General features: G+C 67.4%; 55 protein-coding genes, 1 tRNA gene, 1 other RNA gene and 8 pseudogenes (2 of these 65 running past the window's edge). 27 read left to right on the top strand and 38 right to left on the bottom strand.

Annotated features, from left to right (window positions below):
* The 3 genes and pseudogenes from K9U37_RS18205 to K9U37_RS18195 form a co-directional block, all read right to left on the bottom strand.
* Nucleotides 1-260, bottom strand: the start of a protein-coding gene (locus K9U37_RS18205; RefSeq protein WP_243072885.1) for a TetR/AcrR family transcriptional regulator. 367 nt of this gene lie to the left of the window's left edge; the window shows 260 of its 627 coding nt (coding positions 1-260); the start codon lies at nt 258-260; the stop codon falls past the left edge of the window.
* A 6-nt stretch (nt 261-266) separates the two neighbouring features.
* Nucleotides 267-998, bottom strand: a pseudogene (locus K9U37_RS18200) (hydroxymethylglutaryl-CoA lyase-like TIM-barrel protein); the annotation flags it as partial.
* Nucleotides 998-1,786 (bottom strand): annotated as a pseudogene (locus tag K9U37_RS18195) (CaiB/BaiF CoA transferase family protein); the annotation flags it as partial. The pseudogenes K9U37_RS18200 and K9U37_RS18195, both read right to left, overlap by 1 nt.
* A 354-nt stretch (nt 1,787-2,140) precedes the next feature.
* On the opposite strand from K9U37_RS18195, the gene K9U37_RS18190 reads away from it, so the two are divergent.
* Entirely contained in the window at nt 2,141-3,064 is a 924-nt protein-coding gene (locus K9U37_RS18190) for an esterase family protein (RefSeq protein ID WP_243073451.1), read from the top strand.
* Between the two features lie 213 nt (nt 3,065-3,277).
* On the opposite strand, the gene K9U37_RS18185 is transcribed toward K9U37_RS18190, so the two are convergent.
* The 3 genes from K9U37_RS18185 to hisN form a co-directional block, all read right to left on the bottom strand.
* Nucleotides 3,278-4,492: an acyl-CoA dehydrogenase family protein gene (locus K9U37_RS18185; RefSeq protein ID WP_243072882.1), complete on the bottom strand. Its 1,215-nt coding sequence runs from the start codon at nt 4,490-4,492 to the stop codon at nt 3,278-3,280.
* Between the two features lie 28 nt (nt 4,493-4,520).
* Entirely contained in the window at nt 4,521-5,903 is a 1,383-nt protein-coding gene (locus K9U37_RS18180) for an acyl-CoA dehydrogenase family protein (protein WP_243072881.1), read from the bottom strand.
* Between the two features lie 93 nt (nt 5,904-5,996).
* Complete coding sequence (gene hisN, locus K9U37_RS18175) at nt 5,997-6,791, bottom strand: histidinol-phosphatase (RefSeq protein WP_243072880.1); 795 nt, start codon at nt 6,789-6,791, stop codon at nt 5,997-5,999.
* A gap of 87 nt (nt 6,792-6,878) precedes the next feature.
* On the opposite strand from hisN, the gene K9U37_RS18170 reads away from it, so the two are divergent.
* Nucleotides 6,879-7,223, top strand: a complete 345-nt coding sequence (locus K9U37_RS18170; RefSeq protein ID WP_243072879.1) for a hypothetical protein — start codon at nt 6,879-6,881, stop codon at nt 7,221-7,223.
* A gap of 22 nt (nt 7,224-7,245) precedes the next feature.
* Here the strand turns inward: K9U37_RS18170 and K9U37_RS18165 are convergent, their stop codons facing one another.
* Nucleotides 7,246-8,613, bottom strand: coding sequence for an FAD-dependent oxidoreductase (locus K9U37_RS18165; RefSeq protein WP_243072878.1), 1,368 nt, complete (start codon nt 8,611-8,613; stop codon nt 7,246-7,248).
* A gap of 164 nt (nt 8,614-8,777) precedes the next feature.
* On the opposite strand from K9U37_RS18165, the gene prfB reads away from it, so the two are divergent.
* The 7 genes from prfB (at nt 8,778) to ssrA (ending at nt 14,123) form a co-directional block, all read left to right on the top strand.
* Nucleotides 8,778-9,893: a peptide chain release factor 2 gene (gene prfB / locus K9U37_RS18160; protein ID WP_243072877.1), complete on the top strand. Its 1,116-nt coding sequence runs from the start codon at nt 8,778-8,780 to the stop codon at nt 9,891-9,893.
* Nucleotides 9,883-10,854 (top strand): mechanosensitive ion channel family protein, encoded by a 972-nt coding sequence (locus K9U37_RS18155; protein ID WP_243072876.1) that lies wholly within the window; start codon nt 9,883-9,885, stop codon nt 10,852-10,854. The genes prfB and K9U37_RS18155 overlap by 11 nt, the downstream gene beginning before the upstream one ends.
* Nucleotides 10,855-10,856: 2 nt before the next feature.
* Nucleotides 10,857-11,387, top strand: coding sequence for an Rv3103c family proline-rich protein (locus K9U37_RS18150; protein WP_243073450.1), 531 nt, complete (start codon nt 10,857-10,859; stop codon nt 11,385-11,387).
* A 35-nt stretch (nt 11,388-11,422) separates the two neighbouring features.
* Nucleotides 11,423-12,112 (top strand): cell division ATP-binding protein FtsE, encoded by a 690-nt coding sequence (gene ftsE, locus K9U37_RS18145; RefSeq protein WP_243073449.1) that lies wholly within the window; start codon nt 11,423-11,425, stop codon nt 12,110-12,112.
* Nucleotides 12,113-13,006: a permease-like cell division protein FtsX gene (gene ftsX / locus K9U37_RS18140; protein ID WP_243072875.1), complete on the top strand. Its 894-nt coding sequence runs from the start codon at nt 12,113-12,115 to the stop codon at nt 13,004-13,006. It abuts the gene before it with no gap.
* Between the two features lie 2 nt (nt 13,007-13,008).
* The gene (smpB, locus tag K9U37_RS18135; RefSeq protein WP_243072874.1) at nt 13,009-13,518 is read left to right on the top strand and encodes an SsrA-binding protein SmpB; all 510 of its coding nucleotides are present in this window, start codon (nt 13,009-13,011) and stop codon (nt 13,516-13,518) included.
* A 236-nt stretch (nt 13,519-13,754) separates the two neighbouring features.
* Nucleotides 13,755-14,123: a transfer-messenger RNA gene (gene ssrA / locus K9U37_RS18130) on the top strand.
* A gap of 92 nt (nt 14,124-14,215) precedes the next feature.
* Here the strand turns inward: ssrA and K9U37_RS18125 are convergent.
* Nucleotides 14,216-14,479 carry a hypothetical protein gene (locus K9U37_RS18125; protein ID WP_243072873.1) on the bottom strand — a complete coding sequence of 88 codons (264 nt, stop codon included), beginning with the start codon at nt 14,477-14,479 and terminating at the stop codon, nt 14,216-14,218.
* Nucleotides 14,480-14,954: 475 nt separating this feature from the next.
* Here K9U37_RS18125 and glgP point away from each other — a divergent pair, with 475 nt between their 5' ends.
* A complete protein-coding gene (gene glgP / locus K9U37_RS18120) occupies nt 14,955-17,471 on the top strand; it encodes an alpha-glucan family phosphorylase (RefSeq protein ID WP_243072872.1) in 2,517 nt (838 codons plus the stop codon).
* A gap of 5 nt (nt 17,472-17,476) precedes the next feature.
* Here the strand turns inward: glgP and K9U37_RS18115 are convergent.
* A pseudogene (locus K9U37_RS18115) lies at nt 17,477-17,644 on the bottom strand (DUF4185 domain-containing protein); the annotation flags it as partial.
* 67 nt (nt 17,645-17,711) lie between these two features.
* Here K9U37_RS18115 and K9U37_RS18110 point away from each other — a divergent pair.
* Nucleotides 17,712-18,596, top strand: coding sequence for an extracellular catalytic domain type 1 short-chain-length polyhydroxyalkanoate depolymerase (locus K9U37_RS18110; protein WP_372489535.1), 885 nt, complete (start codon nt 17,712-17,714; stop codon nt 18,594-18,596).
* Nucleotides 18,597-18,683: 87 nt separating this feature from the next.
* Nucleotides 18,684-18,884, top strand: coding sequence for a YgaP family membrane protein (locus tag K9U37_RS18105; protein WP_243072871.1), 201 nt, complete (start codon nt 18,684-18,686; stop codon nt 18,882-18,884).
* Between the two features lie 111 nt (nt 18,885-18,995).
* Here the strand turns inward: K9U37_RS18105 and K9U37_RS18100 are convergent.
* Nucleotides 18,996-19,232: pseudogene (locus K9U37_RS18100) on the bottom strand (hypothetical protein); the annotation flags it as partial.
* A gap of 54 nt (nt 19,233-19,286) precedes the next feature.
* Between K9U37_RS18100 and K9U37_RS18095 the strand changes: the two are divergent.
* Nucleotides 19,287-19,640, top strand: a complete 354-nt coding sequence (locus K9U37_RS18095; RefSeq protein ID WP_243072870.1) for a hypothetical protein — start codon at nt 19,287-19,289, stop codon at nt 19,638-19,640.
* Nucleotides 19,641-19,643: 3 nt separating this feature from the next.
* On the opposite strand, the gene K9U37_RS18090 is transcribed toward K9U37_RS18095, so the two are convergent.
* Nucleotides 19,644-19,838 (bottom strand): hypothetical protein, encoded by a 195-nt coding sequence (locus K9U37_RS18090; RefSeq protein ID WP_243072869.1) that lies wholly within the window; start codon nt 19,836-19,838, stop codon nt 19,644-19,646.
* A 70-nt stretch (nt 19,839-19,908) separates the two neighbouring features.
* Between K9U37_RS18090 and K9U37_RS18085 the strand changes: the two genes are divergently transcribed.
* Nucleotides 19,909-20,139 carry a cupin domain-containing protein gene (locus K9U37_RS18085; RefSeq protein WP_243072868.1) on the top strand — a complete coding sequence of 77 codons (231 nt, stop codon included), beginning with the start codon at nt 19,909-19,911 and terminating at the stop codon, nt 20,137-20,139.
* Nucleotides 20,140-20,143: 4 nt separating this feature from the next.
* Here K9U37_RS18085 and K9U37_RS18080 read toward each other — a convergent pair whose 3' ends face one another.
* The 3 genes from K9U37_RS18080 to crcB (K9U37_RS18070) are packed head-to-tail and all read right to left on the bottom strand — an operon-like array spanning nt 20,144 to nt 21,977.
* Entirely contained in the window at nt 20,144-21,220 is a 1,077-nt protein-coding gene (locus K9U37_RS18080; protein ID WP_243072867.1) for a putative PII-like signaling protein, read from the bottom strand.
* Nucleotides 21,217-21,582: a fluoride efflux transporter CrcB gene (gene crcB, locus K9U37_RS18075; protein ID WP_308197406.1), complete on the bottom strand. Its 366-nt coding sequence runs from the start codon at nt 21,580-21,582 to the stop codon at nt 21,217-21,219. Before crcB (K9U37_RS18075) ends, K9U37_RS18080 begins: the two co-directional genes overlap by 4 nt.
* On the bottom strand, nt 21,579-21,977 hold the full coding sequence (gene crcB, locus K9U37_RS18070; protein WP_243072866.1) for a fluoride efflux transporter CrcB: 399 nt from the start codon (nt 21,975-21,977) through the stop codon (nt 21,579-21,581). The genes crcB (K9U37_RS18075) and crcB (K9U37_RS18070) overlap by 4 nt, the downstream gene beginning before the upstream one ends.
* A 68-nt stretch (nt 21,978-22,045) precedes the next feature.
* Here crcB (K9U37_RS18070) and pgm point away from each other — a divergent pair, with 68 nt between their 5' ends.
* The 3 genes from pgm (at nt 22,046) to K9U37_RS18055 (ending at nt 25,156) form a co-directional block, all read left to right on the top strand.
* Nucleotides 22,046-23,680 (top strand): phosphoglucomutase (alpha-D-glucose-1,6-bisphosphate-dependent), encoded by a 1,635-nt coding sequence (pgm, locus tag K9U37_RS18065; RefSeq protein ID WP_243072865.1) that lies wholly within the window; start codon nt 22,046-22,048, stop codon nt 23,678-23,680.
* Nucleotides 23,677-24,945 (top strand): MFS transporter, encoded by a 1,269-nt coding sequence (locus K9U37_RS18060; protein ID WP_243072864.1) that lies wholly within the window; start codon nt 23,677-23,679, stop codon nt 24,943-24,945. The genes pgm and K9U37_RS18060 overlap by 4 nt, the downstream gene beginning before the upstream one ends.
* Nucleotides 24,946-25,083: 138 nt before the next feature.
* Nucleotides 25,084-25,156: transfer RNA gene (locus tag K9U37_RS18055), tRNA-Ala, on the top strand.
* 163 nt (nt 25,157-25,319) lie between these two features.
* Here K9U37_RS18055 and K9U37_RS18050 read toward each other — a convergent pair.
* Nucleotides 25,320-25,397: pseudogene (locus K9U37_RS18050) on the bottom strand (hypothetical protein); the annotation flags it as partial.
* Nucleotides 25,398-25,790: 393 nt separating this feature from the next.
* Between K9U37_RS18050 and ppdK the strand changes: the two are divergent.
* Both ppdK and K9U37_RS20095 read left to right on the top strand, forming a co-directional pair.
* Nucleotides 25,791-28,484: a pyruvate, phosphate dikinase gene (ppdK, locus tag K9U37_RS18045; RefSeq protein ID WP_243072863.1), complete on the top strand. Its 2,694-nt coding sequence runs from the start codon at nt 25,791-25,793 to the stop codon at nt 28,482-28,484.
* An 8-nt stretch (nt 28,485-28,492) separates the two neighbouring features.
* The gene (locus K9U37_RS20095; RefSeq protein WP_272888060.1) at nt 28,493-28,618 is read left to right on the top strand and encodes a hypothetical protein; all 126 of its coding nucleotides are present in this window, start codon (nt 28,493-28,495) and stop codon (nt 28,616-28,618) included.
* A 7-nt stretch (nt 28,619-28,625) separates the two neighbouring features.
* On the opposite strand, the gene K9U37_RS18040 is transcribed toward K9U37_RS20095, so the two are convergent.
* Both K9U37_RS18040 and K9U37_RS18035 read right to left on the bottom strand, forming a co-directional pair.
* Nucleotides 28,626-29,249 carry a M15 family metallopeptidase gene (locus K9U37_RS18040; RefSeq protein WP_243073446.1) on the bottom strand — a complete coding sequence of 208 codons (624 nt, stop codon included), beginning with the start codon at nt 29,247-29,249 and terminating at the stop codon, nt 28,626-28,628.
* Between the two features lie 44 nt (nt 29,250-29,293).
* On the bottom strand, nt 29,294-29,551 hold the full coding sequence (locus K9U37_RS18035; RefSeq protein ID WP_243072862.1) for a hypothetical protein: 258 nt from the start codon (nt 29,549-29,551) through the stop codon (nt 29,294-29,296).
* Nucleotides 29,552-29,620: 69 nt separating this feature from the next.
* Between K9U37_RS18035 and K9U37_RS18030 the strand changes: the two genes are divergently transcribed.
* On the top strand, nt 29,621-30,172 hold the full coding sequence (locus tag K9U37_RS18030) for a hypothetical protein (protein ID WP_243072861.1): 552 nt from the start codon (nt 29,621-29,623) through the stop codon (nt 30,170-30,172).
* On the opposite strand, the gene cmaA1 is transcribed toward K9U37_RS18030, so the two are convergent.
* The 3 genes from cmaA1 to K9U37_RS18015 all read right to left on the bottom strand — a co-directional run bounded on the left by cmaA1 (nt 30,150) and on the right by K9U37_RS18015 (nt 33,703).
* The gene (gene cmaA1 / locus K9U37_RS18025) at nt 30,150-31,028 is read right to left on the bottom strand and encodes a cyclopropane mycolic acid synthase CmaA1 (RefSeq protein WP_243072860.1); all 879 of its coding nucleotides are present in this window, start codon (nt 31,026-31,028) and stop codon (nt 30,150-30,152) included. The genes K9U37_RS18030 and cmaA1 overlap by 23 nt on opposite strands.
* Before the next feature lie 243 nt (nt 31,029-31,271).
* Nucleotides 31,272-31,409, bottom strand: coding sequence for a CstA-like transporter-associated (seleno)protein (locus K9U37_RS18020; RefSeq protein WP_372489534.1), 138 nt, complete (start codon nt 31,407-31,409; stop codon nt 31,272-31,274).
* Nucleotides 31,409-33,703, bottom strand: coding sequence for a carbon starvation CstA family protein (locus tag K9U37_RS18015; RefSeq protein WP_243072858.1), 2,295 nt, complete (start codon nt 33,701-33,703; stop codon nt 31,409-31,411). Before K9U37_RS18015 ends, K9U37_RS18020 begins: the two co-directional genes overlap by 1 nt.
* A gap of 188 nt (nt 33,704-33,891) precedes the next feature.
* On the opposite strand from K9U37_RS18015, the gene K9U37_RS18010 reads away from it, so the two are divergent.
* Complete coding sequence (locus tag K9U37_RS18010; RefSeq protein WP_243072857.1) at nt 33,892-35,169, top strand: ATP-binding protein; 1,278 nt, start codon at nt 33,892-33,894, stop codon at nt 35,167-35,169.
* A 74-nt stretch (nt 35,170-35,243) separates the two neighbouring features.
* On the opposite strand, the gene K9U37_RS18005 is transcribed toward K9U37_RS18010, so the two are convergent.
* Entirely contained in the window at nt 35,244-36,785 is a 1,542-nt protein-coding gene (locus K9U37_RS18005; RefSeq protein WP_243072856.1) for a molybdopterin-dependent oxidoreductase, read from the bottom strand.
* 65 nt (nt 36,786-36,850) lie between these two features.
* Here K9U37_RS18005 and K9U37_RS18000 point away from each other — a divergent pair.
* Nucleotides 36,851-37,234: pseudogene (locus K9U37_RS18000) on the top strand (acyl-CoA dehydrogenase family protein); the annotation flags it as partial.
* A 700-nt stretch (nt 37,235-37,934) separates the two neighbouring features.
* On the opposite strand, the gene K9U37_RS17995 reads toward K9U37_RS18000, so the two are convergent.
* Nucleotides 37,935-38,609 carry a winged helix-turn-helix transcriptional regulator gene (locus tag K9U37_RS17995; protein ID WP_243072855.1) on the bottom strand — a complete coding sequence of 225 codons (675 nt, stop codon included), beginning with the start codon at nt 38,607-38,609 and terminating at the stop codon, nt 37,935-37,937.
* A gap of 53 nt (nt 38,610-38,662) precedes the next feature.
* A complete protein-coding gene (locus tag K9U37_RS17990; RefSeq protein ID WP_243072854.1) occupies nt 38,663-39,088 on the bottom strand; it encodes a hypothetical protein in 426 nt (141 codons plus the stop codon).
* Between the two features lie 58 nt (nt 39,089-39,146).
* On the opposite strand from K9U37_RS17990, the gene K9U37_RS17985 reads away from it, so the two are divergent.
* A complete protein-coding gene (locus tag K9U37_RS17985; protein ID WP_243072853.1) occupies nt 39,147-39,959 on the top strand; it encodes a class I SAM-dependent methyltransferase in 813 nt (270 codons plus the stop codon).
* On the opposite strand, the pseudogene K9U37_RS17980 reads toward K9U37_RS17985, so the two are convergent.
* The 3 genes and pseudogenes from K9U37_RS17980 to K9U37_RS17970 form a co-directional block, all read right to left on the bottom strand.
* Nucleotides 39,940-40,122: pseudogene (locus K9U37_RS17980) on the bottom strand (hypothetical protein); the annotation flags it as partial. The gene K9U37_RS17985 and the pseudogene K9U37_RS17980 sit on opposite strands and share 20 nt — an antisense overlap.
* 11 nt (nt 40,123-40,133) lie before the next feature.
* Nucleotides 40,134-40,586 carry a hypothetical protein gene (locus K9U37_RS17975; RefSeq protein ID WP_243073500.1) on the bottom strand — a complete coding sequence of 151 codons (453 nt, stop codon included), beginning with the start codon at nt 40,584-40,586 and terminating at the stop codon, nt 40,134-40,136.
* Between the two features lie 261 nt (nt 40,587-40,847).
* Complete coding sequence (locus K9U37_RS17970) at nt 40,848-42,107, bottom strand: integrase catalytic domain-containing protein (RefSeq protein ID WP_243072852.1); 1,260 nt, start codon at nt 42,105-42,107, stop codon at nt 40,848-40,850.
* A gap of 125 nt (nt 42,108-42,232) precedes the next feature.
* Here K9U37_RS17970 and K9U37_RS17965 point away from each other — a divergent pair.
* Nucleotides 42,233-42,826: pseudogene (locus K9U37_RS17965) on the top strand (NAD-dependent epimerase/dehydratase family protein); the annotation flags it as partial.
* Here K9U37_RS17965 and K9U37_RS17960 read toward each other — a convergent pair.
* From K9U37_RS17960 to K9U37_RS17910, 12 genes are all read right to left on the bottom strand, one after another.
* Entirely contained in the window at nt 42,751-43,527 is a 777-nt protein-coding gene (locus tag K9U37_RS17960) for a DUF6390 family protein (protein WP_243072851.1), read from the bottom strand. The pseudogene K9U37_RS17965 and the gene K9U37_RS17960 overlap by 76 nt on opposite strands.
* A complete protein-coding gene (locus K9U37_RS17955; RefSeq protein ID WP_243072850.1) occupies nt 43,524-43,772 on the bottom strand; it encodes a HypC/HybG/HupF family hydrogenase formation chaperone in 249 nt (82 codons plus the stop codon). The genes K9U37_RS17960 and K9U37_RS17955 overlap by 4 nt, the downstream gene beginning before the upstream one ends.
* Nucleotides 43,772-44,260 (bottom strand): hydrogenase maturation protease, encoded by a 489-nt coding sequence (locus K9U37_RS17950; protein ID WP_243072849.1) that lies wholly within the window; start codon nt 44,258-44,260, stop codon nt 43,772-43,774. Before K9U37_RS17950 ends, K9U37_RS17955 begins: the two co-directional genes overlap by 1 nt.
* An 8-nt stretch (nt 44,261-44,268) precedes the next feature.
* On the bottom strand, nt 44,269-44,388 hold the full coding sequence (locus K9U37_RS20615) for a DUF6893 family small protein (protein ID WP_372489533.1): 120 nt from the start codon (nt 44,386-44,388) through the stop codon (nt 44,269-44,271).
* Nucleotides 44,376-45,722: a hypothetical protein gene (locus K9U37_RS17945; RefSeq protein WP_243072848.1), complete on the bottom strand. Its 1,347-nt coding sequence runs from the start codon at nt 45,720-45,722 to the stop codon at nt 44,376-44,378. The genes K9U37_RS20615 and K9U37_RS17945 overlap by 13 nt, the downstream gene beginning before the upstream one ends.
* The gene (locus K9U37_RS17940; protein ID WP_243072847.1) at nt 45,719-46,402 is read right to left on the bottom strand and encodes a DUF6084 family protein; all 684 of its coding nucleotides are present in this window, start codon (nt 46,400-46,402) and stop codon (nt 45,719-45,721) included. The genes K9U37_RS17945 and K9U37_RS17940 overlap by 4 nt, the downstream gene beginning before the upstream one ends.
* Nucleotides 46,399-47,115, bottom strand: coding sequence for a DUF5947 family protein (locus K9U37_RS17935; protein WP_243072846.1), 717 nt, complete (start codon nt 47,113-47,115; stop codon nt 46,399-46,401). Before K9U37_RS17935 ends, K9U37_RS17940 begins: the two co-directional genes overlap by 4 nt.
* The gene (locus tag K9U37_RS17930) at nt 47,112-47,990 is read right to left on the bottom strand and encodes a NifU family protein (RefSeq protein ID WP_243072845.1); all 879 of its coding nucleotides are present in this window, start codon (nt 47,988-47,990) and stop codon (nt 47,112-47,114) included. The genes K9U37_RS17935 and K9U37_RS17930 overlap by 4 nt, the downstream gene beginning before the upstream one ends.
* 3 nt (nt 47,991-47,993) lie before the next feature.
* On the bottom strand, nt 47,994-49,790 hold the full coding sequence (locus K9U37_RS17925) for a nickel-dependent hydrogenase large subunit (protein ID WP_243072844.1): 1,797 nt from the start codon (nt 49,788-49,790) through the stop codon (nt 47,994-47,996).
* A gap of 28 nt (nt 49,791-49,818) precedes the next feature.
* On the bottom strand, nt 49,819-50,874 hold the full coding sequence (locus K9U37_RS17920; protein ID WP_243072843.1) for an NADH-quinone oxidoreductase subunit B family protein: 1,056 nt from the start codon (nt 50,872-50,874) through the stop codon (nt 49,819-49,821).
* Nucleotides 50,875-51,080: 206 nt separating this feature from the next.
* Nucleotides 51,081-51,875: a hydrogenase nickel incorporation protein HypB gene (gene hypB, locus K9U37_RS17915; protein WP_243072842.1), complete on the bottom strand. Its 795-nt coding sequence runs from the start codon at nt 51,873-51,875 to the stop codon at nt 51,081-51,083.
* 23 nt (nt 51,876-51,898) lie between these two features.
* Nucleotides 51,899-52,234 (bottom strand): hydrogenase maturation nickel metallochaperone HypA, encoded by a 336-nt coding sequence (locus K9U37_RS17910; protein WP_243072841.1) that lies wholly within the window; start codon nt 52,232-52,234, stop codon nt 51,899-51,901.
* 270 nt (nt 52,235-52,504) lie between these two features.
* Here K9U37_RS17910 and hypF point away from each other — a divergent pair, with 270 nt between their 5' ends.
* The 3 genes in view from hypF to hypD are tightly spaced (each overlapping or abutting the next) and all read left to right on the top strand, a layout consistent with a single transcriptional unit that may run on beyond the window.
* On the top strand, nt 52,505-54,835 hold the full coding sequence (gene hypF, locus K9U37_RS17905; protein WP_243072840.1) for a carbamoyltransferase HypF: 2,331 nt from the start codon (nt 52,505-52,507) through the stop codon (nt 54,833-54,835).
* Nucleotides 54,808-55,083, top strand: coding sequence for a HypC/HybG/HupF family hydrogenase formation chaperone (locus tag K9U37_RS17900; protein WP_243072839.1), 276 nt, complete (start codon nt 54,808-54,810; stop codon nt 55,081-55,083). The genes hypF and K9U37_RS17900 overlap by 28 nt, the downstream gene beginning before the upstream one ends.
* Nucleotides 55,080-55,177 carry the 5' portion of a hydrogenase formation protein HypD gene (hypD, locus tag K9U37_RS17895; protein ID WP_243072838.1) on the top strand. 1,006 nt of this gene lie beyond the right edge of the window, so only the first 98 of its 1,104 coding nucleotides appear in the window; the start codon lies at nt 55,080-55,082; its stop codon lies off the right edge, out of view. The genes K9U37_RS17900 and hypD overlap by 4 nt, the downstream gene beginning before the upstream one ends.

Genomic DNA, 55,177 nt, shown 5'->3' with positions numbered 1-55,177 from the left:
GATTCGGGAAGATGCACCCGCAGGCCCGACGGAAGGACGACGTCGTGCAGGAACGACTCGGCCAGAGCGGCCAGCAGATCCTCCTTGTCGTCGAAGTAGCGGTAGAACACCGCCGGCGACTTGCCGGCCGCCGAGGTGATGTCGGACAGTGTCGTGCCGTGAAAACCGCGCTCGGCGAACAGTTTCCGAGCCGCATCCGCGATGGCCTGCTGGGTCTGGCGACCCTTGCTGCTCAGTGTTCGCGCGGCGCCGGTGGGCACGGGTGCTCAGTTCAGGGTCCGGTCGCCGGCGCGCTGCAGCGCACTGGGCAAGTCGTGTCCCACGACGGACTGGGCCACCCGGGTGGCGTGGACGGCGGCCCGCAGGTCGACGTCCACGGCGATTCCACTGTCCCGCAACAGATAGACCAGATCCTCGGTGGCGATGTTGCCGCTGGCGCCGGGTGCGAACGGACAGCCGCCCAGGCCGCCGACCGAGGAGTCCAGCCGCGTGACTCCGGCGGTCACCGCGGCATAGGCGCTCGCCGGTCCCGCCCCGCGGGTGTTGTGGAAGTGCGCCCCCAGTGGCAGGTCGCCGATGCGCGGGCGCACCTGGCCCACCAGGTCGATGACCCGACCAGGGGCGGTGGTGCCGATCGTGTCGGCGATGGCCAGCCGGTCGGCCCCGTACTCGACTGCCGCATCGACGATGTCGAGTACCCGTTGCGGCGGCGTCGGTCCGTCGAACGGGCAGTCCCACGCCGTGGCGATGATGACCTCGACGCTGACGTCGGAGTCGTGGGCGATCACGACGATGTCAGCGATCTGCGCCGTGGCTTCGGCACTGCTGCGGCCCACGTTGGCACGGCTGTGCCCGTCGGCGGCCGAGACCACGTACTCCAGCGAGCGCAATCCCGCCGCGATCGCGCGCTTGGCGCCGTTGGGGTTGGCGACCAGCGCCGAGAACTCCATGTCGGGATAATTGCCCAGGGCGGCAGCCAGTTCCGGCGCGTCGGCCAAACCACCTCCGCGACCGTGTTGATCGGACCGCTGATCACCCCTGCGGCGCTGAGGGTTTCGATGATGTCGGCAGGCTGCCGTTGCGCAGCCCAGTCGCCGATGATCTTGTCCAGCTCGTCCTGGTTGCGGCCACGGGCACCGTGGTCGACGAAGCGGTCGTCGGTGGCCAGCTCTGGTTGGCCCATCGCCGCGCATAACATCTGGAAGACGGTGTCCTGGTTGGCGGCGATGACCACCCAGCTGCCGTCGGCGGTGCGGTAGATGTTGGATGGCGCAATGCCTTCCAGCCGGGTGCCCGACGGCCCGCGCGCGATGCCGCCGGCGTCGTAATCGGGAATGGTGGATTCCTGGATGGCCAGGCAGGCCTCGGTCAGCGCGGCGTCGGCCACCTGACCGTCGCCGCTGACGGTCCGTCGGTACAGTGCCGCGAGCGCACCCTGAACGGCGAACATCCCGGCCAGGCTGTCCCCGAGGGACAGCGCCAGCCCCGGCGGGGGCCCGCCGGGGAAGTCGTTCATGTGCCGCAGTCCGTTGGCTGCCTCGGCCACCGACGCGTACCCGGCCTTGTGCGCGTCCGGTCCGGTCTGGCCGCAGCCGGACACCCGAACCAGGATGATGCCCTTGTTGTATTGGCGCAGAACGTCGTAACCCAGACCCCATTTCTCCAGGGTCCCCGGGCGGAAGTTCTCCACGATGATGTCGGAGCGCTCAACGAGTTTCAGGAACAGATCGCGGCCCTTCGGCTCGCGCAGGTTGAGGGTGACGGCCTTCTTGTTGCGCGCGTGCACCACGCGAGCCGACGCGGACTCGCACAAAAAGTGGTCGTGTGGTGCGATTCTGTGTCTGTTCGTGCAGAATGGTGCCTTTGCGCAGGTGGGCGAACGATTCCATGGAATCTCCCGAGGTGGGTTAGCGCCTGTGGCGCCCGGAAAACTAAAAGTGACATTAGTTTTCGTTCGGGCCGCTGACAAGGCCGAGGTAACGAATGTGCAACGCGGTGGACTTTCACTGCCTCATGACGACGTGTTTTACTCATTCCGACAGTCCGACAAGTCGGGGTCATAGAAAGATGGGGTGGATTTGTGAAGTCCCTGTTCGACAAGGTGCGTGGTTGGCCACATCGATTCGCGGTCGCCGCCGTCATGGCAGCGACGCTTCCGGGCCTGATCGGCCTGGTGGGCGGATCGGCATCGGCGGGAGCGTTCTCACGCCCCGGCCTGCCGGTGGAATACCTGATGGTGCCGTCGCCCTCGATGGGTCGCGACATCAAGATCCAGTTCCAGAGCGGCGGCCCGAACTCGCCCGCGGTCTATCTCCTCGACGGCCTGCGTGCCCAGGATGACTTCAACGGCTGGGACATCAACACCCCGGCGTTTGAGTGGTACCTGGACTCGGGTCTGTCCATCGTGATGCCGGTCGGCGGCCAGTCCAGCTTCTACAGCGACTGGTACAAGCCGGCCTGTGGCAAGGCGGGTTGCCAGACCTACAAGTGGGAGACCTTCCTGACCAGCGAGCTGCCCCAGTGGCTGTCCGCCAACCGGAACGTCAAGCCCACCGGCAGCGCGGCCGTCGGCCTGTCGATGGCCGGCAGCTCGGCGATGATCCTGTCGGTCTACCACCCGCAGCAGTTCATCTACGCCGGCTCGATGTCGGGCTTCCTGAACCCCTCCGAGGGCTGGTGGCCGTTCCTGATCAACATCTCGATGGGTGACGCCGGCGGCTACAAGGCCGACGACATGTGGCTCCCGACGGGGGATCCGAACAACGCGTGGCAGCGCAACGACCCGATGGTCCAGATCCCCAAGATCGTCGCCAACGGCACGCGTCTGTGGGTCTACGCCGGTAACGGCAAGCCCAACGAGCTGGGCGGCGGCGACCTGCCGGCCACCTTCCTGGAGGGCCTGACCATCCGGACGAACATCACCTTCCGCGACAACTACCTCGCGGCCGGTGGCACCAACGGTGTGTTCGACTTCCCGGACAACGGCACGCACAACTGGGCCTACTGGGGCCATGAGCTGCAGGCGATGAAGCCGGACCTGCAGCGCGTCCTGGGCGCAGCCTGAGCTGACTGGTCGCGGGTCGCCGGCTAGAAACCGCCGGCGACTCGCACCACAGCTCGACCCGAATTCATCCCGGCCCGCAACCTGGTCGATCACCGCGACGACGTCCTTGACGTCGACCGACTGGCCGCGGCCCGAACAATCCAGCATTCGGTGGTGTCATGGTTGTATGCGGATCCGCGACATCGCGTTTCCCGCCTGCAGTGACAGGCTCCGCTACTTGAGTTCGGCGGACGACAACCCGAGCAGCCGACGGGCCACCACCAGCTGCTGGATCTGCTGGGTGCCCTCGAAGATGTCGAGGATCTTCGAGTCGCGCGCCCATTTCTCCAGCAGGGTCTGCTCGGAATAGCCTGTGGTACCAGCCAATTCGACGGCTTTGAGGGTGATGTCGCTGGCCACCCGGGCGGCCTTGGCCTTGCCCATCGAGGCTTCCTTCGAGTTCGGGATCGCGTTGTCGGCCTGCCACGCCGAGCGCACGGTCAGCAGATAGCCGGCCTCCCAGTCGGCTTCCAGGCGCAGGAACTCCGCGGCGGGTGCGCTTTGGGCGTGGGCCGGCTTGTCGTAGGAGATCTCCACGCCGGCGTCGGTGAGGATCTTGCGCAGTTCCTCCAGGGCGGCGCGGCCCACGCCGACGGCCATGGCCGCCACGATCGGGCGGGTGTTGTCGAAGGTCTCCATGACCCCGGCGAAACCCTTCTCCACCTCGATGTCCGGGCTGCCGAGCAGGTTGCCCTTCGGGATGCGGACATTGTCGAAGCGGATGGCCGCGGTGTCGGAGGCCTTGATACCGAGCTTGCGTTCGAGACGCTCGACGGTGACGCCCGGATGCTCGCGCGACACGATGAACGACTTGATGGCCGCCCGCCCCTTGGACTTGTCCAGAGTCGCCCACACCACGATGTGGGTGGCCCGCGATCCGGCGGTGACGTAGATCTTCTCGCCGTTGATGACGTACTCGTCGCCGTCGAGCACGGCCGTCGTCGACACCGCGGCGGAGTCCGAACCGAACGACGGCTCGGTGATGGCCATCGCCGCCCAGACGTTCTTGCCCAACCGCTCCAGTTGCTCGTCGGTGGCCACGCCTGAGATCGCGGCGTTGCCCAGGCCCTGGCGGGGCACCGACAGCAGCAGCGCGGTGTCGCCCCACGCGATCTCAAGGGCGTTGAGCAAGGCGGACATGTTGCCGCCGTTGATGTTTCCCTTCGGCCCCTCGTCGCTGTCGCGGAAGGCCTCCGTGCCGGCGAACGAGAACGTCTTGGCCTCCGAGATGCCCTCGAACAGCGTGGCCAACGTGTCGAGTTCAACGGGATAAGCGTGTTCGTTGAGGTCGTACTTGCGCGAGATCGGCCGCAGCATCTCGGCGGCGCCCTGGTGCGCCTTTTCGATCACGGCTTCCAGCTTGCGGGGCATTTCCAGATTGATCGCCATGACAGGACTTCCGTTCGATTCGTGGACTTCAGAGGACCAGGACGCCTTCGGCGACGCCGATGACCCGCAGATCGCGATACCAGCGTTCGACCGGGTGCTCCTTGGTGTAGCCGTGGCCGCCGAGCAGTTGGACGCCGTCCAGCCCGATCTGCATGGCCTTGTCGGTGCCGAGCTTCTTGGCGAGCGCGGCCTCGCGTGCGAACGGCAGGCCCTGCTCGGCGCGCGCGGCGCCGCGCCAGGTGATCAGTCGCAGCCCGTCGACCTCGATGGCGATGTCGGCGCACATGAAGGCCACGGCCTGCCGGCGTGCTATCGGTTCGCCGAATGCTTCGCGTTCCTTGACGTAGGGGATGACGTAGTCGAGCACCGCGTGCGAGGTGCCGACCGCCAGCGCGGCCCAGCCAAGGCGCGACAGCGCAATGGATTCGGAGTAGTCGGCATCGGTGGCGCCGTCCTCGCCGAGGCGCGCCGAAAGCGGTACTGACACCTTGTTCAGCTCGATCTGGCCGAGCGCGGCCGCCCGGATCCCCATACTGCGGTCGGCGGTCACGGTCAGCCCGGGAGCGGCCGCCTCGACGATGAACAACGCCGGCTTGCCGTTGAGTTGTGCTGCCACGATGAATAATTCGGCGTCCGCGGCGGCCGGCACCAACGACTTGACCCCGTTGAGGCGGTAGCCGCTGGGCGTGCGCACCGCGGTGGTCTTCAACGCGGTCGGGTCGAACAGGGCCTGCGGTTCGGCGATTGCCACGCAGGCCTGTGGGACGTTCGCCCCGGCGAATTCGGTGAGATAGGTGGCCTGCTGGTCGGCGCTACCCCAGTGGGTCAGTGCTGAGGCGACACCGCTAGGGGCAAGGATCGGCAGCGCCAGGCCCATGTCGCCGTACGCCAGTGCTTCGGCCACCAGGGCGTTGGTGACGGTGGTGCGGTGCTCGGCGATGCCGTCGAAGTCCTCGGGGACGTTGATGGCGGTGACGCCGAGTTCGGCGGCCTTGGCGATCAGATCCGGCGGGTAGGCCGCGGCGTCGTCGGCCTCGCGGGCCGCCGGCCGCAGCACTTCCTCGGCAAACTCGCGGACCGTCTCGACGATCATCTTCTGGTCGTCGTCGGGGGTGAGGTCGAAATAGTCGGCGCCACTGGGGCGAAGACGCGTCGGTGCCTTGCCCAGGCCCTGGATCCTCTTGAACTGCCGCGTGGCGGCGCCGGCGGTGGAGAACACCTCCTTGACGCCGAACTTCAGGGCGCGATTCAGTGGGTCGCGCAGGCCGCAGCGGTCGAGGAACTCCTGGCCGACCAGAGGCGTCACGAGCGCCAGGCTGATGTCAGTCAAGGTCCGCTTGTGCTTGTACTGGCCGACGGCGCTGTCGCGGGCGCGCGCGTTCGTCGGCTTGGACGGAAGGGTGTTGGTCATATCGGCAGCCTCATCGGTGGTGGGCGGTGCTGATCGGAGCTGACTAAACCGTATCTTACTCCGGAGTAAGATACGGTGACCCTGTTAGCCATTTCACACGCCGGACAGGGCGGCGAGCACCGCGGCGTGCAGCAGTCCGTTGGTGGCAACGGCATTGCCGCCGTGCGGGCCGTCGGCCCCGGCCAGGCTGGTGAAACGTCCGCCGGCCTCGCGCACCAAAATGTCCAGTGCCGCGAGGTCCCACAGCTTGACCTCGGGTTCGGTGGCGATGTCGACGGCACCCTCGGCCACCAGGCAGTACGAGTAGAAGTCGCCGTAGCCGCGCACTCGCCACACCGCATCGGTCAGCCCGATGAACTCGCTGCGCATCCCGAGGTCGGCCCAGCCGGACAGGCTGGAGAACGACAGGCTCGCCGAGGTCAGGTTGGCGACCGCGGACACCGCCAGCCGTCGCGGTTCGCCCTCGTCGACGCTGGCGTACGCGCCGAGCCCACGCCCGGCCCACCACCGGCGATTGAGCGCCGGGGCGCTGACGACGCCGACGACCGGGATGCCGTCTTCGAGCAGCGCGATCAGGCTCGCCCAGATCGGGACTCCGCGGACGAAGTTCTTGGTGCCGTCGATCGGGTCGATCACCCACTGCCGACCACGGAACTCAGCTGTGCCGCCGTACTCCTCGCCGAGCACCGCGTCGCCGGGCCGCTGTGCGGCGAGGACTTCGCGCAGCGCGGCTTCGACCGCCTCGTCTGCGTCGGTCACCGGGGTGAGGTCCGGCTTGGTGTCGACACGCAGATCCAGCGCACCGAACCGGTCCAGGGTGATCGCGTCGGCCCGCTGCGCCAGCTCCAACGCCACCGCCAGGTCTGCCCGCACACCGCCGCCGCTCATGGCTGCAGTCCTACCATGACGTCACGCGACGGACACATCCGCGCGCTCGACCGCCCCACCCCTGCAGTGATGACATAGGAGAAACATATGTGGGAATTCGCGGTGCTGTTGCTGATCATCGGAGCGCTGGTGCTCGTGCTGAGGCCGCGCTTCATGCGCCGCAGCCTGCGTGCCGAGATGGCGCAGGGCACGCTGTTGGTGACCGGGGTCAGCCCGCGCCCGGACGCCACCGGTGAGCAGTTCGTCACCATCAGCGGCGTCATCAACGGGCCGACGGTCAACGAGCACGTCATCTATCAGCGGATGGCGGTCGACGTGAACAGCTGGCCGACCACGGGCCAGCTCATGCCGGTGGTGTACTCGCCGAAGAACCCGGACAACTGGTTCTTCGCGCCGCCCGACCCGCAGCCGCCGGTCGTTCCAGGCCCCTGAGTGTGCGGTTTCGCACGCGACCTCAGCCGCGGCCGATCCGCAGCATCTCGGCGACGTTGGCGATCTTCACCCGCGGCCGCCCGTGAAGCTCACCCGCCGAGCGCTCGTACTCGTCGATGACCTGCCAGTGATCGCCGGTCACCAACTGCGGCTGGCGTTCCACCAGCCAGCGCACCAGCTCGTCGGCGTGGTCCGGCCCCAACTCGCGCAACTGCGCCCCGGCCAGATCGGCGACCAGCGTGTCGACGGTGTCCTGGGAGTCCGACTTGTTCGAGCCGATCACACCCGACGGGCCGCGCTTGATCCAGCCCACGACGTACTGCCTGCCGGCGCCGGTGATCCGCCCGTCCGCATGCGGGATGGTGCCTGCGGCGTCGTCGAACGGCAGACCCGGAATCGGCACTCCGCGGTAACCGACCGCGCGCACCACCAACTGGGTCGGTAGCGTCTCGCGCTCGCCGGTGTCCTTGGCCACCACCCGTCCGCTCTCGTCGGTGACCAAGTCGTTGCGGCCCAGCACGATCGATTCGACGCGCTCGGAGCCCCGGATCTCGATCGGCGAGGTGCGGAACCGGAACACGATGCGGCGGTGACCGGGCCGGTGCCGACCTTCCGCGTAACCGCGCAGCACCTTGATGTTGGCTCGCACCAGCTTGCCCGCGGCGTCGGCCTCCTCGTCGGTGATGCAGGCCAGGTCGGCCGGGTCGACGATGACGTCCACCCCCTCGAGCTCGCCGAGCTCACGCAGCTCCAGCGTGGTGAACGTCGACTGCAGCGGTCCGCGGCGGCCGATGATCACCACCTCGTCGACACCGCGGTCGTGCAGCGACTGCAGGGCGTGGTCGGCGATGTCGGTGTTGGCCAGCACGTCGGGATCGGTGACCAGAATGCGCGCGACGTCGAGGGCGACGTTGCCGTTGCCCACCACCACCGCGCGGCCACTGGAGATGTCCGGCGCCATCTCCTCGAAGTGCGGGTGCGCGTTGTACCAGCCGACGAAGTCGACGGCGGCCACGCTGCCGGACAGCTCCTCGCCCGGGATGTGCAGGGCGCGGTCGGACTGGGCGCCCACGGCGTAGATCACCGCGTCGTAGCGCTCGGCGAGTTCCTCGGCCTGCACCTCCTCACCGACCGTCAGGTTGCCGAAGAAGCGGAACCGCGGATTGCTCGACGTCTTCTCGAACGTCCTGCTGATCGACTTGATCTTCGGATGGTCCGGCGCCACCCCCGAACGCACCAGGCCCCATGGCGTCGGCAGCATCTCCAGCATGTCCACCCGCACGTCGGGCCCGCCGTCGGCGACTGAGCGGTCGGCGAACTTCAACAGCGACGCCGCGGCGAAGTACCCGGAGGGGCCTGCGCCGACGATGGCGACGAAGTAAGGACGCATCTTCGAACTTCCTGTCCTGGCGCATCGCGGTCGGGAAGCGTCGCGCAGAGGTCGCGCGGCGCACATCTCGGTTACAGAAGTGATGTTAGGCGCGGAAGCTGTCAGGCTGCCCGGAACGCCGCCGCGGGTCACACCGCGCCGCGACGCCGGTAACGTGAACACCCGTGGACCTCGATCGACAGTCTGATATCGCCGCCCTTGACTCCACTCTGACCACGGTGGAGCGGGTACTCGACGTCGACGGGCTGCGCGCGAAGATCGAGAAGCTCGAACACGAGGCGGCCGATCCGAACCTCTGGGACGACCAGAGCCGAGCCCAGCGCGTCACCAGTGAGCTTTCGCACGCCCAGGGTGAACTGCGCCGCGTCGAGGGTCTGCGCGGCCGGCTCGACGACCTTCCGGTGCTCTACGAGCTGGCCGCCGAGGAAGAAGGAGCAGGCGGCGCCGATGCACTCGCCGAGGCCGACGCCGAGCTCAAGTCATTGCAGGCCGACATCGAGGCGATGGAGGTCCGGACCTTGCTGTCCGGTGAGTACGACGAGCGCGAGGCGCTGGTGACCATCCGCTCGGGCGCCGGTGGTGTGGACGCCGCGGACTGGGCCGAGATGCTGATGCGGATGTACATCCGCTGGGCCGAGCAACACAACTATCCGGTCGAGGTGTTCGACACCTCCTACGCCGAAGAGGCCGGCATCAAGAGCGCCACCTTCGCGGTGCACGCCCCGTTCGCCTACGGCAACCTCTCGGTGGAGCAGGGCACGCACCGGCTGGTGCGGATCAGCCCGTTCGACAACCAGAACCGGCGCCAGACGTCATTCGCCGAAGTCGAGGTCCTGCCAGTCGTCGAGACCACCGACCACATCGAGATTCCCGAAACCGACATCCGCGTCGACGTCTACCGCTCCAGCGGACCCGGCGGGCAGTCGGTGAACACCACCGACTCCGCGGTTCGACTCACCCACGTCCCCACCGGCATCGTGGTGACCTGCCAGAACGAGAAGTCGCAGCTGCAGAACAAGGTTTCGGCGATGCGCGTTCTCCAGGCCAAGCTCCTGGAACGCAAGCGCTTGGAAGAGCGGGCCGAGATGGACGCACTCAAGGGCGACGGCGGCAGCTCCTGGGGCAATCAGATGCGCTCCTACGTTCTGCACCCCTACCAAATGGTCAAGGACCTGCGGACCGAGTACGAGGTCGGCAATCCGACGGCGGTACTGGATGGGGACATCGACGGGTTCCTGGAGGCGGGGATCCGCTGGCGCAATCGACGAGATGACGACTAGTACCTACCTGGCCGCGAGTTTTGGCCAGCACTGGAGCCAGTTCTGGCAGGGCCAGTACGGCGTGTGGATCGTCACCAGGGGTGTGCGGATCGCCTTGCTGGTGATCGGTGGCCTGCTGGCGGCCCGGTTCATTTCGTGGATCGCCCGCCGGATCACCCGGCGGATCGATGCGCAGTACCAGCAGACAGATCAGATCGTGCGTACCGAGAGCGCCAAGCACCAGCAAGCGGTGGCCTCGGTGGTGTCCTGGGTGTCGATCGCCCTGCTGTTCATCATGGTGGGGGTCGAGATCAGCGATGTCCTGTCCATCCCGATCACTTCGCTGGCCGCGCCTGCAGCGGTGCTGGGTGCTGCGCTGGGCTTCGGTGCCCAGAACCTGGTGAAAGACCTGCTCGCCGGTTTTTTCATCATCACCGAACATCAGTACGGCTTCGGGGACCTGGTCCAGCTGAGCATGATCGGCGCACCGAGCGATTCACTCGGCACCGTCGAGGAGGTCACCTTGCGGGTGACCAAGCTGAGAACCCCCGAGGGCGAGATGTACACCGTCCCCAACGGCAACATCGTCAGGTCCCTCAACCTGTCCAAGGACTGGGCACGTGCGGTCGTCGACGTGCCGGTACCGGCCTCCGCCGACCTCCACCAAGTCAATGATCTGCTGCACCAGGTCTGCAACGATGCCATGGAGGATGAGGATCTGCGCAAGTTGCTACTCGACCAACCCGCCCTGATGGGTGTTGAGAGCCTCGCGGTCGACACGCTCAACCTGCGGATCGTGGCCCGCACGCTGCCTGGCAAACAGTTCGACGTCGGCCGGCGGCTGCGGGTCATGGTGATTGCCGTGCTGCGCGAGGCCGGTATCACCACACCGACGGAGAAAACTCCCACACTGGGCACCATGACGCCGTCGGGTTCCACCGGCGATGTGTCAGCCGCGAGCAGTCGGGAAACCCAGCGATGACGATGTGGCTGCGCAAGTTCAAGCGGGAGGACCGCGGCTGGCCCAAGTACCTGCCCGGCGGTCGTATCCGCACCTCGACGACGGTTTTGGCGATGGCTTTCATCGCACTGTTCGTGATCTACCAGAACTACGAGCCGCCACCTCCGGCGCTGGTCCCGTCGACCCAGGTGGTGCCGCCGGGGTTCATCCCCGACCCGTCCTACACCTGGGTGCCGCGTATCGACGTCCAGCGGCGCATGACGACAACGACGACGCCGCCGACGACGACAACGACGACGACGCCGACGACGACGACGCCGACGACGACCGAGATCACGACGGAGACGACATCGCCGACGGAGTCCACCTCGCCCGGCGAATCGCCGACCTCGCCGACGTCGCCCACCTCGCCGACCTCGCCGACCTCACCGACTGCGAGTACCCCGGCCCCGCCGGGAGTGCCGCCGCTGCCGGGTGCGCCGAGCCCCGCCCCGACGCCGGCCCCGGCTCCCGGGCAGGGGCCGATGTCGACGCCCGCGGCTCCGACGCAGTAGTCGCGACCTCCGGACAGCTACACTGGCGTGCCGTGATGATCACCCTTGACCATGTCTCCAAGCAGTACAAGTCGTCGGCGCGGCCAGCCCTCGACAATGTCAGCGTCAAGATCGACAAGGGTGAGTTCGTCTTCCTCATCGGCCCGTCCGGCTCGGGCAAGTCGACGTTCATGCGGCTGCTGCTGGCCGAGGAGACTCCGACCTCCGGCGAGATCCAGGTGTCGAAGTTCCACGTCAACAAGCTTTCCGGCCGGCACATCCCCAAGCTTCGTCAGGTGATCGGCTGCGTATTCCAGGACTTCCGGCTGTTACAGCAGAAGACCGTCTTCGAGAACGTGGCGTTCGCGCTGGAGGTGATCGGCAAGAAGCCCGACACCATCAACCGCGTCGTCCCCGATGTGCTGGAGATGGTCGGCCTGTCCGGCAAGGCCAACCGGCTGCCGGCCGAGCTGTCGGGTGGTGAGCAGCAGCGCGTGGCCATCGCCCGCGCGTTCGTCAACCGGCCGCTGGTGCTGCTGGCCGACGAGCCCACCGGCAACCTCGACCCCGACACCAGCATGGACATCATGGACCTGCTCGAACGGATCAACCGGACAGGCACGACGGTGCTGATGGCCACCCACGATCACCACATCGTCGACTCCATGCGGCAGCGCGTGGTGGAGCTGTCCCTGGGCAGGCTCGTCCGCGATGAGCAGCGTGGTGTCTACGGAATGGATCGTTAAGTGCGCTTCGGCTTCCTGATCAACGAGGTCTTCACCGGGCTTCGTCGCAACGTCACCATGACGGTGGCCATGATCCTGACCACGGCCATCTCTATCGGCCTGTTCGGTGGCGGCCTGCTGGTGATCCGGCTCGCCGATCACTCCCGGGCGATCTATCTCGACCGGGTCGAGACCCAGGTGTTCCTCAACAACGACGTGTCGGCCAACGACCCGACATGCGACGCCGACCCGTGCAAGGTGCTGCGGGCCAAGATCGAGGCCCGCAACGACGTGAAGTCGGTGCGGTTCCTCAACAAGGACGACGCCTACAATGACGCGATCCGAAAGTTTCCGCAGTACAAGGATGTCGCCAGCAAGGACTCATTCCCGGCATCCTTCGTCGTCAAGCTCGACAACCCCGAGCAGCACAAGGATTTCGACGCCGCCATGCAGGGCCAGCCCGGCGTGCTCAACGTGCTCAACCAGAAGGAGCTGATCGACCGGCTCTTCGCGGTGCTCGACGGATTGTCCAACGCCGCGTTCGCCGTCGCGGTGGTGCAGGCGGTCGGCGCAATCCTGTTGATCGCCAACATGGTTCAGGTCGCGGCCTACACCAGGCGCACCGAGATCGGCATCATGCGGATGGTCGGCGCGACCCGGTGGTACACCCAGCTGCCATTCCTGCTCGAAGCGGTGCTGGCGGCCACGATCGGCGTGGTCATCGCGATCGCGGGGCTCATCGTGGTGCGTGCACTGTTCCTGGAGAACGCCCTCGACCAGTTCTACCAAGCCAATCTGATCGCCCGGATCGACTACGCTGATATCCTCTACATCTCACCGATCATGTTCCTCGTCGGTGTCGCGATGGCCGGTGTCACCGCCTACGTCACTTTGCGCCTCTACGTCCGGAGGTAGCGGTGTCGAAGAAGGCGGAGGCGAAGAAGGCCGGCGACGCAAAGGGCAGCGGCAAGAAGATCGTCGCCACCAACCGCAAGGCCCGCCACAACTATTCGATACTCGACACCTTCGAAGCCGGCGTCGTGTTGCAGGGCACCGAGGTGAAGAGCCTGCGCGATGGTCAGGCGTCGCTGGCCGACGCCTTCGCCACCGTCGACGACGGTGAGATCTGGCTCCGCAACCTGCACATCCCGGAGTATCACCACGGCACGTGGACCAACCACGCCCCGCGGCGCAACCGCAAGCTGCTGCTGCACCGCCGCCAGATCGACATGCTGGTCGGCAAGATCCGCGACGGCAACCTGACATTGGTGCCGCTGTCGCTGTATTTCATCGACGGCAAGGTGAAGGTGGAACTGGCGCTGGCTCGCGGTAAGCAGGCGCATGACAAGCGTCAAGACCTGGCCCGCCGCGACGCGCAGCGGGAGGTGATCCGAGAACTCGGGCGGCGCACCAAGGGCAAGATCTGATCGGGGTTCTGCTGGCGCTGGTGCCAACTTCTGTGTTCCACACCACGACCTCAATGGAGACAAAGTCTCACTTCTTCCGCGCCCAAACCGACGCATCGCTGCAAAAGGTCGGGTAAGGAGCCGCCCTTCGTCGATCTCCGCGGGCAACTTTGTCGGCCCCGGGATTAATGTGCTTCAGTGCGCGGTTGTATACCGCGTACCATTGAAAGTCCGGTCGAAAGTCGGCCGGGATGCGAGGGGCTGAACGGTTTCGACTTCGCGCATCGAATCAAGGGAAGCGTGCCGGTGCAGGCAAGAGACCACCGTAAGCGTCATTGCAACCAATTAAGCGCCGATTCCAATCAGCGCGACTACGCCCTCGCTGCCTAAGCGACGGTGTGTCTGTCAGACCGGGAGCGCCCTCGGCCCGGACCCTGGCATCAGCTAGAGGGACAAACCGATACGTCCGGTCGCGGGACATATCGGGACATCAAACAGCGACTGGGATCGTCATCCTGACTTGTTCGCGTGATCAGGAGATCCAAGTAGAGACATAGCGAACTGCGCACGGAGAAGCCTTGAGGGAATGCCGTAGGACCCGGGTTCGATTCCCGGCAGCTCCACCAAGAAGGCCCAGGCCGAGAGAAATCTCGAGCCTGGGCACGTCCAGTTCGACTTCCTGGTTGCGGCGACTGGCCGGCGGTTCTTCATCGAATCTTCACAGAACGACTAGCAGAGCCCTACCCGCCGCCGGAAGTCTGGATGGCAATCCCATGTAGCAACGGCGAAAGGCATGTGTCGTGAAGATGACGAAGACGGTGGTGACCGGACTGGCCGCGCTGACCGCGGTGGCAGCCATCGGGGCGTGAAGCAGTTCGGCCTCGAAGGAGGCGACGTCGTCGGCGGCACCGTCATCTGCCCAGACTTCGACCGCAGCCGCGTCGGCGGCACACAACCAGGCCGACATGATGTTCGCGCGCATGATGATCCCGCATCATCAGCTCCGTTCTGGGAACCGGTCGGACCCTGCGTCGCAAGAGATCACCGAGGTATGCCGCTCCCCATTGCGCGACGAGAGCGAGCAGCAGAACGAGGAACGGGTGATCGACGATGAGAATCACCGGCGACCCCCGATCCGGACAATTGGCAGTGGTATGACGGCGGGTAGACGGCGCGAAATTTATCACAGCCAACAGTGGGCTGACGATGCTTCGCTGAGGAGCCTTGAGGCGAGCGCTCCGGCGCCTACCCGGCGGTGTTCTCCAACCCGTCCATCACCACGTTCGTCGACGCCACCGGGCTGGTCATCTACTTCCTGATCGCGATGGCGGTCTTGCACATCTGACGGTGCGGGTCCGGATCCGCGCGCACACGTCAATTCGGTCACCGAGCCGTCGCCTGCGGTTAATCCGGCCGGGATATGTTGATGCACCTCTCGACCGACAAAGTAGGTGCCCATGAACCAACACCGCACCGAGATCGACCTGCCCGAGTCGCTTTTCGGCTTGGACGAACTCGCACTCGACATGCGGCTCATCTCCTCCCACCGAGCCGATCGAGTCTGGCATCGAGTCAACCCTGAGCTGTGGGCCGCGTCGCGAAACCCCTGGGCGGTCCTCAAGTCGATAGGCGCGCCCGAACTTGCGGCACTCGGCGCCGACGAGGCGTTCACCGAGCAGGTACGGGACCTGGTCGACGATCGGCAGCGACGCAACAGTGACCCGTTTTGGTTCCCGCAGTCCAAGGCGGCGAACACGTTGGCTCTGGTCGCGTACTTCAGCATGGAGTTCGGCTTGTCTGAGGCGTTGCCGATCTACGCCGGTGGGCTCGGAGTCTTGGCGGGCGATCACATGAAGGCCGCGACCGACCTCGGGGTGCCTGTGGTCGGGGTGGGTCTGCTATACCAACAGGGCTATTTCCGACAGGCCCTCGACTCGCAGGGCAATCAGCACGAGCTCTACCCGTTCAGCGATCCCAGCGAGATTCCGGTGCGCCGACTGCGGGGCGCCGATGGTGCCTGGATCCGCATCCCCCTCGAGTTCCCGGGGCGAACGGTTTACCTGCGCGCCTGGGAGGTCAACGTCGGCCGGCTGTCGTTGTACCTGCTCGACAGCAACGATCCGGCGAACGATCCCTCGGATCGAGGCATCACCGCTCAGCTCTACGAGGCGGATTCCGCGGTCCGGTGGGAGCAGGAGATGGCGCTCGGATTCGGGGGCTGGCGGCTGCTGCGTGAGCTGGGACGGTATCCGGATGTGTGTCACCTCAACGAAGGCCACGCTGCATTCGCCGTGCTGGAACGCGCCCGCTGGATCGCGCTGGAGCACGAGGTGCCGTTTGACGTGGCGTTGACCGTGGCGCGCGCGGGCACAGTTTTCACCACGCACACGCCGGTCGCCGCGGCCTTCGACCGTTTTGATCCGAGTTTCGTCGTCAGTTATCTCTCGCCGTTCGCGGCGGAGATGCAGGTCAGCATCGAGGACATTCTGCGCCTCGGCCGGGCCGATCCGGGCGATCACTCTGAGCCGTTCAACATGGCGTATCTGGCCATCCGTGGAGCTTCCCGCATCAATGGCGTCAGTCGACTACACGGCGAAGTGAGCCGCGAGCTCTTCGGTGATCTGTTTCCTCGCTGCCCGATCGAGGAGGTCCCCGTTGGGCACGTCACCAACGGAGTCCACGTTCCGTCGTGGGACTCCCCGGCCGCCGACGAGGTGTGGACCAACGCCGAGCTTCGCCGGCAGTGGCAGGGCGTTCCCACGCCGATAGTCGACTGGATGGAGAAGATCCCTGCTGCCGAACTGTGGCGGATGCGCAACCGCAACCGCGAGCGATTCGTACTGTGGTCCCGGCAGCGGCTCGCACGCCAGTTCACCGTCGCCGGCGCCGGCCCGGACCGAATCGACGAAGCACAGCGCATCTTTGATCCGAACATCCTCACACTGGGGTTCGCTCGACGCTTCACGGAGTACAAGCGCACTGCGCTACTGCTGCATGACCCCGACCGCCTGGCACGGATTCTCACCAACGCCGATCGACCAGTTCAGATCGCGGTGGCCGGCAAGGCGCATCCGGCGGACGGGTTCGGGAAGGCCCTGATCCAACGTTGGTATGAGTTCTCGCAACGGGAGGACGTCCGTTCTCGCGTGGCTTTCATCGCTGATTACGATTTGCTGCCTGCCGAACAGCTCGTCAACGGCGTCGACGTCTGGGTGAACACCCCTCGCCGGCCGTGGGAAGCCAGCGGCACCAGCGGGATGAAAGTACTCGTCAACGGCGGACTCAACGTATCGGAACTCGATGGCTGGTGGGCCGAGGCTTATGCACCGCAGGTCGGTTGGGCCATCGGCGATGGGCGCGAGCACGACGACACGGCACAGTGGGACGCCGAGGAGGCCGACGGCCTGTACCGGCTTCTGGAGAACGAGATCGTCCCGATGTTCTACGCGCGCGACGAGAACGGTGTGCCCGATGAATGGATGCGGCGCGTGCGCGAGAGCATGGCCACTCTTACCCCGCAGTTCTCATCGGAACGGATGATCCGCGAATACGTCGAAAATCTCTACGCACCAGCTTCGTTCGCGTACCGCACTCGCCTCGCCGACAACTGCCGGATCGCAGCCGACGTTCAGCGATGGCGGGACATGATCGAAAACTATTGGGGGGAAGTGACTTTCGGCACGGTGCATGTCGATCCCGATGACAAGGGGTATGCGTTCCGTATCCTCGTATCGCTGGGCGCCATTGGGCCGGAAGCCGTTCAGGTTCAGTTGTTCGCCAGTGCTGCGGGTCAGGGCGGACCGGAACGGATTCTGATGGAGCGCGGCGACGAAGTCGTCCGCGGAACCTACAGCTATCACTGCCGCACCGACGGCTCGCGGCCGCCGAGGGACTACACACCGCGGGTGATCCCGTTCCACCCCGACGCGTCATTTCCGTTGGAAGCGAACAGGATCTGCTGGTACCAGCACTAGTTCGGTTATGAGATCTCAGGCAGCACGGTCTGCATCAACATCACGTTGTAGGCCGACCACAGGGAGAGGTTGTAGTACAGCTCTCTGCCGGTCGAGCACGGGCGCAGGAACGGCGCATAGATACCGCCCGGAATCTGCGTCGAGGACGCCAGCATCTGCTCGGGGCCCAGCTCCCAGGGCGGGACGTCGTAGTGACGTTGATAGCCGGGATGGCATCACCGTCGCGGCGGCAGGCACACTGTGGCGGTGATCGTGCGCATCGCAACGTTGCTCGCCGGCCTGCTCATCGTATGCGGGGTGGTGGCGCCGCCCGTGTCGGCCAATCCGCCGGGCGCGCTGACGTTCGGGGGATTGCAGCGCACCTACGTCCTGCACGTGCCGCCTGGCCTCGACCATCCTGCCGGCCTGGTCATCAGCCTGCACGGGGCCGGACAAACCGGAACTGATCAGGCCGCGCTGACCAGCTTCAACGCCATCGCCGACCAGCGCGGCTTCGTGGTGGCCTACCCCGACGGCATCGACTTCAGCTGGGCCGACGGCCGGGGCGCCTCGGTGCCCGACCGCGACGGTGTCGACGACGTCGGATTTCTGGCCACCCTGATCGACAACCTCACCCGCGACTACGCGATCCCGCCGGGCCGCGTCTTCGTCACCGGGATGTCGGCCGGCGCGTTCATGGCCAACCGACTGGCGTGCGACCGCGCCGATCTGATCGCTGCCATCGCCCCGGTGGCGGGAACGCTGGGCACCGGAGTCCCGTGCAACCCGTCGCGCCCGGTCTCGGTCATGCAGATCCACGGTACGGCGGATCCGGTTGTGCCGTTCGACGGTGGCCCGATGGTCGGCCGCGGCGGGCCCAGCGACATCGTGTCCGCATCTGCCTTGGCCGATCGCTGGCGCGCCATCGACGGCTGCCCGGCCCCGGTCGAGAATGCAAACGGGGAAGCGCACCTGTTCACCGCCAGTGGATGCGCCGGCGGCACCCAGGTGGTGTTCGTCCGGATCGACGGCAGCGGCCATACCTGGCCCTCCGGAAGCTTCTCGCTACCCGATTCGATGGTGGGACCCACCAGCCACGCCTTCAACGCGTCGGCGGCCAGCGGACAGTTCTTCGCCTCGCGCTGAAGAACCCGAGCAGTTCTCGCCCGGGCAGAGTAGTGTCTCCAAAATACCACCCGGGGTAATGGGGTGCGTCGACACGGAAGGCAGGACATGACGAAAAACATGGGCGTCGTGGACCGGGTGATCCGCATTCTCGCGGCGGTCCTGGTTGCGGTTCTCTATCTGACGAAAGTGATTTCGGGCCCGCTGGCAATCGTGCTCGGGGTGATCGCCGCCGTCTTCATCATCACCGGCTTCGTCGGGGTGTGCCCGGCGTACCTGCCGTTCAAGCTGTCGACGCTGAAGAGGTGAGTGTCGGTCAGTCGAGCGACTGCCAGCTGTTCTCCAACCAACCCAGATAGCTCTCGTCAGCCTCGCTGAGGGCGCTCACCGTAACGAGGTGCACCGACAACCGGCGTCGGCTCAGCGGCGGGCCGATCCGGTCAGGGTTTGACCGTTGGTGCCCTGCAGGAGACAGATCACGGTGGACGGGTACGGGTTGTTCGAGGTGCGGTCCTGGTCGGAGTCGATCAGATAGCTGATCATGTACGGGTCGCCGCCGCTGTACTTCGTAAGGCCGGAGTTGCACTCGCGGTTGCCGACGTCGGAGACGGCTTTGTTCACCGGCACCGGCGCGCGCAGGAACGTCTCGGCCAGGTGCGGGGGTCGTGATGTGGCCTGCCGTCGAACAGGCCCGACTCAGGAGTTCACACCATGAAACTGAAGAAAGTCGCTGCACAGGCCGCTGCGGCCGGGGCGCTGGGCGGTGCCGCCCTCGGCCTCGGAGCCGGGGTGGCCCACGCCGACCCGCATGGTCCGCCCGGACCGCCGTGGATCCCCGGAGATCCCGGACCGGGCGCCAACGTCGGTGCTCCGGGCAACCCGCTGCCGCCGGGTCAGGGATACCTGCCGCCACCCGGACACCGCGGCGACATCGACGACGTCATCCCGGTCTGGGCCCCACCGCCGCCACCACCTCCGTTCTGGGCGCCGTGGCTGCCGGTGGTGTGGAACGCCGACCTGCTGGGCTGGGGTGTCTGGTGGAACGGCGGCTTCATCCAACTCTGAGCGTCACGCGTCGCTGCTGTCGCGGTCGGCCAGGAAGTCGAGCAGTTTCGGATCACTCGAGGTGAGCCGGTCCACTTCCTCGCCGCCGTCGCAGCGATAGAGCCCGACGGTCACCGAGCCGGCGTGACGGGTGATCACCGCCCACCGCGCGCCGGCGTCCTGCCAGCGTTGCAGCACCGCGATCGGATCGTCGTCCATCCGACAATCATCGCGCGATCAGCGACTGACGTGACAGGATCGTCCTGCGCCGGAAAACGGCCGGCCGGTCATGGAATCGGTTTCACTGTCCGACATCGCCGAGCGGCAACTCGAGAACGCCCGGTCCTCGAAGAGCGGCCGCTCGGCGCATACCGTGCACGGCGGTCACGACCACCAGCTTCGGCAGACGCTCATCGCGCTGGCCGCTGGGCGTGACCTCAGCGAGCACCTCAGCCCCGGCGAGACCACCCTGCAGGTGCTGCGCGGCCGGATCCTGCTGACGGTGCTGGCCGACAGCTGAGGCCTCAGAAGCTGTAGTCGGCCAGGTCCGTCGTTCCGCGGCGCTGGCCGCCGTCGAGCATCAACAGTGCGGGCACCATCTCCGACGTGACCAGCCCATGGGTGTTCGTCAGCTCGTCGACGATGTCGAAGCACGCGGCGATCACCTCGGGGGTGTCGACGACGATGGTCGTCACAGGTACCTGACGGCCGTACTGGATCAGCTTGTCGCCGTGCGGTTCATGGTCGCCGTAGAAGCCCCAGATTCCGCGCAGAACCGTTGCGCCGCTGACGATTTGCGATTCCCACAACCTGCGGACCAGTGCGCGGTGGATCGGTGCGCCGCCGTGGCGGGTGGCTTCGGAGGTGTGGATCATCAGCTTCTGGCGCAATTCGCGGCCGTGCGCGTCGACGGCTGGCAGCGCCGGTGGGCGCGTGAGTCGAAGGCCGTCGCGTTTGCACACCTGGACCCGCTCCACCGTCACCAACGGCTGGTACAGCACCGCCTCGAGTTCGGGGAGGGCCCGCCGAACCTGCTCTGCGCTACCGACTGCGATGAGCATGATCGGGACGTCGACGTTGTTGCTGAAGAACCGGGCCCGGCGGCGCTCGCCGTGCGCCGTGCCGTCCACCCCGAGGAACACCGTCGCCCCGGCGAACCCGTGCCGGTGCAGCAGATCGCAGACCGCGTAGTAGGCGGGCCTGCCGTCCACTCGCCGTCGCCGGCCGATGAAGAGGGTCAGCTTGACCGCGTCGCCGCCGTCGGGCAGGGCCGCGGCGCCCAGGTAACCGCCGAACAGCCGGGCGCGCTCCAGGGTGATCAGGCCGCGGGGCATCATGTCGACGACGTCCCCGACGAGACTCCCGATGGTCGTGGCATTGTCGACCGCGGCGATCGCGACCGGCGGGTCCTCGGACAGCGTCAGCGACTGATCGCTGCGCACGATGTGGCGCGGACCGAAGCTGGCGATGCCGCGCAGCATCACGCTGCTGGCCACCGCACGCTCGGTGTAGAGGTCCAGCATGGCCTCGGCCACGAACCGGGAGCCGGTGCGTTGGCGCTCGCCGAAGTAGGTGGTGAGCTTGAGGTAGGTGTCGTTCACAGCTGGCCCGCAATCCACTGGCCCAGCATCGCGGCGGGCAGGCCGAGTGCCACGCTGACCACGAGATTGGCCACCGCAGGCCAGATCTGACGCTCTTCGGTGAGCCGCTGGGTTTCCAGCATCCAGGTGGAGAACGTGGTGTAGGCGCCGACGAACGCCGTGCCGGCCAACAGCGCGGCCTGGTGGCTCAGCGTGAGCCCGGTGATGAAGCCGAGCAGCACGGCCCCGCTGATGTTGACCGTCAGGGTGCCGAACGGGAACGGGCGCGCCACCCGGCGCGCCACCGCCCGGTCGACCATGAACCGTGCCACCGACCCCAGGCCGCCGATGAGCAGCACACCGGCCCACACCGCGACGTTCACGCGCGGATCCTGACCCGGCGCACCAGGACCGTCGCCACGTACACCGCGAGCAGGCCCGCGGCGATGCTGGCCAGCGTGTAGCCGACGGCCAGCCCGTAGTGCTGGTGTTCGATCATCCGCACGGTCTCGACCTGCATGGTGGAGAACGTCGTCAAGCCTCCGCACAGGCCGGTGCCCAGCAGTGGGCGGCGGTAACTGGACAACGGCAGCCGCTCGAGCAGTCGGGTGGTGAAGTAGCCGAGCAGGAAGGCGCCGACGATGTTGACCACGAAGGTCGGCCACGGCCAGCGCGCCGGGTCCGGAACGGCCAGCGTCGCCAGCGCCGCCCGCGCGGCGGTGCCCAACGCGCCGCCGGCGAAGATCGCGGCCAGTTCGCGGTTGTCATGGCCGAACACCGGCTACCCCCTTAACCGTCAGTGAACCCGCGAGCAAGTATCGCCCCCGGCGGGGCAGAATTGGCGCCATGGCGGCTAACCCCCGCGCCGGCAAGCCGGCGCTTCCCGAAGACCTCGTCGATCTGCCCCACCTCGTCACCGCGTACTACACGGTGCAACCCGACCCCGACAACATCGACCAACAGGTCGCATTCGGCACGTCGGGGCATCGTGGCTCCAGCCTCGACGCGGCGTTCAACGAGGCGCACATCCTGGCCACCGCGCAGGCGATCGTCGAGTACCGCGCCGCGCAGGGCACCACCGGGCCGCTGTTCATCGGTCGCGACACCCACGGACTGTCCGAGCCGGCCTGGGTGTCGGCACTCGAGGTACTGGCCGCCAATGACGTTGTCGCCGTTATTGATTCGGCCGACCGCTACACCCCGACCCCGGCGGTCAGCCACGCCATCCTGACCTACAACCGCGGCCGCAGCAGCGATCTGGCCGACGGGATCGTGGTCACGCCGTCGCACAACCCGCCGCGCGACGGCGGGTTCAAGTACAACCCGCCCAACGGCGGTCCGGCCGACACCGATGCCACCGGTGCAATCGCCAAGCGCGCCAACGAGATTCTGCGCGGAGGGCTTGCCGAGGTGAAGCGGGTGCCGTTGGCCCGGGCGTTGCAGAGCGCGCAACGCCACGACTACCTTGACGCCTATGTCGCCGATCTGCCCAATGTCGTCGACCTTCACGCCATCCGCGCCGAAGGCATCCGTATCGGTGCCGACCCGCTGGGCGGAGCCAGCGTCGACTACTGGGGGGCGATCGCCGAACGGCACAACCTCGACCTCACTGTGGTCAATCCGCTGGTCGACGCGACCTGGCGGTTCATGACGTTGGACACCGACGGCAAGATCCGGATGGACTGCAGCTCGCCGAATGCCATGGCCTCGCTGATCGCCAACCGCGACGCGTATCAGATCGCCACCGGAAACGACGCCGACTCCGACCGGCACGGCGTCGTCACCCCCGACGGTGGACTGATGAACCCCAACCACTATCTGGCCGTCGCGATCGATTACCTGTTCTCGCACCGGCCGGGCTGGCCGGCCAGCGTGGCGGTGGGCAAGACCGCGGTGAGCTCTTCGATCATCGACCGGGTGGTGGCCGGGCTGGGCCGCAAGCTCATCGAGGTGCCGGTCGGATTCAAGTGGTTCGTCGACGGATTGATCAGCGGTACAATCGGTTTCGGCGGTGAGGAGTCGGCGGGTGCGTCGTTCTTGCGTCGCGACGGCTCGGTGTGGACCACCGACAAGGATGGCATCATCCTCGCGCTGCTGGCCTCGGAGATCCAGGCGGTCACCGGCGTCTCGCCGTCGCAGCGGTATGCCGAGCTGGCCGCGACGTACGGCGCCCCGGTCTATGCCCGCGTCGACGCCCCGGCCGACCGGGAGCAGAAGGCGCGGCTGGCCAAGCTGTCCCCGGACCAGGTGACTGCCACCGAGCTGGCCGGCGAGCCGATAACCGCCAAGCTGACCACCGCGCCGGGCAACGGCGCCCCGCTGGGCGGGCTGAAGGTGTCCACCGCCGACGGCTGGTTCGCCGCGCGCCCGTCGGGCACCGAGGACGTCTACAAGATCTACGCCGAGTCGTTCAAGGGACCTGAACATCTGGCCGAGGTGCAGGAAGCGGCGCGGGAAGTGGTGAATACAGTCATATCGTGAGTTCCGTCGCGGAGGGTGACTGTCCTTCGGAAGAGGCGCAGGCCAAGCTCCCGCGGGAGGTCTGGGTTCTGATCGCGTCCAACGCGGTCATCGCCCTGGGCTACGGGGTGGTCGCGCCGGTGTTGCCGCAGTACGCCCGGCACTTCGGGGTGAGCATCAGCGCAGCGACCTTCGTGATCACCGCGTTCGCCCTGATGCGGCTGGCCTTCGCCCCGGCGTCGGGCCTGCTGGTGCAGAAGCTGGGGGAGCGGCGCATCTACGTCGCCGGCCTGCTGATCGTGGCGGTGTCCACCGCGGCGTGCGCGTTCGCACACACCTTCTGGCAGTTGTTGTTGTTCCGGTCGCTCGGCGGCGTCGGGTCGACGATGTTCTTCGTCTCCGCGCTGGGCCTGATGATTCGGGTCAGCCCGCACAACGCCCGCGGCCGGGTGGCCGGGTTGTTCTCCAGTGCGTTCCTGGTCGGCTCGGTCGCCGGGCCCGTGGTGGGCAGCCTGACCGCCGGGCTGGGGCTGTCCGCGCCGTTCGTCATCTACGGGGTGGCGCTGCTGATCGCGGCGGCGGTGGTGTTCGTCAGCCTGCGGCATTCCGAGCTGGCCGCGCCCGCCCCAGTCGACGAGCTGACCGTGACCGTCGGGGTCGCGCTGCGACACCGGGCCTACCGGGCGGCGCTGTTGTCGAACTTCGCCACCGGATGGTCGGCGTTCGGGCTGCGCATCGCGCTGGTGCCGCTGTTCATCACCGAGGTCTTCCACCGCGGGGCCGGCTGGGCCGGTGCGGCGCTAGCGACGTTCGCGGCGGGCAACGTAGCGGCGGTGATCCCGTCCGGCCGGCTGTCGGATCGCACCGGGCGCCGCCCGCTGCTGATCCTCGGGCTTGGGGTTACCGGGGTGGCGACGGCGATCGTCGGGTTGGCGCCGTCGCTGCCGCTCTTTCTGGTCGGTGCGTTGGTGGCCGGTGCGGCGACGGGTGTGTTCACCTCGCCGCAGCAGGCCGCGGTGGCCGACATCATCGGCAGCAAGGCGCGCGGTGGAACGGCGGTGGCGACGTTCCAGATGATGTCGGATCTCGGGTCGATCGTCGGGTCCTACGGTGTCGGGCAAATTGCCCAGCACCTGTCCTTCGGCTGGGCGTTCGGGCTCAGCGGGGTGATCCTGCTGATGGCGTCCATCGGGTGGACGTTCGCGCCGGAAACCCGGGACGCCCCGCCACTGGAGCACACCCCGGCCCGGCCGTTGGGGCCGGAGGCTGCAGGCGAGCTGCCCTAGGCCGGTCTGCGCTGCGGTGGCGGGGTCGGAACATATGTCGCGTGACGCCGGTATCAGTGGTTCTGGCCCGTGCGGGTCCGCCCTGACCAGCGATTTTGAGGCGAACGTTCCGGTGGTGTAACTTCGGTGGGCACACTTGGGGCTATGGCGCAGTTGGTAGCGCACCACACTGGCAGTGTGGGGGTCAGGGGTTCGAGTCCCCTTAGCTCCACTCGTTTCACCAGGCAAGACAGCACTATTACACATGTGCAGAAGCTCGGTTGACGACAGTTTCCCGAAGAGTTCGAAGCGATCGAACGCATCGCCGCCGCACGGGCTTTGCCTGCGTCGGCGGTCGCGAGGGAGCGATTGCTGGCGATGATCCGCGAGGCGCGGTCATAACGGACCTCCACCACCCACTCAGGCCGTAGCGGCACGAAGGAGAGGTCCTTTCCGGCTTTCCGGCAGGACCCCTCACCAGGTTGGTCGAACCGATCTGCTCGGCCAATTCGGTTGCGCGCCACGCGGGCGTCCTCGTCGACCATGCAGATGTCGGAGGCGGTGAGCTCCTGCCACCAGGGACACCCGGCCCTGGCAGCAAAGAACCGTCAGGCCCTCCACCCGGTGACCGGCGCGGGACAGCCCTACTTGTGCGCGGTGCGCTTCAGCAGGTATTGGAGCCATCGAACGTCGAGCAACATGAGGTCTAAGGTAAGCGCCGAAAATAAGGTTGCAAGCCTCCAGAGCTAATACGTCGCTAAGAAAAGTTGCCAGAACGTCATTAGCTTCCGGCATTCGCCGAAGCGCAATAATCAGGAAGCCTCGCGGCTTAATGTTGACGACATCGGCCGTTAAGGAGAAACCTGATGACCAAGTACGTCTTCGACTTCACCGAGGGTGACAAAGATCAGAAGGACCTGCTGGGCGGCAAGGGCGCGAACCTGGCCGAGATGACCAAGCTCGGGTTGCCGGTGCCGCCCGGGTTCACCATCACGACCGAGGCGTGCCGGGAGTACCTTGCGCACGGCAGCGCACCCGGTGAGCTGCGAGTGCAGGTCACCACGGCATTGCGTCAGTTGGAGGACACCCTCGGCCGCCGACTCGGTGACCGCCACGACCCGCTGCTGGTGAGTGTTCGTTCCGGTGCCGCCTTCTCGATGCCCGGGATGATGGAGACAGTGCTGAATATCGGGCTCAACGATGCCAGCGTGAAGGGGTTGGCCGAGGAATCCGGCGACGAACGCTTCGCCTGGGATTCCTACCGGCGACTGCTGCAGATGTTCGGCAAGACGGTGTTGGAGATACCCGGCGAGGTGTTCTCCGACATGTTGGACAAGGCCAAGTCGACCAAGGGTGTGTCCAGCGACGTCGACCTCGATGTCGACGATCTGCAGGCGCTGGTCGCCACATTCAAGGACGCGGTGCGCGAGCACTCCGGTCAGGAGTTCCCGCAGCATCCGCGGGAGCAGCTCGACATGGCGATCAACGCCGTCTTCGACTCCTGGAACACCGATCGGGCGCGCTTGTACCGACGGCGGGAGCGGATCCCGCAGCACCTGGGTACCGCCGTCAACGTCTGCACGATGGTGTTCGGCAACCTGGGCCAGACCAGTGGCACCGGCGTGGCGTTCACCCGCGACCCGGCGTCCGGGCGGCCCGGTGCGTACGGGGACTACCTGTCCAACGCGCAGGGCGAGGACGTCGTCGCCGGGATCCGCAACACCTTGTCGTTGGACGATCTGAAGGCGCTGGACCCGTCGTCGCACAAGCAGCTGATCAAGGTGATGCGCCGGCTGGAGACGCACTACCGGGACCTGTGCGATATTGAGTTCACCATCGAGCGCGGCAAGTTGTGGATGCTGCAGACCCGGGTCGGGAAGCGCACGGCGGCGGCGGCGTTCCGGATCGCTGCGCAGTTGGTCGACGAGAACCTGATCACGATGGACGAGGCGCTGTCTAGAGTCTCCGGTTCGCAGCTGGCATTGCTGATGTTCCCGCATTTCGATCGGTCCGCTCCCCGTGAGTTGTTGACGACGGGGATGGCCGCCTCGCCGGGCGCAGCAGTGGGCCGCGCGGTGTTCGATTCGCCCACCGCCAAGGCGTGGGCCGACCGTGGCGAGCAGGTGGTCTTGGTCCGCAGGGAAACCAACCCCGACGACCTCGAGGGCATGATCGCCGCGAGCGGGATCCTGACGGCGCGGGGCGGAAAGACCTCCCACGCGGCTGTTGTCGCCCGCGGCATGGGCAAGACGTGTGTCTGTGGCGCCGAAGAGCTCGATGTCGACGCCTCGACGCGAACCGCACGGGTCGGCACGGTGCTGATCGAGGAGGGCGATGAGATCAGCATCGACGGGTCCACCGGCGAGATCTTCCTCGGGCCGATGCCGGTCGTGCCGTCTCCGGTGGAGACCTACATCGAGGCCGGCCTGGCGTCAGCCCTGAAGGGTGCCGACGACGAGACCACCGCGCTGGTCAAGGCAGTCGACCGGTTGCTGACGCATGCAGACATTCGCCGTCGCTTGGCGATCCGCGCGAACGCCGACACCACCGAGGACGCTGTCCGCGCGAGATCCCTTGGCGCGCAGGGCATCGGCTTGTGTCGCACCGAGCACATGTTCCTCGGCGATCGTCGGGTCTTGATCGAACGGGTCATCCTCGCCGGTAATACCGAGGAACGCGACGCCGCGTTGGCGGCGTTGTTACCCCTGCAGCGCGGAGACTTCGCGGAGTTGCTCGACGCGATGGACGGACTGCCGGTAAACATCCGGCTGCTGGATCCGCCGCTGCACGAGTTCTTGCCGGACCGCACCGAACTCGCGGTGAAGGTCGCCCTCGCCGAGGCCAGGGGTGAGACCGGTGAGCAGCTGGATGTCGACCGCAAACTGCTGGCCGCGGTGCAGCGGCTGCACGAATCGAACCCGATGCTGGGTTTGCGCGGCGTACGCCTCGGGTTGCTGACCCCCGGGTTGTTCGCGCTGCAGGTCCGCGCCATCGGCGAGGCGATGGCCGATCAGATCGCCGCGGGCAAGGATCCGAAAGTCGAAATCATGGTGCCGCTGGTGGGTTCGATCATGGAGCTGCTTCTGGTCCGCGACGAGACCGAGCAGATCCTCGCCGACGTCGCCGCCGAGAGGGGGGTGACGCTGACGGTGCCGATCGGAACGATGATCGAGCTGCCGCGCGCCGCGCTCACCGCGCACCGAATTGCGGAGGCCGCGGACTTCTTCTCCTTCGGCACCAACGACCTGACCCAGACGACCTGGGGGTTCTCGCGTGACGACGTCGAGTCCACGGTGTTCGCGGCATACCTGGAGAAGGGCGTCTTCACCATCTCGCCGTTCGAGACCATCGACGCCGACGGCGTCGGGCGGCTGGTGGAGATCGCGGCCAAGGAGGGCCGAACGACGAAGCCCGGACTCAAGCTCGGGGTCTGCGGGGAGCACGGCGGTGACCCCGAATCCATCCACTTCTTCCACAGGACGGGGCTGGACTACGTGTCCTGTTCCCCGTTTCGGCTACCGGTCGCCCGCCTCGAAGCCGGTCGGGCCGCTGTCAGCTGAGGGCAGCCATGGCAGCGGGCGCCGATGTCGACCGGCTCGCGCACGCACTGCTCGACGCGGTCGAGGAGGGTGTCGAACGCGAGCAGGGCCTGCTGGCCACATTCCGCCGGACGGCCGTCGACATCGTCCGCTGAGCGGCGCTCAATCGACGGGCACGTCCAGGATGGGGCGCTGCACACCGGCGCCCGGACCGTCGAAATGCCACCACTCCCCGGAGTAGGGCGCCAGCCCGCCCGCCTGCATCGCCGAGCGCAGTTTCGCCCTATTGGCCTGGGCCGCCGCGCCGACACCGTCGGTGGCATAGGCCGGGGCGCGTGCGGTGAAATCGTCGAACCCGGTCCCCATGTCCATGAGGTGCCCCCGATCGGCGAGCGTGACGTCCACCGAGCGGCCCGCCTCGTGGCTGCGGGCGTACGGTCCCGGCTTGGCGACCCACGCCGGGTTGGGCACCACATCGAACATCCGCACCTGAACGTCATGCGGGCGGTAGCAATCCCAGAAGACCAGAACGTCGCCGGATGCCCGCAGCGTCTCGGCGGCGGCGGCGAGCCCCGGCGCCATCGACTCGTGCACCAGGCAGCGGGCGCCGGACGGGTAGAGCTGCACGCCGGTGAAGTTGTCGGCCGTGGCATAGCGCATGTCGACGATGGCGTCCGGCACCACCGCGCGCACGTCCACTAAGCCGGCCGCCGCGGCCTGCGGGCTCACCGGCGGCACCGGGCTGGCGCCGGCCGTAGGCGCCCCGACCACAGTCGCCGCCGCGATGACCCCCGCGAGCGTCACCCCAGCGTGACGCAGTGCGCCTGTCGTCACGCTGGGGCGACTTTCGGCGTCGTAGCGTCCCCGATGTCCAGGGCCTCGGCCTCGTGTCGGTAGCGCGGATAGCTCCACCGACCACGGGTCAGCCACATCAGCGCCAGCGCGATCAGCATCCACAACTGGCCAGCAATAGGCTCGCGGTGGTGTTGTTCGACAGCCAGGTGAAGATGAAGCTGACGGCCGTGGTGAACGCGACGAAATTGCCAACGACCGCGAGTGTAACAAAATGGATCGATCATGAGAATCATCGGTATGGGGCGTTGACCTGCCGATCTCGGCGGTCACCGCATCGGGAAACAACCGCGGAGGACACGACGGTGACGATCACGACGAACAGGGCAGTCCACACCGGCAAACTGCTGCGCCGCGCCTGCCTGGGGCTGGCGGCGCTGGGCGTCTCGGCGGCCGTCCTCAGCGCGCCGGCAGCGCTGGCCGACCCCGCGGATCCGGCCCCGGCGCCGCCGCCGGCACCGGTGGGGGCCCCCACCGACGCCGCCGCTGCGCCCGTCTCGGCGACACCGTCACCACTGGCCGACGGTGTGCCGCATCTGCCCAGCCCGGACAACCTGCCCGCGGGTACCACCGACGCCCCGCCGCCACCCCGCAGCCTGGGGTATCTGCGCGAGGTTCTGCATGCGATCGGTAACCACGACGTGTCGATGAGCGATGCGTTGCTGCTGCTGGCGCAGCGGCCGATGACAGCCACCGCGGGACCCGGCCAATCGGCGGCCCCATCCGACCTGTGGGATCCTCGGCGGCCGTGCCCGCCGTCCCGGCTGCCCCCGCCGCCACCCCGACAGCAGATCCGGGCACGCCGTAGCCCGGATCATCCGTCGGCGCCCGGTGTTACCGCGCCTTCTCGAGGGTGAACTGATCGACGTCGATGTAGCCGATGCGGAACATCTTCGCGCAGCCGGTGAGGTACTTCATGTACCGGTCGTAGACCTCTTCGGACTGGATCGCGATCGCCTCGTCGCGGCGGGCTTCCAGCGCGGCGGCCCACAGGTCGAGGGTGCGGACGTAGTGCGGCTGCAGGGACTGGACGCGCGTCACCTCGAAACCTGCTGCGGTGGCACGGTCTTCCACCATCGGGATCGACGGCAGCCGGCCGCCGGGGAAGATTTCGGTCACCATGAATTTGATGAAGCGGGCGAACTCGAACGTCAGCGGCAAGCCGCGTGCGGCCGTCTCGTTCGGGTGTAGGCCTGTGATGGTGTGCAGCAGCATGACACCGTCGGCCGGCAGCGCCCGGTAGGCCCAGGCGAAGAACGCGTCGTAACGCTCGTGCCCGAAATGCTCGAACGCGCCGATGGACACGATGCGGTCGACGGGCTCGCCGAACTGCTCCCAGCCCTCCAGGAGAACGCGTTTGGAGCGGGCACCGCCGGCGGCGTCGAACAGCTGCTGGACGTGGCCGGCCTGGTTCTTGCTCAGAGTCAGCCCGACGACGTTGGCGTCGTAGCGCTCCAGCGCGCGCAACATCGTCGCGCCCCAGCCGCAGCCCACGTCGAGCAGCGTCATCCCGGGCCGCAGGCCCAGCTTGCCCAGCGCCAGGTCGATCTTGGCGAGCTGCGCCTCCTCCAGCGTCATGTCATCGCGCTCGAAGTACGCACAGCTATAGGTCTGGGTCGGATCCAAGAACAGCCGGAAGAAGTCGTCGGACAGGTCGTAATGCGCCTGTACGTCCTCGAAGTGCGGGGTCAGATCGTCCGGAGGTTTAGCCACCGGCTCAGCTTGCCACTAATCCGCGGCGACACCTACCACGACTTCGTTGCGCCGGCGGGACCCCCGCCGGGTGGCTACCGGAGCCGTCATCAAACACAGGGCCCCGGGATCAACATCAACAACACCGTTGTCCTGTCGGCGGCGTCTACCGGTGCATCCAAGAGAGCGGCTTCCTCGGCGGCGACGGCGCCGAGCACCGAGCGCCCGTCGGCGGCAGCAAGCGGGGATCGCCACACTGACCGGCTAGCAGCAGCGCGCCGTCGGGCTGGTGTCGGTGGCGTGATGGCGCATCCGCCAGTACTCGGCCTCGCTGAGCACCGGTTCGCCGGGGTGGGTGCGGAGGCGGTGCTCGACGTAGCGCCGGTAGCGGCTGTCACCCATCAATGCGCTGATGTACCAACGGATTTGGCGTGCGGCGCGGGAAGCGCGTCCCATTGCTTCTGCACCTCCTTCTCGACTGGGGTGGCGAACAGACTCGACGGCCCGAAGATCTTCGACGGTACCGGGGTTTCCTCGGCGAGCGGACGTCCACCACCGCGGATCGAGCGCACGGCCATGACCACGCCGGCCGCGACCACGATGATCACCACGACCGCGAACACGATCGACAGTGTGCCCTGGATGAAGGTGTTGCGAACCACCTCGTGAAGCTGGTTGGCGCTCTTGGCCGACCCGAACGCCGTCTTGCCAGCCTCCTGGGCGGCGCGGTACTGGAAGTGCTGCGTCCAGTAGCCCAGCTTGGGATCGCCGGAGAAGATCTTCTGCCAGGACGCGGTCAACGTCACGACGAGGTCCCACAGCAGCGGTACACCGGGAATCGAAGCCCATTTCAGCAGGCCCTTCTTGATCACCACCACGGTCACCACCGTCAGTGCGATCGCGGCCAGCAGCTGGTTGGCGATGCCGAAAAGCGGGAACAGCGTGTTGATTCCACCCAGCGGATCGGTCACGCCCATCAGCAGGATGGACCCCCACGCGGCGACGACGATGATGCTGCACACCCAGGCGCCGACCCGCCAGCTCGGGTTGTGCAGCCGCCGCAGTGGGCCGCCGAGATTGGCCAGTCCGTCGGACAGCATGAACCGCGCCACCCGGGTTCCGGCGTCGACGGTGGTGAGGATGAACAGCGCCTCGAACATGATCGCGAAGTGATACCAGAACGCCTTGAGCGCGCTTCCGCCGAACACCTGGTGCAGAACCTCGGCCATCCCGAACGCCAGCGTCGGCGCGCCGCCGGTGCGGGAGATGATCGATTCCTCGCCCATGCTCTCGGCGGCGTCGGTGATCTGCCCGGGAGTGATCGGCGCGCCGGCCAGCCCGAGGCCGTTGAGGTACTTGGCGGCGGTCTCCGCAGTTGCGCCTGTCGCCGCCGACGGCGCGTTGATCGCAAAGTACAAGTGCTGGTTGAGGATCGAGGCGGTGATCAACGCCATGATCGCCACGAACGACTCGGTGAGCATGCCGCCGTAGCCGATCAGCCGCATCTGGCTTTCCTTCTCCAGCAGCTTGGGCGTGGTGCCCGAGGAGATCAGCGAATGGAAGCCCGACAGCGCACCGCAGGCGATCGTGATGAACAGGAACGGGAACAGCGAGCCGGCGAACACCGGCCCGGCCCCGCTCGTGGCGAACTGTGAGATCGCCGGGGCCTCCATCACCGGGCGGGCCAGCACGATGCCCACCGCCAGCAGCGCGATGGTGCCGACCTTCATGAACGTCGACAGATAGTCGCGCGGCGCCAGCAGGAACCACACCGGCAGCACCGAGGCCGCCAGGCCGTAGATGATGATGCACCACGACAGCGTCACCTTCGAGAGTGTGAACCACTCTGTGCCCCAGTCGGTTCCGGCCACCCACCCGCCAGCGACGACCGCGAGCAGCAGCAGCACGACGCCGATGAGTGAGATTTCCGAGACCCGGCCGGGGCGGAAGAACCGGAGGTACAGGCCCATGAAGATGGCGATCGGGATCGTCGTCGCGATCGAGAAGACGCCCCAGGGACTTTCGGCCAGCGCGTTGACCACCACCAGCGCCAGCACCGCCAGCAGGATGACCATGATGACCAGGACGCCGATGATGGCCGCTGCGCCACCGACGGCGCCGAGTTCGTCGCGTGCCATCTGCCCCAGCGAGCGACCGCGCCGCCGGCTCGAGATCGACAGCACCAGATAGTCCTGTACGCAGCCGGCGAAGACCGCGCCGAAGATGATCCAGATGGTGCCGGGCAGATACCCCATCTGGGTGGCCAGCACCGGACCGACCAACGGCCCCGCTCCGGCGATGGCGGCGAAGTGGTGGCCGAAGAGCACCCGCCGGTCGGTCGGCATGTAGTCGGTGCCGTTTTCCATGACCTCCGCGGGTGTCGCGTGGTCGTCACGCGGGCACGCGATCTTCATCTCGATCAGCCGGGCGTAGAACCGGTAGCCGATGACGTAGGTGCAGATCGCTGCGATGACGAACCACACCGCGTTGACCGTCTCGCCGCGGAAGAACGCGATGATCGCCCACGCGATCGCACCGAGGACGGCGACGGCGCCGAAGATCAGCTTGTGCCGGGTGGTGATCGGCGTGTGGTCGATGATCGCCACCGGCGGCAGGTCCTTGTCGGTGCGGACGAAGGTGACGTCGCCTCTCGTCTCCTCAAGGGGTTCCGACGGCGCGGCGGTCGGTGAAGACACGGTGGTTTCTCCCATTGGTGAGGCTGCAATATCAGCCCGTGCCGCGATCCTTTCACCCGCGCATTCGACCGGTCCGGACATTAGGGCCGAAAGCCGGTCCGTTTTCTCACCCGGGCGCCCACCCGGATGGGGGATGCCGGGACGGTCGGCGTCGGTCACCCTCGACGAAACTCTCGAGGAGGTGGGGCATGCCACCGTGGCGCCTGCGCGACTACCACGACGAAGACCTGGATCAGGCCATTCAGGTCTGGGATCAGAGCCGCACACCCGGCTCGGGTGAGCCGGTGTTCACCGTCGCCGAGGTGATGGCCGCCGCCCGTGCCGGACAGCCCGCGGTGGTCGCCGAGGTCGGCGACGAGGTGGTCGGCATGGCGGTGGCACAGACGCAGGGCGAGCGCGCGTGGATCCAGCTGGTGGCGCTGAGCTCGCGGTGGCGGCACCGCGGCATCGGCAGCGCACTGCTCAGTGACCTCGAGCGGCGGCTGCGCTCGCAGGGGGTGCGCCGGATCTGCGCGGTGCTGCCCGAGGGCGCCACCGGCGCGGCGGCGATGGAGAATTCCGGTTACGCCCGCCGGGAGGGACTGGTCTATTTCGAGATGCTCGAGCACATGGGCCTGGATCAGGCCAACCTGCTCGACGAGCTCGGCGGCCGCCTGCTGCCACCCGGCCTGTTCGACGACATGGCCGGCATGGAGCAGGAAAAGCAGATCATCGAACGCCGCATCGTCGACCCGCTGGCTCATCCGGAGATCGCCGAACGCTACGGCGTCCAGCCCCCGAAGGCGGTGATCCTGTTCGGCCCGCCCGGCACCGGGAAGACCAGCTTTGCCAAGGCGATCGCGTCGCGGCTGGGCTGGCCGTTTGTGGAGCTGTTCCCGTCCCGGCTGGCGGCCACCGGCAACGGCGGCCTTGCCGCTTCGTTGCGCGAGGCGTTCGCCGAACTGGCCGAGCTCGACGAGCTGGTCCTCTTCATCGACGAGGTCGAGGAGATCGCCACCGCGCGGACCGGAGCCTCGACCGCAGGGCTGGGTGTGACCAACGAGCTGCTGAAGCTGATTCCGGCGTTTCGGCAGAAGGACAGCCGGCTGCTGGTGTGCGCCACCAACGCCGTGCACTCGCTGGACTCGGCGTTCCTCCGGCCGGGCCGGTTCGACTACGTGATCCCGATCGGGCCGCCCGATCAGCCGGCCCGCCGGGCGGTGTGGCAGCGCTACCTCGGCAAGGCCTGCGTGCACGTCGACGTCGACCGGCTGGTCTCGGCCTCGGAGTTCTTCACACCGGCCGACATCGAGTTCGCCGCCCGCAAGGGAGCCCAGGCGGCCTTCGAGCGTGAGATGCGTGACGGCCGCGGCGAGCCCGCCACCACCGCGGACTATCTCGACGCGATCGGTGAGATCAGGCCGACGTTGACTGCTGAGATGCTGGCCGAATTCGAGCGCGGCAAGGCCGAATTCGCGCGGGTCTAGACGCCGGCGCGCTCGTAGAGGGCCCGTAACGGAGGCAATGGTGCCGACCTCGGCGGGGCGGTGGATCTTTACCCTCAGCGCACTTCGAAGGAGACCGACGGCCATCCCGTCGCCCCGTCCGGAGCCGGGGTGGCCTGATCCTGGGTCTGCGTCGCGCCGGTGTTGTCGGTGGCGCGGGCGGTGATGGTGTGTGTCCCGGGGGCAGTGGCCTGCCACGGGAAGCTCCACAGCCGCCAGGTGTCGTTCGAATACGACGCACCAAGGCGGGCGAACTGCCACGGCCCGTCGTCGATGCGGACCTGGACGGACTGGATCCCGCGGCTCTGCGCCCAGGCGACCCCGCCGAAGGTGACCGGCCCGACCGGCACCTTCTGGCCGTCGCGGGGCACGTCGATGCGCGACTCGGTCTTGATCGGGGCACGCTCGGACCAGCCGAGCTTGGTCCAGTACGCCTGGGTCCGGTCGAAGCGGGTCAACTCCAGATCGGTGACCCACTTGGTGGCCGAGACGAAGCCGTACAAGCCGGGCACCACCAGTCGAGCCGGATAGCCGTGTTCGACCGGCAGCGGCACACCGTTCATCCCGATCGCCAGCATCGAGTCGCGCCCGTCGGACAGCGCCTCGACCGGGGTGCCGGCCGTGAACCCGTCGATGGAGGTCGACAGCACCATGTCGGCGTCCGCGTGAATTCCACTGTCGCGCAGCAGGTCTCGCACCCGATAGCCGGTCCAGGTGGCATTGGATATCAGGTCGCCACCTACGGGGTTGGACACGCAGGTCAGCGTGACCACCTTCTCGATGGGCTCGAACTTCCGCAGGTCCTCGAAGGTGTAAGTCACCTCACGGTCGACCATGCCGTGGATACGCAGCCGCCAGTCTGCTCGCGACAGCTGGGGAACCCTCAGCGCGGTGTCGATCCGGTAGAAGTCGGCGTTGCTGGTGATGAAGTTCGGCAGCTGTACGCCCTGCGGCTGAACGTCGGCGGGGATCGGCGGGGCCGGCGACTTCACCGCGGGCAGCGCGAAGCTGTCGCGGTCACCGGAGACCGAGCGCAGCCCTCGGCCGATCACCGCGCCGCCGACACCACTGAGCAGACCGACTCCGGCGAAGCCGAGGGTCACCAGTGACAGGCGCCGGCCGGGATCGACCCCGGCGGCCTCCATCGAGGCCGTCGCGCGGCCCTCAGCGATCCGTCCGGACGTCAGCAGCCGCAGCACCGCAATCCCGCAGACCGCGCCGATGAGGGTGGGGATGATGTCGACCGGCCGAGCCCCCGGAAGCGCCAGCACCGCGGCACTGCCGGCGACCGCGCCGGCCAGGATCGCCAGCGTGCCCGTCGGGATGCGGGAGCGCTCCCCGAGCGCGGCAACGGCGGCCAACACCCCGATCATCACGATCACCATCACCGACAAGAACAACTTGTCGGCGGTGCCGAAGGTCTGGATCGCCCACTCCTTGACCGGACCCGGCGTCAGGTTGATCACCGCGGTTCCGACCGCTGTGCGCGCGTCGGCGGCAGGGGAGAAGAAGACCGCAAGCAGCTGGGCCACACCGAGCGCCGCCGCGGCCGCGGCGACGCCGGCGCCCATCCGAAGACCGGTGCTGGTTCGGGCCATGCGGTCAACCTACCGCCGGGTGGCGCTTAGCATTCGTTACCGCCTGATGACGAGCGGTAACGTCGCTACCGGTCGACGCAGATGCGCTGCGTGAGCAATCCGTTTGGACGCAACCGAACTCGCCAAGCTCGACGAGACGGCTGAGGTCGACAAGCTGATCCCCACGGGGCACATCATGCCGCACTGGCCCAAGCCGTGGGGCCGCGCCGCGGGCGCGATCGAGCCACGACCCGCGCCACCCGGGTCGACGGTGGCTGGAAAATCACCGGGCAGAAGGTGTGGACGAGCGGTGCGCACTACTGCAAGCGCGGGCTGGCCCACCGTGCGCACCGAATTCAATGCCCCCAAGCACCAGGGCATCACGATGGTGATCCTCGACTTGGAAGCACCGGGCGGTCGAGGTGCGCCCGCTTCGGCAGGGAGACGCCTCGACTCCGGTGAACAAGATCGCGATTTCGGCAATCGCCGACCTGCAGAAGTACTGGGCCGAGTAAGTTCCCCAAGCTCTATGGCAGCGACTACAAACCCGCGGAGGGCGGTTTCTTCCAAATTCGGCGATTTCGTCATCCCGATCGTCCTGGCTCACGAGTGGGGGCACGCGGTGCAGGCTCGCTCGAACTTCACCGCCCGCACCGTGACCAAGGACCGACAGGCCGACTGCTTCGCCGGCGCCTGGGTCAAACACGCCCAGGCCAAAGGCGTCTTCAAGGCCAACTCCGCCGAACTCAACACTGCGCTCGCCGGCATCCTGGACTGTGTGCCCGACGACTACATCGGGTGGGACAACGTCGACGCGATGCCCACCGCGTGCCGCCAGGGCGACGACTTCCCCGTGGCCACCCTGCTGGCTACCCAGTACGCCCTGGCGGCCATGACCCGGGCCGATGACCAGTCCGACGACAAGACCCAATCACTGCGCGGCGGCTGCTTCGCCGGCGCGTACACGGCCAGCGTGGTGCTGGGCAAACGCGCCGACACCAGCAGCTTCCGCAGCTCGCCGGGAGATCTCGACGAGGCCATCACCGCGCTGCTGGTGTTCTGTGGGCGACGGCGACGGCGACGTCGAGCGTCAGGGCGCTGGGTTCGAACGGATCCGGCACTACCGCAACGGCGTCATCAACGGCGCGGAGTCCTGTCGGAAGGACTGACTCACACCGGGCGCGGTATCGCGGCAAGCTTGGACTGTCCGATCCAGTGCGGCAACGCCTTTCGGGCCTCGGTGGTGCCCGACACCGCGGCGCTGCGGTCGAGCAGCGCCCGCGACCACGACACGTCGCCACGCCAGATCAGGGTCAGTGTGCGAAGGCTCGTCGCGACCGTGGCGGCGACGTCGTAGCCTGGGTCAACATCGCAGATGTCGGCGCGGCCCTCGGAGACCACCAGCCACCAACGGGACGCCTTCGGCGCCACTCCGCCCAATTCGAAGGCCACCGTGGTCCGCGCCCGCGGCCAGCTGTCGATCGGGATGTTGCGCTGGATGTCCCACATCAGCAGATGCGGATCCAGGTCTTCGTCACCGAGGTTGCCGATCCACCGCACGCCCCAGGCCCCCAACGCGTCCACCACACCGGACAACTCCTGCCCGGACTCGGTCAGCGAGTAGCTGCTACGCCCGTCGATCTCGGTGCGCTTGACAAGGCCCGCATGCGTCAGCGACTTCAAGCGCTTGGACAGCAACGCCGGCGACATCTTGGGTACACCTCGGTGCAGATCGTTGAAATGTGCGCTGCCCTGCAGCAATTCGCGTACCACCAGCATCGTCCAGCGTTCGTCGAGCAGTTCCATCGCCTTGGCGACCGGGCAGAATTGTCCATAGGTCGCCATCGACCGCTCCTTTCCTCGATGCCTTTCAGTACACGTCAGGAAAGCCGCGGTGGCTAGTACAGATCCTGTACCGCTGCATCACCCAGGCGGGGATAGCCGACGCGCAGCAGTCCGGCGGTCGCCGCAGCGGCCAGGGCCGCATGCAGCCACCCCGGGCCTGCGGTCGGCTTCGGCCATCCGATCGGGTCGTCCTTCGAAGGGTGTTTCGAGATGTCGTTGCACCCAATCGATACTCGGCTCCAGGTGTCATGGTGCGCAACGACCGGTTTCCTCCGACGTGAGAGGAACTGGCTCTCGTCGGCGCCAGCTGTACGGAAGAACTTGCGAGACAACATGATTGATGACATGGTCCGCGCATCGCGCATCGCGCATCGCGCATCGCGCATCGCGGAGCGCGAGTGCGATTGGAACCACGCCGTCGTCGGGCGATCGCCCCGGCCGGTACACATCCTGTACCGCTGCTGGTTCAGATCGCGCACTGGAATCGGTTCGCCCTTCGGCGCAGGCTGGCATCAGCACTTCGAGAGGAGAACAGACATGAGTGCAACCATCATCGACCGAGAACTGGAAGCCAAACACCGCGCGGTGTGGGCGCTGGGTGACTACCGCGCCGTCGCCGACGACCTGGTCCTTCCGCTGGGATCGGAACTCGTTGCGGCAGCCGGAATCCAGTCCGGTGACCGGGTGCTCGACGTCGCAGCCGGCACCGGTAGCGCGGCATTCGCCGCCGCCGCCCTCGGAGCCCGCGTCATCGCAAGTGATCTATGCCCCGAGCTGTTGGAGCACGGGCGGGCGGCAGCGGCTGCCCGCGGCGCGGATGTGGAGTTCCGCGAAGCCAACGCCGAAGCGCTGCCGTTCGCCGACGGCGAGTTCGACGCGGTCATCTCCAGTATCGGCGTCATGTTCGCCCCGCATCATCAGCGGGCGGCCGACGAACTGATCCGCGTGTGCCGCCCGGGAGGAACCGTCGCGGTGCTCAGCTGGACTCCGAGCGGATTCATCGGGCAGATGTTCGCGACGATGAAGCCGTACCTGCCTGCTCCGCCGCCCGGGGTGCAGCCGGCACCGCTGTGGGGCGACGAGGCCCACGTCCGCACGTTGTTCGGTGACCGGGTGGACGGCATCGGCCGCCGGCGCGGTGCGCTGGCGGTCGGCAGATTCAGCGACGGCGCGGCGTTCCGGGACTACTTCAAGGCCAACTACGGTCCGATAGTCTCGGCTTACCAGTCCATCGATGACGAGAACGCCGCCGCACTAGACGCGGAACTGGCCGCGCTCGGTGACCGTGCACTGGCCGATTCGCCGACCATGCAGTGGGAGTACCTGGTTCTCACCGCCCGGCGGCGCTGAGACCTCGGAGCCCGGCCGCCAGGCGGGTCAGTATCTGCGCCGTCGGTTCCTCGGTGATGCGGCGAAATCCCGTGCCGGCCCGCAGATGGAGGTGATCGGGCCGGGCGGCGGCCGCTGCTGCCTTGCGCAGCGGACTGGTGAGATGGTGGATCACCGGGTAGCCCAGGGAGTCGGCTAGCGATTCGGGAACAGCCGCGGGAACAGGTCGTGCAGCCGCCGGCGCACACCAGGATTGGGCTGCGGTGCACCCGGCTGTACGGCCGGCGGCGGCGGGGCGACCACGGTGGAGGCCGTCGCTGTGACACTGGCGAAGGCCGGCGGTGTGGTGCGAGCGGGGGCTACCGGCGGAGGTGCGAGGGCCGACGACGGTTCCGGCGTGACAGCGACTGCCGACGTCGAGGGCGGCGCCGGCGGGGGAGCATCCTCGGCGGGCTCCGACGAATTGTGCGCGACGGTGATCACGGCGGCGACCAACGCGGCCAGGACCAGGATTCCCAGCGCGCCGAGAAGCACCGAGGCCCAGTGACGCTGAGGGGAGAAGTCCGGCGACTCGGGATCCTCGGCGGGCACCGACGCCGACCACGGCCGGTCGACATCGTCGATGAGAGCGTCGGCTGCGAAGCGCACGTCGTGCCCAGTGCCCAAGTACAGCGGTCGGGTGGTGGCGGTGGCCGGTGTGTCGGCTTCGACCTCTGGGGTGGTTCGGGTGGGAGAAATGGCGCTCGACCTCCGTGTCGCCTGCTTGCGCCCCGATCCTAGTCAACATCACCGGGCCGCTCATCCGGGCTGCGGCAGTGAACACTTCCCGCATCCGAGGTGCCTCACGTAAATGTGAGCGCGAAGGGTGAGCTGGTGCCTCACGCATGGTGAGCGCGTGGAGGGCTTGCGTTACTTCGCCTTGGCCAATCGGTTGATTGACGGGTCCAATGCTTGCAGGTCGGTGTGGCGTGCGGCGGCGAGGGCCTCGGTCTTGGCCTTGGCCAGGTCCAGCAGTTGCATTTGGATGGTGTTGATCTGTCGGGTCAGATCGGCCGGGTTGATGCCTTCGATTCGCGCGGCCACGTTCGAGAGTTGTTGTGTATCAATATGTTCCGATGCCTGCAGGCGCTGCCACGGGGTGGCTGGCTTGTCGTAGATGCGCTTGCGGCGGCCGTTGGCGGTGGTGGTGTAGCCGACGGGCTTTTTCGTCGGGGTGAAGAAGTTCAGGCGCAGCGACACCATCGGCCACAGCCGGTTGAGCAGTTCCAGCTCCGCCGGGGTGTCATAGCGCCAGTAGAACGCGTGTTTGCGCACCACATGGTTGTTCTTGGACTCGACGTGGGCCTGGTCGTTCTTCTGGTACGGCCGCGATCGAGTCTGGGCGATGTCGCGGTCCTGCAGCCAGTCGGCGACTTCGTGATTGATGAACTCAGACCCGCAGTCCGAATCGAAAATCACCAGATCGAACGGGAAGCGCTCCTGCAGTTCCTCGATGCCCTCGAGGATCCACTTGGAGGCGTTGTTGCGGATCGAGCAGTTCTCGGTCCAGCCGGTCACCAGGTCGGTCATCGTCAGGGTGCGGGCGAATTCGCCGATCAACGTCGGGCCGCAGTGCGCCACGGTGTCGGCCTCGATCACCCCCGGGGCATCAGGCGCCTCATCAGCGCAGGTGCGGATGGCGATCGAATTACGCAGCAGCGGTGAGGGTTTCGTCGTCGAGATGCCCTTGATGCGCATCCGGTCTCGGGCGGGTTTGAGGTAGCGGTCCACGGTGGCTGCGCTCATCGCCTTCAGCTCCGCCACGGCCGCTTCGGTGGCGAACGGTTTGTCAAGATCACTGGCGGCGGCCAGCAGCGGCAGCCATAGTTCGACCATGACCACCAGGTACTTGCCGCACGGCATGCCCATCAAGGCCCACACGTGCTCCAAAAGCGCCCTGGCGTCGTCACTGAAGCCCCGCGCCCGCAACCTGCGCCCGTCGACCTGCTCGGCCGGCTCCGGCAGTCTCGGGCCGGTCAGCATCCGCCGGGCCGTCGAGCGGCCCATCCCCGTGGTGGCCACCACCCGATCCAGGATCTTGGTCTTGTCCGCCTTGGACGCCTTGCGGTACTGACCTCGCAGCTTGTTGGCTACCTGCCGCCTCGCAGCCATGTCGATCTTGCCTTCCACATCGGGCAAGCCTTCCGGGCCACGCGCTCAAAATAGGTGAGGCACCACCACCGGCCACGCGCTCAAAGTAGGTGAGGCACGCCGGCATCTTGTCTTCTCGCCCGCGCATCAGGCATGCTGCGGGCATGGCCGGCGCCGGCAAACTGGTGATGGGTGCGAGCGGTTTCCTCGGCTCCCACGTGACGCGCCAACTCGTCGAGCGCGGCGACAGCGTCCGGGTGATGCTACGCGAGAACAGCCCCACCCGCGGCCTCGAGGGCTTGGCGGTGCAGCGCCTCTACGGCGACATCTTCGACGACCGGGCGCTGCGTATGGCGATGGCCGGCTGCGACGTCGTCTACTACCGCGTCGTGGACACCAGGGCGTACCTTCGCGACCCCGCCCCGCTCTACCGCACCAACGTCGAGGGACTTCGTCACGTGCTCGACGCCGCCGTGGAGGCAGACCTTCGGCGCTTCGTGTTCGCCAGCACGATCGGCACCATCGGCCTCGGATCGGGCGGACCGGTCGACGAGGACACCCCGTTCGACTGGGGGCCGAAGGCGGGCGACTACATCCGCTCGCGGGCTCAGGCCGAGCAGCTGGTGTTCGACTACGCCCGCGGCAGGGGCCTGCCGGCCGTGGCGCTGCGTGTCTCCGATACCTACGGACCGGGGGACTGGCAACCCACCCCGCACGGATCCCTGGTCGCCGCGGCCGCCGCCGGGAATGCGGCGTTCACAATGTCCAGCGTCGCGACGGTGGCCTGTTCCAGGAAGGCGACCTCGTCGGCGTCGAGGCGATCGCAGATCCAGTCCCAGTGCGCCGCGACCGTGTCACCCCGCCGGGGTGCCGGTGCCAGGGAGGTGCCGTCGCGGCTCCAGCACGCGGACTCGGTGGTGTCCTCGCCCAGTCTCAGCGCGCCGTCGTCGAACCGCAGCGGCCGTGAAACCATGACGACTTGTTCATCGTCGACAGATTCCACTGTGCCCCAACGAATCCGGCAGGACTGCAGGATTCGCAACGGGGTGGACGGGTCGAGGTGCAGGAAGCGCACCCATGGGTAGACGACGAAGACGTGGAAGCTGTGGTGAGCCACCGCTTTGCCGCCGACCGTATCCAGCACGCCGGTGGGCTGGTTGGCGAACACCGTGCCCAACCGGCTCCATAGTCTCGCCCTGTCGACGGCGGCCACCTGCGGCCCGCCGATCCAGTAGCTGCGCACCACCTCGGTGTCGAGTGGGCTGCGGGCGCCGATGGCGGTGGCGATCTCCTCGAGGTAGGGCCAGGCACCCTCGAAACCGGCCGCGAGTTCGGCGATCTCGGTGTGGCCACCGCGGCGCAGCAGGACCGAGGAGTCGGGCGGCCCGCAGTAGCCGAGTTCGTTGGGCGGGAATGCGTAGCGGGCGAACAGCTCCCAGCCGGGCTTGTCGGTGGTCACGGCTGCTCGTCGAGTCCGCTGCCCATCAGTCGCAGCCCGGTCATCGCCGCCTCGGCGCCGCGCGCGTCGGTCTTCTCGACGACGAAGCCCATGTGGATGATCACCCAGTCGCCGGCGCTGAAGGTTTCGTCGGGCAGCATGCCGATGTTGACCCGCCGCGCTTCACCGGCGACGTCGACGAGGGCGAGTTGTCCGCCGTAGCCCTCGATCATCGACACCACCCGACCCGGGATACCGAGGCACATCACGCCTCCCGTGCTGCGGGCCGGCCGCGCAGTATCGCCACGGCCGCCTGGACCGCCTGCACAGCGGCGGGCAGCGCTGCGCGCACCGGCTGGCTCAGGTCGATGCCGTCGTCGGTGTCGAGGGCCTCGCATCCGACGACGATGGTCCGCGGCGCGATGCCGCCGAGAGCGCGCAGGCTGGCGAACACCGTGCCGGGGTCCATTGCGTGCGCGTCCAACGCTGAAGTGGCGCCGAGCGATTCATGGTCGGCGTCGAACACGTGCAGCAGGCCTGGCGATCCGCGATTCGGCAGGGCATCGACGAGGATCAGCGCCGACCAGTCCTCCAGCAGGTCGTAGGCCAGGTGCATGCCGCCGATGCCGTAGTCGGTGACCCGGACAGTGTCGTCGCCGAAGCGATCCTCGAGCCGGCGGATCACTTCGGGGCCGAAGCCGTCGTCGCCGAGGAAGATGTTGCCGACGCCGGCGATCAGTATGCGGTCGGTCACGTCGTCCACTACATGCGCCGCATCCGCAAGTAGCGCTGAACGTCGGGTATCGACCGGACCCCGATCACCACACCGGCCAGGACGATCAGCGCCACGATGATCGTGGCGATCCACCCTACGACCTCCATCTCGAACTCCCTTCTGCGTTCGGCTTTTCGGTGCCGAGCGGCTCCACCTCGTCGGGCGCGAAGTACAGGTACCGCCCGTACCAGTCGTGCAGGTCGGCCGCCGGGTCGTCGTCGACGACCACCGCGACATGGGTGTTGCCGTCGACGTCTTGATGTACCGCGGTGACCCGTGCGGTACGACCGGCGACGAAGATGTCCTGCGCGTCCGCGCGCCGGCTGGGCCGCAGCCGCACCCGGCTACCTCGCGCCACCGTCACCCCGTCGACCATGACCCCGTCGATCTCCGGGCGGACCGCCTGGTCGGCATGGGGATCCCACCAGTCCACACCGTCGGGTATCTCGGGGACCAGTGCGTCGGCGCGCGGGTCGCGCAGCACGCCGTGCAGACGCTGCATCGCCTCCGGTGACATCGCGTCGCAGCGGTCGATGATCGCGGCGGCCAGCGGATCGGTCGCCCGCGCCTGCGCCTTCTCGGCGTCGGTCATCGTGATCACCCGGAGAATGAGGATCTCGTCGATCTCGGTCGAGTCGTACAGCGCGCCCACGCTCTGTTCGGCCACTTCCGGGTGGTCGTAGAGAATGATCGGCGAGACCAGCATGAGGTCGTCGGTGCCGGGCGGTCCGGCCAGGACGGGGAAACAGCGGTTGTGCCGACAGCGCGCCGCCGCAGCCGCTGCGCTCGGCGGCGGCTCCAGCAGTGAGATGAAGCGGCCACCGGAGACGGCGGCGATGACGTGCGTGCCGATCATCGAGGTGGCGATCGCCTCGTCCTTGTTTTCGGCGGGCGGCCCGGTGTTGGCGACGGTGAGCTGGACGGCGTCCAGGTCGTCATCGGGTGTCACCTCCACGGTGACCGCGCCGAGCAATTCGCGGCGGGTGCGCACCAGCCGACCACCGTCGACCTCTCCGACGTCGACCCCACCGGGCACCGCGAGAGGCAGCGTCCAGGAGCGTTGTGTACCAGCGAGATTCAGTGGTCCAAGGACGATCTCGCGTTCGACGGCCTCGTCCCAGGACAGCCAGGTCCCCGCGGGGGTGACAAGCTCCTCGACCGGATGCAGACCGCGCCGCCCGTCGGCCTGCTCGCCCTGTCGGCGCTGCAGCTGCAGGAACCGCACCACGAGTGTGAGCCTCCCGCCGCCCTCGATCAGCAGGCGGGTGTCCAGCGTGCCTTCCTCGCCGAGTCCGGCCTCGGCGGCACCGGGCGGACCGAGCACGCCGAACTGCCAGCGGCACTGGTTTTTTCGGGATGACGCGCGGTAGGGGTAGAGCAGATAGCCCTCGTAGAGGACGGCGTCGGCCACGGCGCGGGCATGGTCCCAGCTGAGGGTCATCGCCGCTCTCCCGAGGAGCCGTTGGTGCACGCCGTCTTCTGGGTGGCGCCGGCCACCAGCGCGCTGATCGCGTCGTCGAGATCGAGCAGACCGCTGCGGGACTTGAACTCGCTCAGCGTGGCGATGCTGTCGTGGCTCAGACGCAACCATCCCGAGTTGGGGTAGTGCTGGGCGATGAGGTCCCGCCACACTGCGACCGGCATGTCGTAGGAGTCCTCGCAGTCCCAGGAGACGTGACGCACTCGAAGCCCGCGCTCCCCGGCGCCGAAAATGGTTCCGCTGAAGAGGAATTGCAGCGGGATCGTTCCGTCGCGCAGAGCGTGGAAGTACTTCGAGGCCGCCACCTCGACGTCGTAGGTGCACTGCAGGGACAGCGTGGACCTGGTGGCACCGGTGAAGCCGGGCACCATTGACGTCGTATGCAGCCACGGGAAGGCCTGCTGGGTGGCCGACCAGCGCTCGCGCGGACCGAACAAGTCCAGCAGTCCGGCGGCCTCCTCGTCGGTGTAGGCCCGTCGCAGTGGCTGGATCCGGATCTGGCAGCGCAGCGCAATGGCATGGATGGACTCGTCGCCGGTGCTCGAGATGCCGATGTGCGCCTCCAGGATCGGCGACACCGCATACCGTTCCGGGGTGACGTCCAGCACGCTGAACGTCACATCCGGTGTGGGGGCCGTCATGGCAGCTGGACCACGCTGCGTTCGGCGACGCCGGCGAAGAACCCGTCGATGAAGTCGCGCGCCTGCGCGCCGCCGTCGAATCCCCGCCACAGCAGTCGAAGTCCGCCGACGAACTCGTAGCAGGCGTCGATCGGCACCAGGAAGCATTCCGGAGCCGGGAGGCCGGCGACATCAGATTCCGGAGCCGGGAGGCCGGCGACATCAGATTCCGGAGCCGGGATGCCGGCGACATCAGATTCCGGAGCGGCGGGATCGTCGGGCACGCGGACCAGGAGGGCTTCGACGTCATCGGCCAGCAGCCCCACTCGCGGATCACACGTCGCTGCCGCCCACGCCGCCGTGTCCAGTTCGGATTCGGTGGCGCCGGCCGGTCCGGGGTAGAACGCGACGGTGCGGTCGAGTGCGGAGTTCCGGAAGAAGAACGCGACGCCCACCGGTATCTGCAGCGCGTCCCACGCCCGGCGGCCCAGCCCGAAGTCGGGGAAGTACAGGAAGCGGTCGGGCACCGCGCGGTAACGCAGGCTGGCACTGGCGTCGGTGAACAACAGATAGCAGGCCCGGCATACGCACATGAGCTGGCGGGCGGCCACATTGACGACGTGCTGGTGTTCGTCGGCGACCGGAGAGGCGCACATCTCGCAGCGCTCGCCCACCGGCTGGGGGGCAGTGCGGCCGGTGCGGATCCTGGAGAGCACCTCGAGTGTGGACGTCATGCGGAGGCCTCCATCGGTTGGGCGGGCACCGCCATGGACAGCACGCCGTCACGGGCCAGCACCGGCACCGGCCGGAGGTGGCCGACGGATTCACCGGTGCCGGCGCCGGCGTGCACCACGTCGAATCGGGCATGGCAGCTCGGGCAGCGCAGCACCGCGCCGGACAACGTGGCTCCGGACATCGAGTTGGCGCATCCCGGGCACTGGTCGAGGTAGGCCAGCACCGCATCGCCAACCCGGCACGCCAGCACCGCGATGTCCCCGACGGCGAATCCCGCCACCTCGCCGGCCCGCAACGCCTCCAACTCCGGGACCGCGTACCACGTCGTGGGCTCATGCCTGCCGGAATGCACCCGCGACATCAGCGAGTCGACCGGGATCGCCGACGCGACCTCGGCAGCTACCGCCTCGACGGAGTCGATCTCCGGCGCCGCGGTGCGCACCGCATCCTCGACCGCGAGCTCCAGCGTCACCGCCGAGGACGGACAGCTGCTGCAGCTACCCGAAAATGACAGGCGGACAACGCCGTCGGCGATGCCGAGCAGCCGGACGTCGCCGCCGTGGGAGCCGAGGTAGGGCCGCACACCGTCAAGCGCCCGCGACACCCTTTCGGTCACATCGTGCGGGTGGATGCCGTGTACCAGCAACAGACTGCCGACCAGGTCGTCGGCCGCGAGGTGCTCGGCCAGCGCCGGATCGTCCACCGCCGCCATGACTCTCGTCAGTGCGGCACCGTACAGGTCGACGACCTCACCCACCAACTGCTCTGCGCGGGCCTGCGCGGCCGGGCCGTCGGTCGCGCAGGCCGCGAGCAGCGCCTGGATCCGCTCACCCGCCGAGCGCCAGTGCGAATCCTCGAAATCGGCGTCGGCCATGGGTCACTCGCCGGTCAGCGACTGGGTGGGGGAGTGCAGCTTGTCCAGCGACCTGCCCTCGCCGAGGTACATGTGCACCCCGCACGGCAGGCACGGGTCGAAACTGCGCACCGTGCGCATGATGTCGATTCCCTTGAAGTTCTCCCGGTCGTTCTCCTCGAAGATCGGCTGGCCCTGAACCGCGTCCTCGTAGGGGCCCGGTGTGCCGTAGCTGTCGCGTGGGTTGGCGTTCCACGGAGTCGGTGGATAGGGGTGGTAGTTGGCGATCTTGCCGTCCCGGATCACCATGTGGTGGCTGAGCACACCGCGCACCGCCTCGGTGAATCCGCAGCCGATACCCTCGTCGGGGACCTCGAAGCGCTCCCACGTCTTGGTTCGCCCAGCACGAATCTCCACCAGCGCCTTCTCGGCGAAGTGCAGCGCGCACGCGGCGGCGTAGGCCTGGAAGTAGGTGCGGGCACGGTTTCGTTCGATGGTGTTGCTGCCGTGGACCGGAACCTTCCACTCGAGCTCGACCGGGCCCTTCAGTGCGGTCTTGGGGAAGTTGATTTGCACACTGTTGCCGGTGGCCTTGACATAGCCGATGTCGACCAGTCCGGCCAGCGCGGTGGACCACAGCCGGGCCAGTGGTCCGCCGCCGGTGTCCAGGGCGAGGTGGTCGGTACCGTCGAACCAGCGCGGTGACATCACCCAGCTGTAGTTCTCGTCGAAGTCGCGCTTCTGCGGCCGGGGATTGGTGTGCTGGTTCCAGGGGTGCCGACGGTCCACCGGGTTGCCCAGCGGATCTGTCTTGACGAACATCTCCTGGTCGTTCCAGTCCTCATAGTAGGAGTGGCCCAACAGAATTCGGATGCCTAGGTTGATGTCCACCAGGGAGGTGGTCACCAGCTTGCCGTCGACCACCACGCCGGGGGTGACGAACATCTTGCGGCCCCAGTTCTCCATGTCCCGGTAGGAGAAGTTGCACACTTCCGGGTCCTGGAAGGAGCCCCAGCAGCCGAGCAGGGTGCGGCGCAGGCCGACCTTCTCGTAGCCCGGCAGCGCCTCGTAGAAGAAGTCGAACAGGTCGTCGTGCATCGGCACGACCTTCTTCATGAACTCGACGTAGCGCATCAGGCGGGTCATGTAATCGGTCATCAGCTGGACGGTCGCCACCGTGCCGATGCCGCCGGGATACAGCGTCGAGGGGTGGACGTGCCTGCCCTCCATGAGACAGAACATCTCCCTGGTGTAGCGGCTGACCTGCAGCGCCTCCCGGTAGAACTCGCCGGTGAAGGGGTTGAGCGCCCGCATGATGTCGGCGATGGTGCGGTAGCCGTGCGCCTCGGCGTGCGGCGCGGCGGTGTTCTCGGCCTTGGCCAGCACGCTGGGGTTGGTCTCCGACACCATCTTCTCGCAGTAGTCGACCCCCACCAGGTTCTCCTGGAATATGTTGTGGTCGAACATGTATTCGGCGGCCTCGCCGAGGTTGATCAGCCACTCACCGAGATGCGGCGGCTGCACGCCGTAGGCCATGTTCTGCGTGTAGCACGAACACGTGGCGTGGTTGTCACCGCAGATGCCGCAAATCCTGCTGGTGATGAAATGCGCGTCGCGTGGGTCCTTGCCTTTCATGAACAGCGAATAGCCCCGGAAGATCGACGAGGTGCTGTGACACTCGACCACTTCCCGGTTCTCGAAGTCGATCTTGGTGTAGATGCCGAGGCTGCCCACGATCCGGGTGATCGGATCCCACGCCATCTCGACGAGCGATCCGGGTTCGTTCTTGATCTGGGAGGGCTCGGGAATGATCGTCGTCATCGAATGTTCCCCTCGATTGTCCGGTTGGCTACCAGGTGCGCCGCGCGCCGGTGGTGAGTTCCTTGCCTTTGTGCCGCCAGCGCGGCTCCTCGTCGACCGTGCGGCCGGTGATGTGGCGCAGGTTGCGGATCACCGATCCGTAGAGCCCGGACGCCGTGGCGGACAGCTTGCCGCCCGGCGGCTCGTCCATGAACGGCATGAACTTGTCCGGGAAGCCCGGCATGGTGCAGCCGATGCAGATGCCGCCGACGTTCGGGCATCCCCCGACGCCGTTGATCCAACCACGTTTGGGCACATTGCATTTCACGACCGGACCCCAACAGCCGAGCTTGACGATGCACTTGGGCGAGCCGTATTCCGTCGCGAAATCACCCTGCTCGTAATAGCCGGCCCGGTCGCATCCCTCGTGCACGGTTTGGCCGAACAGCCACTGCGGGCGCAACGCGTCGTCGAGCGGGATCATCGGCGCCTGCCCGGTGGCCATGTAGAGCAGATACGTCAGCGTCTCGGAGAGGTTGTCGGGATGAATGGGGCAGCCCGGAACGCACACGATCGGGATGCCGGCCTTGCTCTTCCAGTCCCAGCCCAGATAGTCGGGAACGCCCATCGCGCCGGTCGGATTGCCCGCCATGGCGTGGATGCCGCCGTAGGTGGCGCAGGTGCCCACCGCCACCACCGCGGTCGCCTTGGGCGTGAGCCGGTCGAGCCATTCGCTGGTGGTCATCGGCTGGCCGGTCGCCGGGTTGTTGCCGAACCCGCACCAGTAGCCGTCGTCGTGCAACTGTTCGTTGGGGATCGACCCCTCGACCACCAACACGAACGGCTCGAGCTCACCACGGTCGGCTCTGAAGAACCATTCGAGGAAGTCGTCGGCGCCACCGTTGGGACCACACTCGAAATCGATGAGTGGCCAGTGCACGGCGACTTTCGGCAGACCCGGCAGCGCGCCGAGGGCGATCTCCTCGACACTGGGCTGGGTGGCGGCAGTCAGCGCCACCGAATCACCGTCGCAACTGAGACCTGCGTTGATCCAGAGAACGTGGATCAGCGCTTCTTCCGCTTTGACTGCTGCTTCCGTCGGCATGTTCGCAGCTTTCCGGGACGGGACCCTGCCATCCCTGCGCCACCGGAGCCGACTCCCGGCCCACTTGCGCGGCGTTGTTTCTGGGTCTACTCCGGGCCCACGACGTTGTCAACGCCTGCCAGTCGGTTGGCCGAACCCGACATTTGGCGGCCCGAGTCTGGTAGACCTGGAGACACCAGGCTGGTGCGAAAGTATTTGCGAGCGCGTTAATTTCGTGGTTGGCGCGGCTCAGGATGTCGCCCGGCGAACGCTCTGACCCACTCGAACCAGGCTGGCATGCCTTCGCCGGTGCGCGCACTCACCGGCAGGATCGTGGCAGTCGGATTCACCTGGCGCACATGGGCGATGTAGGTGTCGACGTCCACGTCGAGGTGGGGCACCAGATCGATTTTGTTCAGGAGCACCACGTCGACCGAGCGGAACATCACCGGGTACTTCAGCGGCTTGTCCTCGCCCTCGGTCACCGAGTAGACCATCGCCTTGGCGTGCTCGCCCACGTCGAATTCCGCCGGGCACACCAGGTTCCCGACGTTCTCGATGATCACCAGATCCAGGGCGGCCAGATCCAGTGCCTGCAGTGCCCGGTTGACCATGGGCGCATCGAGGTGGCACTCGCCCCCGAAGCCGTTGTTGGTGTTCAGCAGCGAGATCTGCGCGCCGCGGCCACCGAGTCGCGCGGCATCGATGTCGGTGGCGATGTCACCCTCGATCACGCCGACGGCGATATCGCCGGCGAACTCGTCGAGGGTCGCGGCCAGCACGGTGGTCTTTCCCGACCCCGGCGAGCTCATCAGGTTCAGGGCGCGGATCCCGTTCGTCTCGAAGGCCGCACGGTTGATGTCGGCGTGGGTGTCGTTCTCGGCGAAGATCGACTCCAGCACTTCGATGCGCTGCGAGCCGGTGTCGTACCCGCTGTGGTCACCGTGGTCGTGCGACTGATCGTGGTCGCCGTGCGCGTGGCTATGCTCGGTGCCGTCGTCGTGACGATGAAATCGACCCATGGTGAGGACCTTTCGCTGTTGACTCAGGACACGTCCAGGGAGGTGACCAGGAACTCGTTGCCGCGCACCACCTCCACATCGCCGCTGTCGCACTGCGGGCAGCACACCGACCACCGCGAGGCGATCTCGGACTGCTGCCCGCAACTGCGGCAGCGCACTTCGCCGGTGACGAGCTCGAGTTCGAGCTCGGCCTCGGGCATGTTCTCGTGCTCGCGGACGATGGTCCAGCAGAATGACAACGACTCCGGAACCACCTGGCGCAGCGCGCCGACCTGCACCCGCACCACGTCGACCCGCCGGCCCTCCGCGTACGGCCTGACCACTCCGGCGATCGCCTGGCACAACGACAATTCATGCATCGGCGCTCACCAGATCTTTCTCCCGTTTCCGCTGGGATCGTGCCGGCCTGCACCCTACCGCGCGCCCATTGGCCGCCCGGGGTGATTCCGGGCGGAAAACGCCGAGATTCGGTGCGATTTTGTGATTGTGGTCATAGCGGTGTGGGACTAGCGTTGGTGCCACCTACCCGCGCGGACAGCCCACCGCCACGGGTGGCCGTGTCTTCGCTGCGGAGGTTCATGAGCACCTTTCTACCCCTGCGCCCGGCGGGCTGAGGCGAGGGTGACCCGATGAACGTGCGGGTGCGCCTCGACATCACCGGGGTGGTGCAGGGCGTCGGTTTCCGCCCGGCGGTCGCGCGGGTCGCCGCCGAGTACGGACTCGGCGGGTTCGTCTACAACGACGCCGGGTCGGTACATGCTGAACTGGAGGGCCCGGCCGCCGCGGTGGACCAGGCGGTGGCCGCCATCGCACACCGCCCGCCGCCGATGGGGCGCATCGACACGCTGCGGTCGGTGTCGCTGCAACCCAAGGGCGACAACATATTTCAGATCATCGGCAGCAAGAGCGGCGACGATGGGCGCACGCTCGTCCCGCCGGACGTCGCGGTGTGCGAGGACTGTCTGCGCGAGATGCGCGACCCGGCTGACCGCCGATCCGGGCACCCGTTCATCACCTGCACCAACTGCGGTCCGCGCTACACCGTCATCACCGACCTGCCCTACGACCGGCCGACGACCACCATGGCCGCGTTCCCGATGTGCCCGGCCTGCGCGGCGGAGTACCACGACCCGCTGGATCGCCGTTACCACGCGCAAACGGTCGCCTGCCCGGACTGCGGACCGCGGCTGGCATGGCGGCCCGCGACGGGGGAGGCGGACTACGGCGACCCGGTCGGCGCCGCGGCGGCCGCCCTGCTGGACGGCCAGATCGTCGCGGTCAAGGGTATCGGCGGGTTCCACCTGGCCTGCCGCGCCGACGACGCCGCTGCGGTCGCACTGCTGCGCCGGCGCAAGACCCGCCCGGCCAAACCGTTCGCCGTGATGGCGGCCGATCTGGACGCCGCCGCCCAGATCGCCGACGTCGACGACGCGGCGGCCGCCGCGCTGGCCTCGCCTGCCGCCCCGATCGTGCTGGTGGGCCGCCGGGCCGGTGCCGTCGCCGACGAGGTGGCTCCCGGCCTGGCCGACCTCGGCGTGATGCTGGCCTACTCGCCGGTGCACCACCAGCTCTTCGACCGGCTCGGAACCATCCCGCTGGTGATGACGTCGGCCAACCGGGGTGGCTCGCCCATCGTCTTCCGCGACGAGGATCTGTCGTGGATCAACGGACTGGCCGACGCGGTGCTCACCCACGACCGACCCATCCACGTGCCCTGCGAGGACTCCGTCGTCGCCATAGACGACCAGGGCAACCAGCTGCCGTTGCGACGCTCGCGCGGCTACGCGCCACTGCCGGTGTCGGTGCCCGGACCCCGACCGGACGCGGTCATCCTGGCCACCGGCGGCGACCTGAAAACCACCTTCTGCCTGATGGGGTCGGACGGCCACGCCCACATGTCCTCGCACCTGGGCGACATGGCCGACCCCCGCACTCAGAGCTGCTTCGAAGCGGCATTGGAGCACCTGGCGTTCATGACCGACCGCCACCCGCAGACCGTCGCCCGCGACATGCATCCCGGCTACGCCACCACCGCCTGGGCTCAGCGCCATGCCGACGGCCGGCCCGTCATCGCCGTCCAGCACCACCATGCCCACGCGGTGTCCCTGCTGGCCGAACACCGGCGGCTGGACACCCCCGTCATCGCGGTCACCTATGACGGCACCGGCTACGGCACCGACGGCACCATCTGGGGTGGCGAGCTGCTTGCCCTGACCGAGCCGGCGCGGTTCACCCGGGTCGGGCACCTGCGCCCGTTCGCGCTGCCCGGGGGAGACGGCGCCGTGCGCCAGCCCGCCCGCATCGCGCTGGACCTGCTGAGCCGGGCCGGGGTGGACTGGAGCGACGACCTTCCGCCGGTTGCTGCGCTCGGCGAGAACGCTCTGCACATCCTGCGTCAGCAGATCCCTCGCGGGCTGAGCTGTGTGCCGACCACCAGCATGGGCCGGTTGTTCGACGCGGTGGCCAGCCTGCTGGGTGTCTGCCAGAAGGTCACCTACGAGGGGCAGGCCGCCATCGAGCTCGAGCACCTGGCCCGGTGGGGACGTGCGGTGGACCTCGACTTCGCGGTCGCCGCGGGTGTTCTCGATCCGGCGCCGGTGATCGCCGGGATCGCCGCGGGGCTGCGCGGCGGCACCGCGCGCGAAGACCTGGCCGCCGGCTTCCACCAGGCGGTGATCACCGCGACCGCCACGGCTGCGACCGCGGCTGCGCGGGCGGCCGGTATCTCGGTGATCGGGCTGACCGGCGGTGTGTTCGCCAATCAGCTTCTGCTGCAAGGCCTTCGGAGCACGCTCACGCGCAGCGGCTTCGAGGTCCTCACCCACCGGATCGTGCCCTGTAACGACGGCGGCCTGGCGCTCGGCCAGGCCACCATCACCGCCGCGATCTTGACCAACGCCGACGCGGCGGCTGTATCGGAAAGGAATGGCATATGTGCCTCGGAATCCCCGGCAAAGTGATCGAGATTTGGGACGAGTCGGGTACCCGCATGTCCACGGTCGACTTCGGCGGGACCACCAAGACGGTGTGCCTGGCGTACCTGCCGGACATGGAGATCGGCGAATACACCATCGTCCACGCGGGTTTCGCGATCACCCGACTCGACGAGGCCTCGGCCAACGAGACGCTGAAGATGTTCGAAGACCTCGGCATCCTGGAAGGGGAACTGGGCGGTGCCGAGGGTCAGAGCAGGAGGGAGCCGGCATGAAGTATCTCGACGAGTTCCGCGACCCGGTGGCCGCCAAGGTGCTGGTGGAGGCCATCCAGCGGCACGCCACCCGCACCTGGACCATCATGGAAGT

This window comes from Candidatus Mycolicibacterium alkanivorans (assembly GCF_022760805.1).
GTDB classification, from domain to species: Bacteria; Actinomycetota; Actinomycetes; order Mycobacteriales; family Mycobacteriaceae; genus Mycobacterium; species Mycobacterium alkanivorans.
The sequence above is the reverse complement of the archived record's forward strand: the minus strand, read 5'-3'. Positions and strand labels throughout refer to the sequence as shown.

Coding starts and splice junctions, on each gene's coding strand:
- hisN (WP_243072880.1), bottom strand. CDS start 6,791: ATGAGCGGCGGCGGTGTGCGGGCAGACCTGGCGGTGGCGTTGGAGCTG.
- hypB (WP_243072842.1), bottom strand. CDS start 51,875: ATGGGTCGATTTCATCGTCACGACGACGGCACCGAGCATAGCCACGCG.
- pgm (WP_243072865.1), top strand. CDS start 22,046: ATGGCGGCTAACCCCCGCGCCGGCAAGCCGGCGCTTCCCGAAGACCTC.
- K9U37_RS17945 (WP_243072848.1), bottom strand. CDS start 45,722: ATGACCCTCAGCTGGGACCATGCCCGCGCCGTGGCCGACGCCGTCCTC.
- ppdK (WP_243072863.1), top strand. CDS start 25,791: ATGACCAAGTACGTCTTCGACTTCACCGAGGGTGACAAAGATCAGAAG.
- K9U37_RS18020 (WP_372489534.1), bottom strand. CDS start 31,409: ATGGGTGACAGCCGCTACCGGCGCTACGTCGAGCACCGCCTCCGCACC.
- K9U37_RS18190 (WP_243073451.1), top strand. CDS start 2,141: ATGGCAGCGACGCTTCCGGGCCTGATCGGCCTGGTGGGCGGATCGGCA.
- K9U37_RS18180 (WP_243072881.1), bottom strand. CDS start 5,903: ATGACCAACACCCTTCCGTCCAAGCCGACGAACGCGCGCGCCCGCGAC.
- K9U37_RS20095 (WP_272888060.1), top strand. CDS start 28,493: ATGGCAGCGGGCGCCGATGTCGACCGGCTCGCGCACGCACTGCTCGAC.
- K9U37_RS18105 (WP_243072871.1), top strand. CDS start 18,684: ATGACGAAAAACATGGGCGTCGTGGACCGGGTGATCCGCATTCTCGCG.
- K9U37_RS18155 (WP_243072876.1), top strand. CDS start 9,883: ATGACGACTAGTACCTACCTGGCCGCGAGTTTTGGCCAGCACTGGAGC.
- K9U37_RS18170 (WP_243072879.1), top strand. CDS start 6,879: ATGTGGGAATTCGCGGTGCTGTTGCTGATCATCGGAGCGCTGGTGCTC.
- K9U37_RS17955 (WP_243072850.1), bottom strand. CDS start 43,772: ATGTGCCTCGGTATCCCGGGTCGGGTGGTGTCGATGATCGAGGGCTAC.
- K9U37_RS18185 (WP_243072882.1), bottom strand. CDS start 4,492: ATGGCGATCAATCTGGAAATGCCCCGCAAGCTGGAAGCCGTGATCGAA.
- K9U37_RS17900 (WP_243072839.1), top strand. CDS start 54,808: ATGTGCCTCGGAATCCCCGGCAAAGTGATCGAGATTTGGGACGAGTCG.
- K9U37_RS17910 (WP_243072841.1), bottom strand. CDS start 52,234: ATGCATGAATTGTCGTTGTGCCAGGCGATCGCCGGAGTGGTCAGGCCG.
- K9U37_RS18090 (WP_243072869.1), bottom strand. CDS start 19,838: ATGGACGACGATCCGATCGCGGTGCTGCAACGCTGGCAGGACGCCGGC.
- K9U37_RS18125 (WP_243072873.1), bottom strand. CDS start 14,479: ATGCGCGCGAACATCATGTCGGCCTGGTTGTGTGCCGCCGACGCGGCT.
- K9U37_RS17935 (WP_243072846.1), bottom strand. CDS start 47,115: ATGACGTCCACACTCGAGGTGCTCTCCAGGATCCGCACCGGCCGCACT.
- K9U37_RS17940 (WP_243072847.1), bottom strand. CDS start 46,402: ATGACGGCCCCCACACCGGATGTGACGTTCAGCGTGCTGGACGTCACC.
- glgP (WP_243072872.1), top strand. CDS start 14,955: ATGAACCAACACCGCACCGAGATCGACCTGCCCGAGTCGCTTTTCGGC.
- K9U37_RS18095 (WP_243072870.1), top strand. CDS start 19,287: ATGAAACTGAAGAAAGTCGCTGCACAGGCCGCTGCGGCCGGGGCGCTG.
- K9U37_RS20615 (WP_372489533.1), bottom strand. CDS start 44,388: ATGGAGGTCGTAGGGTGGATCGCCACGATCATCGTGGCGCTGATCGTC.
- K9U37_RS17925 (WP_243072844.1), bottom strand. CDS start 49,790: ATGACGACGATCATTCCCGAGCCCTCCCAGATCAAGAACGAACCCGGA.
- ftsE (WP_243073449.1), top strand. CDS start 11,423: ATGATCACCCTTGACCATGTCTCCAAGCAGTACAAGTCGTCGGCGCGG.
- K9U37_RS17995 (WP_243072855.1), bottom strand. CDS start 38,609: ATGGCGACCTATGGACAATTCTGCCCGGTCGCCAAGGCGATGGAACTG.
- hypF (WP_243072840.1), top strand. CDS start 52,505: ATGAACGTGCGGGTGCGCCTCGACATCACCGGGGTGGTGCAGGGCGTC.
- K9U37_RS18005 (WP_243072856.1), bottom strand. CDS start 36,785: ATGGCCCGAACCAGCACCGGTCTTCGGATGGGCGCCGGCGTCGCCGCG.
- K9U37_RS18035 (WP_243072862.1), bottom strand. CDS start 29,551: ATGATTCTCATGATCGATCCATTTTGTTACACTCGCGGTCGTTGGCAA.
- K9U37_RS17920 (WP_243072843.1), bottom strand. CDS start 50,874: ATGCCGACGGAAGCAGCAGTCAAAGCGGAAGAAGCGCTGATCCACGTT.
- K9U37_RS17930 (WP_243072845.1), bottom strand. CDS start 47,990: ATGGCCGACGCCGATTTCGAGGATTCGCACTGGCGCTCGGCGGGTGAG.
- K9U37_RS17985 (WP_243072853.1), top strand. CDS start 39,147: ATGAGTGCAACCATCATCGACCGAGAACTGGAAGCCAAACACCGCGCG.
- K9U37_RS18150 (WP_243073450.1), top strand. CDS start 10,857: ATGTGGCTGCGCAAGTTCAAGCGGGAGGACCGCGGCTGGCCCAAGTAC.
- K9U37_RS18165 (WP_243072878.1), bottom strand. CDS start 8,613: ATGCGTCCTTACTTCGTCGCCATCGTCGGCGCAGGCCCCTCCGGGTAC.
- K9U37_RS18010 (WP_243072857.1), top strand. CDS start 33,892: ATGCCACCGTGGCGCCTGCGCGACTACCACGACGAAGACCTGGATCAG.
- K9U37_RS18085 (WP_243072868.1), top strand. CDS start 19,909: ATGGAATCGGTTTCACTGTCCGACATCGCCGAGCGGCAACTCGAGAAC.